Annotated in this window: 56 protein-coding genes, 1 rRNA gene and 3 pseudogenes; 35 read left to right on the top strand and 25 right to left on the bottom strand. The window is 52.2% G+C overall.

Translation table 11 applies throughout. The features are described 5' to 3' along the window. A partial coding sequence (locus H7F11_RS13995) for a transposase (RefSeq protein WP_193658205.1) occupies positions 1-258 on the bottom strand: 258 nt, incomplete at its 3' end. Between the two features lie 101 nt (positions 259-359). Here H7F11_RS13995 and H7F11_RS17315 point away from each other — a divergent pair. Then, on the top strand, positions 360-623 hold the full coding sequence (locus H7F11_RS17315; RefSeq protein ID WP_193650990.1) for a GIY-YIG nuclease family protein: 264 nt from the start codon (positions 360-362) through the stop codon (positions 621-623). A 571-nt stretch (positions 624-1,194) separates the two neighbouring features. Here H7F11_RS17315 and H7F11_RS13985 read toward each other — a convergent pair. Beyond that, the gene (locus tag H7F11_RS13985) at positions 1,195-2,220 is read right to left on the bottom strand and encodes a tyrosine-type recombinase/integrase (protein WP_193650932.1); all 1,026 of its coding nucleotides are present in this window, start codon (positions 2,218-2,220) and stop codon (positions 1,195-1,197) included. A gap of 141 nt (positions 2,221-2,361) precedes the next feature. Here H7F11_RS13985 and H7F11_RS13980 point away from each other — a divergent pair. From H7F11_RS13980 to nudC, 14 genes and pseudogenes are all read left to right on the top strand, one after another. Further along, a pseudogene (locus tag H7F11_RS13980) lies at positions 2,362-2,571 on the top strand (type II toxin-antitoxin system RelE/ParE family toxin); the annotation flags it as partial. Next, entirely contained in the window at positions 2,568-2,900 is a 333-nt protein-coding gene (locus H7F11_RS13975) for a helix-turn-helix domain-containing protein (RefSeq protein WP_193650933.1), read from the top strand. The pseudogene H7F11_RS13980 and the gene H7F11_RS13975, both read left to right, overlap by 4 nt. A 174-nt stretch (positions 2,901-3,074) precedes the next feature. Next, a complete protein-coding gene (locus tag H7F11_RS13970; protein ID WP_029316265.1) occupies positions 3,075-3,329 on the top strand; it encodes a type II toxin-antitoxin system Phd/YefM family antitoxin in 255 nt (84 codons plus the stop codon). Then, positions 3,326-3,754: a type II toxin-antitoxin system VapC family toxin gene (locus H7F11_RS13965; protein ID WP_193650934.1), complete on the top strand. Its 429-nt coding sequence runs from the start codon at positions 3,326-3,328 to the stop codon at positions 3,752-3,754. Before H7F11_RS13970 ends, H7F11_RS13965 begins: the two co-directional genes overlap by 4 nt. Positions 3,755-3,880: 126 nt before the next feature. Next, on the top strand, positions 3,881-4,276 hold the full coding sequence (locus tag H7F11_RS13960) for a VOC family protein (protein ID WP_193650935.1): 396 nt from the start codon (positions 3,881-3,883) through the stop codon (positions 4,274-4,276). Then, complete coding sequence (locus H7F11_RS13955; protein ID WP_193650936.1) at positions 4,273-5,016, top strand: SDR family NAD(P)-dependent oxidoreductase; 744 nt, start codon at positions 4,273-4,275, stop codon at positions 5,014-5,016. The genes H7F11_RS13960 and H7F11_RS13955 overlap by 4 nt, the downstream gene beginning before the upstream one ends. Positions 5,017-5,363: 347 nt before the next feature. Next, positions 5,364-5,681 (top strand): hypothetical protein, encoded by a 318-nt coding sequence (locus H7F11_RS16820; RefSeq protein ID WP_227485519.1) that lies wholly within the window; start codon positions 5,364-5,366, stop codon positions 5,679-5,681. A gap of 305 nt (positions 5,682-5,986) precedes the next feature. Beyond that, positions 5,987-6,466, top strand: coding sequence for an SRPBCC domain-containing protein (locus H7F11_RS13945; protein ID WP_193650313.1), 480 nt, complete (start codon positions 5,987-5,989; stop codon positions 6,464-6,466). Position 6,467: 1 nt separating this feature from the next. Beyond that, positions 6,468-6,953, top strand: coding sequence for a cupin domain-containing protein (locus H7F11_RS13940; RefSeq protein ID WP_193650314.1), 486 nt, complete (start codon positions 6,468-6,470; stop codon positions 6,951-6,953). Positions 6,954-6,963: 10 nt separating this feature from the next. Beyond that, a complete protein-coding gene (locus tag H7F11_RS13935) occupies positions 6,964-7,614 on the top strand; it encodes a transglutaminase-like domain-containing protein (protein WP_193650315.1) in 651 nt (216 codons plus the stop codon). A 13-nt stretch (positions 7,615-7,627) separates the two neighbouring features. Beyond that, positions 7,628-7,984, top strand: coding sequence for an FMN-binding negative transcriptional regulator (locus H7F11_RS17025; protein ID WP_264674721.1), 357 nt, complete (start codon positions 7,628-7,630; stop codon positions 7,982-7,984). Continuing rightward, positions 7,944-8,288, top strand: coding sequence for an FMN-binding negative transcriptional regulator (locus H7F11_RS17020; RefSeq protein ID WP_319803396.1), 345 nt, complete (start codon positions 7,944-7,946; stop codon positions 8,286-8,288). The genes H7F11_RS17025 and H7F11_RS17020 overlap by 41 nt, the downstream gene beginning before the upstream one ends. Further along, on the top strand, positions 8,285-8,827 hold the full coding sequence (locus tag H7F11_RS13925) for a DJ-1/PfpI family protein (protein WP_227485518.1): 543 nt from the start codon (positions 8,285-8,287) through the stop codon (positions 8,825-8,827). Before H7F11_RS17020 ends, H7F11_RS13925 begins: the two co-directional genes overlap by 4 nt. A gap of 381 nt (positions 8,828-9,208) precedes the next feature. After that, entirely contained in the window at positions 9,209-9,934 is a 726-nt protein-coding gene (gene nudC, locus H7F11_RS13920) for an NAD(+) diphosphatase (protein WP_193650316.1), read from the top strand. On the opposite strand, the pseudogene H7F11_RS13915 reads toward nudC, so the two are convergent. The 11 genes and pseudogenes from H7F11_RS13915 to H7F11_RS13865 all read right to left on the bottom strand — a co-directional run bounded on the left by H7F11_RS13915 (position 9,925) and on the right by H7F11_RS13865 (position 19,584). Continuing rightward, positions 9,925-10,938 (bottom strand): annotated as a pseudogene (locus tag H7F11_RS13915) (IS30-like element ISCARN114 family transposase). The gene nudC and the pseudogene H7F11_RS13915 sit on opposite strands and share 10 nt — an antisense overlap. A 256-nt stretch (positions 10,939-11,194) precedes the next feature. Then, a complete protein-coding gene (locus H7F11_RS13910; protein WP_193650788.1) occupies positions 11,195-11,626 on the bottom strand; it encodes a hypothetical protein in 432 nt (143 codons plus the stop codon). A 24-nt stretch (positions 11,627-11,650) separates the two neighbouring features. Continuing rightward, positions 11,651-12,004 carry a hypothetical protein gene (locus H7F11_RS13905; protein ID WP_193650789.1) on the bottom strand — a complete coding sequence of 118 codons (354 nt, stop codon included), beginning with the start codon at positions 12,002-12,004 and terminating at the stop codon, positions 11,651-11,653. 40 nt (positions 12,005-12,044) lie between these two features. After that, positions 12,045-13,238 carry an outer membrane beta-barrel protein gene (locus H7F11_RS13900; RefSeq protein ID WP_193650790.1) on the bottom strand — a complete coding sequence of 398 codons (1,194 nt, stop codon included), beginning with the start codon at positions 13,236-13,238 and terminating at the stop codon, positions 12,045-12,047. A gap of 22 nt (positions 13,239-13,260) precedes the next feature. Then, positions 13,261-14,238, bottom strand: coding sequence for a glutamate 5-kinase (gene proB / locus H7F11_RS13895; protein ID WP_193650791.1), 978 nt, complete (start codon positions 14,236-14,238; stop codon positions 13,261-13,263). A 205-nt stretch (positions 14,239-14,443) separates the two neighbouring features. Further along, positions 14,444-14,647 (bottom strand): hypothetical protein, encoded by a 204-nt coding sequence (locus H7F11_RS13890; RefSeq protein WP_193650792.1) that lies wholly within the window; start codon positions 14,645-14,647, stop codon positions 14,444-14,446. A gap of 145 nt (positions 14,648-14,792) precedes the next feature. After that, complete coding sequence (gene kdpC, locus H7F11_RS13885; RefSeq protein ID WP_193650876.1) at positions 14,793-15,398, bottom strand: potassium-transporting ATPase subunit KdpC; 606 nt, start codon at positions 15,396-15,398, stop codon at positions 14,793-14,795. 86 nt (positions 15,399-15,484) lie between these two features. After that, a complete protein-coding gene (gene kdpB, locus H7F11_RS13880) occupies positions 15,485-17,551 on the bottom strand; it encodes a potassium-transporting ATPase subunit KdpB (RefSeq protein WP_193650793.1) in 2,067 nt (688 codons plus the stop codon). A gap of 13 nt (positions 17,552-17,564) precedes the next feature. Beyond that, positions 17,565-19,319: a potassium-transporting ATPase subunit KdpA gene (gene kdpA, locus H7F11_RS13875; RefSeq protein WP_193650794.1), complete on the bottom strand. Its 1,755-nt coding sequence runs from the start codon at positions 19,317-19,319 to the stop codon at positions 17,565-17,567. Then, on the bottom strand, positions 19,316-19,408 hold the full coding sequence (locus H7F11_RS13870) for a K(+)-transporting ATPase subunit F (RefSeq protein WP_193650795.1): 93 nt from the start codon (positions 19,406-19,408) through the stop codon (positions 19,316-19,318). The genes kdpA and H7F11_RS13870 overlap by 4 nt, the downstream gene beginning before the upstream one ends. Further along, positions 19,405-19,584, bottom strand: coding sequence for a hypothetical protein (locus tag H7F11_RS13865; protein ID WP_193650796.1), 180 nt, complete (start codon positions 19,582-19,584; stop codon positions 19,405-19,407). The genes H7F11_RS13870 and H7F11_RS13865 overlap by 4 nt, the downstream gene beginning before the upstream one ends. 166 nt (positions 19,585-19,750) lie before the next feature. On the opposite strand from H7F11_RS13865, the gene H7F11_RS13860 reads away from it, so the two are divergent. From H7F11_RS13860 to H7F11_RS16810, 8 genes and pseudogenes are all read left to right on the top strand, one after another. Further along, the gene (locus H7F11_RS13860; RefSeq protein WP_193650797.1) at positions 19,751-22,492 is read left to right on the top strand and encodes a sensor histidine kinase; all 2,742 of its coding nucleotides are present in this window, start codon (positions 19,751-19,753) and stop codon (positions 22,490-22,492) included. Between the two features lie 3 nt (positions 22,493-22,495). After that, on the top strand, positions 22,496-23,230 hold the full coding sequence (locus H7F11_RS13855) for a response regulator transcription factor (protein WP_031574313.1): 735 nt from the start codon (positions 22,496-22,498) through the stop codon (positions 23,228-23,230). 356 nt (positions 23,231-23,586) lie between these two features. Beyond that, entirely contained in the window at positions 23,587-23,922 is a 336-nt protein-coding gene (locus H7F11_RS16815; RefSeq protein ID WP_227485517.1) for a hypothetical protein, read from the top strand. Between the two features lie 50 nt (positions 23,923-23,972). After that, entirely contained in the window at positions 23,973-24,416 is a 444-nt protein-coding gene (locus H7F11_RS13845; RefSeq protein WP_193650798.1) for a hypothetical protein, read from the top strand. A 146-nt stretch (positions 24,417-24,562) separates the two neighbouring features. After that, positions 24,563-26,818: a putative bifunctional diguanylate cyclase/phosphodiesterase gene (locus H7F11_RS13840; RefSeq protein ID WP_193650799.1), complete on the top strand. Its 2,256-nt coding sequence runs from the start codon at positions 24,563-24,565 to the stop codon at positions 26,816-26,818. Positions 26,819-26,952: 134 nt separating this feature from the next. After that, positions 26,953-27,348, top strand: coding sequence for a VOC family protein (locus H7F11_RS13835; protein ID WP_193650800.1), 396 nt, complete (start codon positions 26,953-26,955; stop codon positions 27,346-27,348). Then, positions 27,348-27,437, top strand: a pseudogene (locus H7F11_RS17015) (SDR family NAD(P)-dependent oxidoreductase); the annotation flags it as partial. The gene H7F11_RS13835 and the pseudogene H7F11_RS17015, both read left to right, overlap by 1 nt. Before the next feature lie 89 nt (positions 27,438-27,526). Next, on the top strand, positions 27,527-27,673 hold the full coding sequence (locus H7F11_RS16810) for an SDR family oxidoreductase (RefSeq protein WP_227485516.1): 147 nt from the start codon (positions 27,527-27,529) through the stop codon (positions 27,671-27,673). A 54-nt stretch (positions 27,674-27,727) separates the two neighbouring features. Here H7F11_RS16810 and nfsA read toward each other — a convergent pair whose 3' ends face one another. Genes nfsA through H7F11_RS13805 form a run of 4 tightly spaced genes read right to left on the bottom strand, consistent with a single transcriptional unit; the run spans position 27,728 to position 30,311 of the window. Continuing rightward, positions 27,728-28,465, bottom strand: a complete 738-nt coding sequence (gene nfsA, locus H7F11_RS13820) for an oxygen-insensitive NADPH nitroreductase (RefSeq protein ID WP_193650801.1) — start codon at positions 28,463-28,465, stop codon at positions 27,728-27,730. Positions 28,466-28,492: 27 nt separating this feature from the next. Next, positions 28,493-29,023 carry a methylated-DNA--[protein]-cysteine S-methyltransferase gene (locus tag H7F11_RS13815; RefSeq protein ID WP_193650802.1) on the bottom strand — a complete coding sequence of 177 codons (531 nt, stop codon included), beginning with the start codon at positions 29,021-29,023 and terminating at the stop codon, positions 28,493-28,495. 22 nt (positions 29,024-29,045) lie between these two features. Beyond that, a complete protein-coding gene (locus H7F11_RS13810; RefSeq protein ID WP_010640796.1) occupies positions 29,046-29,333 on the bottom strand; it encodes a chaperone modulator CbpM in 288 nt (95 codons plus the stop codon). A gap of 15 nt (positions 29,334-29,348) precedes the next feature. Then, positions 29,349-30,311, bottom strand: a complete 963-nt coding sequence (locus H7F11_RS13805; protein WP_193650803.1) for a DnaJ C-terminal domain-containing protein — start codon at positions 30,309-30,311, stop codon at positions 29,349-29,351. Positions 30,312-30,427: 116 nt separating this feature from the next. On the opposite strand from H7F11_RS13805, the gene H7F11_RS13800 reads away from it, so the two are divergent. Together H7F11_RS13800 and H7F11_RS13795 are read left to right on the top strand one after the other, a co-directional pair. After that, positions 30,428-32,557, top strand: a complete 2,130-nt coding sequence (locus tag H7F11_RS13800; RefSeq protein WP_193650804.1) for a UvrD-helicase domain-containing protein — start codon at positions 30,428-30,430, stop codon at positions 32,555-32,557. A 79-nt stretch (positions 32,558-32,636) separates the two neighbouring features. Further along, the gene (locus H7F11_RS13795) at positions 32,637-33,077 is read left to right on the top strand and encodes a ComEA family DNA-binding protein (protein WP_010640790.1); all 441 of its coding nucleotides are present in this window, start codon (positions 32,637-32,639) and stop codon (positions 33,075-33,077) included. A gap of 16 nt (positions 33,078-33,093) precedes the next feature. Here the strand turns inward: H7F11_RS13795 and H7F11_RS13790 are convergent, their stop codons facing one another. Genes H7F11_RS13790 through H7F11_RS13780 form a run of 3 tightly spaced genes read right to left on the bottom strand, consistent with a single transcriptional unit; the run spans position 33,094 to position 35,152 of the window. Beyond that, the gene (locus tag H7F11_RS13790; protein ID WP_193650805.1) at positions 33,094-34,026 is read right to left on the bottom strand and encodes a homoserine kinase; all 933 of its coding nucleotides are present in this window, start codon (positions 34,024-34,026) and stop codon (positions 33,094-33,096) included. Positions 34,027-34,052: 26 nt separating this feature from the next. Then, positions 34,053-34,415: a DUF2782 domain-containing protein gene (locus H7F11_RS13785; protein ID WP_227485515.1), complete on the bottom strand. Its 363-nt coding sequence runs from the start codon at positions 34,413-34,415 to the stop codon at positions 34,053-34,055. 17 nt (positions 34,416-34,432) lie between these two features. Continuing rightward, the gene (locus H7F11_RS13780) at positions 34,433-35,152 is read right to left on the bottom strand and encodes a TIGR00730 family Rossman fold protein (RefSeq protein ID WP_193650806.1); all 720 of its coding nucleotides are present in this window, start codon (positions 35,150-35,152) and stop codon (positions 34,433-34,435) included. 69 nt (positions 35,153-35,221) lie between these two features. Here H7F11_RS13780 and polA point away from each other — a divergent pair, with 69 nt between their 5' ends. Then, the gene (gene polA, locus H7F11_RS13775) at positions 35,222-37,948 is read left to right on the top strand and encodes a DNA polymerase I (protein ID WP_193650807.1); all 2,727 of its coding nucleotides are present in this window, start codon (positions 35,222-35,224) and stop codon (positions 37,946-37,948) included. Here polA and kch read toward each other — a convergent pair. Together kch and yihA are read right to left on the bottom strand one after the other, a co-directional pair. Next, positions 37,945-39,207 (bottom strand): voltage-gated potassium channel protein, encoded by a 1,263-nt coding sequence (kch, locus tag H7F11_RS13770; RefSeq protein WP_193650808.1) that lies wholly within the window; start codon positions 39,205-39,207, stop codon positions 37,945-37,947. The two genes, polA and kch, sit on opposite strands and share 4 nt — an antisense overlap. A 65-nt stretch (positions 39,208-39,272) precedes the next feature. After that, positions 39,273-40,007: a ribosome biogenesis GTP-binding protein YihA/YsxC gene (gene yihA / locus H7F11_RS13765; RefSeq protein ID WP_227485514.1), complete on the bottom strand. Its 735-nt coding sequence runs from the start codon at positions 40,005-40,007 to the stop codon at positions 39,273-39,275. Between the two features lie 94 nt (positions 40,008-40,101). Here yihA and H7F11_RS13760 point away from each other — a divergent pair, with 94 nt between their 5' ends. The 7 genes from H7F11_RS13760 (at position 40,102) to H7F11_RS13730 (ending at position 45,998) form a co-directional block, all read left to right on the top strand. Next, positions 40,102-41,967 carry a cytochrome c biogenesis protein ResB gene (locus tag H7F11_RS13760; protein WP_193650809.1) on the top strand — a complete coding sequence of 622 codons (1,866 nt, stop codon included), beginning with the start codon at positions 40,102-40,104 and terminating at the stop codon, positions 41,965-41,967. Next, positions 41,948-42,802, top strand: a complete 855-nt coding sequence (locus tag H7F11_RS13755; protein ID WP_193650810.1) for a hypothetical protein — start codon at positions 41,948-41,950, stop codon at positions 42,800-42,802. Before H7F11_RS13760 ends, H7F11_RS13755 begins: the two co-directional genes overlap by 20 nt. A gap of 8 nt (positions 42,803-42,810) precedes the next feature. Continuing rightward, positions 42,811-43,146 carry a hypothetical protein gene (locus H7F11_RS13750; protein WP_193650811.1) on the top strand — a complete coding sequence of 112 codons (336 nt, stop codon included), beginning with the start codon at positions 42,811-42,813 and terminating at the stop codon, positions 43,144-43,146. Positions 43,147-43,170: 24 nt separating this feature from the next. Continuing rightward, positions 43,171-43,953 carry a hypothetical protein gene (locus H7F11_RS13745; RefSeq protein WP_193650812.1) on the top strand — a complete coding sequence of 261 codons (783 nt, stop codon included), beginning with the start codon at positions 43,171-43,173 and terminating at the stop codon, positions 43,951-43,953. A 24-nt stretch (positions 43,954-43,977) separates the two neighbouring features. Further along, positions 43,978-44,646 carry a hypothetical protein gene (locus H7F11_RS13740; protein WP_193650813.1) on the top strand — a complete coding sequence of 223 codons (669 nt, stop codon included), beginning with the start codon at positions 43,978-43,980 and terminating at the stop codon, positions 44,644-44,646. 57 nt (positions 44,647-44,703) lie between these two features. Next, entirely contained in the window at positions 44,704-45,510 is an 807-nt protein-coding gene (locus H7F11_RS13735; protein ID WP_193650814.1) for a LemA family protein, read from the top strand. 71 nt (positions 45,511-45,581) lie between these two features. Continuing rightward, a complete protein-coding gene (locus H7F11_RS13730) occupies positions 45,582-45,998 on the top strand; it encodes a hypothetical protein (RefSeq protein ID WP_193650815.1) in 417 nt (138 codons plus the stop codon). Between the two features lie 20 nt (positions 45,999-46,018). On the opposite strand, the gene H7F11_RS13725 is transcribed toward H7F11_RS13730, so the two are convergent. The 3 genes from H7F11_RS13725 to H7F11_RS17310 all read right to left on the bottom strand — a co-directional run bounded on the left by H7F11_RS13725 (position 46,019) and on the right by H7F11_RS17310 (position 47,970). Further along, the gene (locus H7F11_RS13725) at positions 46,019-47,257 is read right to left on the bottom strand and encodes an MFS transporter (protein ID WP_227485513.1); all 1,239 of its coding nucleotides are present in this window, start codon (positions 47,255-47,257) and stop codon (positions 46,019-46,021) included. 27 nt (positions 47,258-47,284) lie between these two features. After that, positions 47,285-47,656, bottom strand: a complete 372-nt coding sequence (gene panD / locus H7F11_RS13720) for an aspartate 1-decarboxylase (protein WP_227485512.1) — start codon at positions 47,654-47,656, stop codon at positions 47,285-47,287. A gap of 230 nt (positions 47,657-47,886) precedes the next feature. Next, positions 47,887-47,970: a PsiF family protein gene (locus H7F11_RS17310; protein ID WP_227485520.1), complete on the bottom strand. Its 84-nt coding sequence runs from the start codon at positions 47,968-47,970 to the stop codon at positions 47,887-47,889. A 287-nt stretch (positions 47,971-48,257) separates the two neighbouring features. On the opposite strand from H7F11_RS17310, the gene tyrS reads away from it, so the two are divergent. Both tyrS and H7F11_RS13705 read left to right on the top strand, forming a co-directional pair. Continuing rightward, the gene (tyrS, locus tag H7F11_RS13710) at positions 48,258-49,490 is read left to right on the top strand and encodes a tyrosine--tRNA ligase (protein WP_193650816.1); all 1,233 of its coding nucleotides are present in this window, start codon (positions 48,258-48,260) and stop codon (positions 49,488-49,490) included. A 241-nt stretch (positions 49,491-49,731) separates the two neighbouring features. Further along, a 16S ribosomal RNA gene (locus tag H7F11_RS13705) occupies positions 49,732-50,040 on the top strand; the annotation flags it as partial.

Genomic DNA, 50,040 nt, shown 5'->3' with positions numbered 1-50,040 from the left:
GCAATATGCGCTCAACTCCACCTCGGACAGCAGTGCCGTTTCCACCACCGCTGCCAACTTGGACTCGGCAGACCAACACTCTGCGGTCTTCTTGGTCACTGCACTCATCGTCCCACTCGCTATCGCCTGCTTACGCCAATGGTACAGCGTCACATCAGAAATCCCTTCCTGTTTGGCCAGTTCTGGCACAGATAAACTGGTGGGCGGTAACATCTTCTGCAATACAGCGGCCTTACGTTCTGCTGAATAACTCTTCATCTCGATAATCCACTTTCCGCCCCCACCCTACACCTGACTCCATTTCAGAGAGGCGACAACTACCCTGACACCGGGGGCTTTATACAAAGAGCGGTGAAGAGATCGTAAAGATTGGAATCACCACCGGAACTGTCGATAGCCGAATCAACCAGCTTTACACAACAGGAGTTCCGTTCCGGTTTCGAGTAATCAAAGAATTCGAAACAAAAAACTACTACGAGCTTGAGCAGTCCATTCACAAGTTGCTTGATCCCTATCGTATTAATCGGTCCAGGGAGTTCTTCACTGAGAAGTGTTTGCCGTATGTTGAACAGATTATTTCAATACACAAAGACATTCACACCAAGTGTTACGTCCCGCAATAAATTAGGTGCCATGTCCCGAGTTATTTGAGGCCGAAACGGCGGGAACGTCCCACGGTTGTTCTGGGAGTACACGGTTCTGGAGAAGCGTGGGATTGCGACAGCGATCCCACGCGGGAAGTGATGGTCTGAAAAGTTCTTTTTGATGGGGATGAGAGAGGTCCCGATGACGGCGGATTTGCCGCCCATAACGACTTTTCACTACTCATGGCACCATACATCGAATTCAAAGCTCGTATTGACAGTATTGAGTCAATCTTGCTTTTAGCCGCAGTTCAGCAGAGGATCGTTATTGTGATTTTCTCGCTGGTTGATTGGATAAGATGAATCGCCAATTAACACGAGATTAGAGCTTAGAAACGCTTTGGTAAACCAGTCTGTAACCTATTGATTCAAAATGCTGCGTTTTGCTGTTTTTGCTCTTATCATAAGATGATAAAAACCATTAAAAAACATACTGATGAATGGGTATTGCCCACAAATATGGGGTTCAGGTGGTCGGAGGTTCAAATCCTCTCGCCCCGACCAATTTTACTATATGAATCATAATGATATAATTTTTATGGGCCATAAGTTATATCTGTGGGTAAACTTTGGGTTTATAATGGGGAAACCAGTAGGGATAACCCGAAGGTTCCTGGTGTTTATCCAGGTAGTGTTTTGTCATCTTTTCGGTTGAGTGGCCCAGCAGTTTCTGGATCGGGTCGTCCGCCCATCCAGCCTGACGGTACAGTTCAGCTCCCAATGCGCGAATCTCGTGAAAGCTTGGACGCTGTTCCTGTGTGAGCTCATTACAGACTCCGGTTTGGTCGCGTAGCCGGGTAAATTCCCGAGTCAGCATTTCCGGCTGTACTGCCGTCCAGTGTTCTTTTTTGTCGAGATATTCCCGCCTTCTTTTATGAGGTTTTCGGTGAATCAGGAATGGGCTCAGGATTTCATCACGGCATTGATCGATAACCCTGCGCAATTCGTCACCAACAGGAAGCAGCAGTCTTCCGAATTCTGAGGTGTTTTCTGTTTTCTTCTGGCAGACAGGAAGGTGCTGGACACCATTGATGGTCTGTATGGCGTCAAAGCGATACAGAACCAGATCCTCGCGCCGTTGCAATGTTTGCAGGGCAAGATCCATCGCATTTTGAAACCAGGGTTCTGCTGCTTCACGAATCGACCGAAACCACTCTAATGACAATGGTTGCCGTTCCACCACGTGATCTTTGGGGATGGTCATTTCTGGAATGTTTTGGGGTGGGATAATGCCTTTGGCGATGGCATGTCTCCATACCTGGATCATTAAGGATCGATGTGCATTGGATGATCTGGCTGGAAGCTGGTCCAGAAAGACGGCCACCCTTTTCAGGGTAACTTGTTCCCAGTCGTCCTTACCAAATTCCTGGCCGATCGTGCGCAACATGATGCGATATTCACGAAGGGTTTTTTCTGCCAGGGACTTGCCTTTTTTGGAGCGCCGTTCCTGCAGTATCTGGGTGTCAAAGATGTGGATGAATTCTCCAATTGTGCCACCCTCATTTTGGGTGATGACGCGCCTGACCAGTTTCTCGGTGTGCTGATCGTGAATCTGTTTGGCAAAATGGGCGTTCAAGTGTATGAGCGAAAAACCGATTGACTGGCGAGGATCTACGCTGCGAGACATCAAGGACGACGAATCTTCACCCCTAATGCGTGCAAGGAGGCTGGACACCAGCTTAGTCAGGTGTAGGCAGGACTTGAACCCGATGACTGGAAGCCCTTTGACGTGGTGGGCGCGGGAACCAAAGAAATTCGCATCAATCTCGACGATGGTTGGTTCCGCGTGATGTACGTCGCCAAGTTTCCGGAGGCGGTTTACGTGTTGCACTGCTTCAAGAAGAAGACGAGTTCAACCAGCAAACACGACAAGGACAGCACGGCTGCGCGTTACAAGTCTGTTATCCAGGAAAGGAGTAAGCAATGAGCATCGAAACCAAATCCATGCACATCACCCCTGTCGGCGGCAAGGTGTTCGCGGACTTGGGATTTGCACCAGAAGAAGCGGCAGCCCTGAAGACCGAATCACAACGCATCATCTCTGAAAAGCTGGCCATCAAGGATTCACTGATGACAGAGCTGGCAGAATGGATTGAAGCGAAGCAGCTCAAGCAAGCTGAAGCGGCGGAAATCCTGGGAGTGACCCGTCCGCGTGTTTCTGACGTAGTCAACAAGAAGGCCATTAAATTCACCATTGACGCATTGGTGGATATGCTGGCGAGAGCAGGCAAACACGTCCAGTTGTCTGTTCAGTAACGCTCAGTAATGCCCAACAAGTGATACTCCTTTGAGGCAAAAATCCCCACGAAATCCGAACCAGCTTGCCGAACGTGGATTAATTGCTTACTGGTTACAACTTCTGAAACGCTTGCACCCGCTGGATCGGCGTAGTAACGTTTCTACATTCATCCAGCGTGCGAGGGTGTCATCATGACCATTACCACCTTAACCAGTCGCGAGTTCAACCAAAGGGCGAGCGAGGCCAAACGGGCCGCCAACAACGGGCCGGTGTTTATCACGGATCGAGGCCGACCGGCCCATGTGCTGATGAGCTTTGAGGATTATCAGCGGCTCACGCAGCAGCGCCGTAACATTGCTGATGCGCTGGCTATGCCGGGTATTGCTGACATTGAGTTTGAGCCGCCGCGTGTGGCTATTGAAAGGCGTCCGGCTGATTTTTCATGAGGTTGATTCTCGATACCAACGTGGTGTCTGAACTGCGCAAGGTGCGGCTTGGTAAGGCCGATATGAACGTGACGGCATGGGCGGAAAGTGTGGATGCCACCGACCTCTTTGTGTCGGCCATCACCATCATGGAACTTGAGCTTGGCGTGCTGTCGATTGAGCGAAAGGACGCTACGCAGGGGGCCTTGTTGCGCACATGGCTGGAGCAGCACGTATTGCCTGAGTTCTCCAGGCGCACGTTGTCAGTCGATACCGCTGTGGCACAACGCTGCGCCAGGCTGCATGTACCCGACAAGCGTGGAGAGCGCGATGCACTCATCGCGGCAACCGCCCTGGTGCATGGCATGACGGTGGTCACGCGCAACGTCGCGGATTTTAAGTCTACGGGTGTGCCCCTCATCAATCCGTGGGAGCGGTCGCAGTGATGGTCAGGCCATGGGCGTTCCATCTGCAAAAACGCCTACTAATGCAGTATTGGTGATTCCAGCGCTATATTGCAACGTTTCCAGCTGCAAAATTAGGTGTCCATCTTTGTTGCCCGAGACTCCCCCATGCAAATCGATCGACTGGATCATCTGGTGCTGACCGTGCAGGATATGTCTGCAACCATCGCCTTTTATTCGCAGGTGTTAGGTATGCAGGCCGTCACTTTTGGCGAGGGGCGCAACGCCCTGGTTTTTGGGCAGCAGAAAATTAATCTGCATCCGGCAGAATGTCCCATTGCTCCGCATGCGGCTCATCCTGTTCCCGGATCAGCAGACTTGTGCTTCATCGCTCAGGGAGACATTCACGAGTTGCTCGCCCATCTCCAGAACTGTGGTGTTGCCCTTGAAGCGGGTCCCGTGCCCCGCACTGGGGCCGCAGGTCCGCTTACTTCGGTCTATTTTCGGGATCCCGATGGCAATTTGCTGGAAGTGTCCATCTATGATGCGGCGATTACATCGTGACTGATCGGACGCGTGTTGCATTAGTCACCGGCGCGAGCTCCGGCATTGGCCTCGCCATTGCACAGCGTTTGACTCAGGCCGGATATCGGGTGGCCCTGCATTCCCGTGTTTCCTCAGCCGCAGGCCTTCAAGCAGCAACGACACTGGCGGGGGCCCATTATTTTCAGGCGGATCTTCTGGACGAGGCCGCACGCCGTGAACTGATCCATCAAGTGATTGCGCACTATGGTCGGCTGGATGTGTTGGTCAATAATGCGGGTGCGTCCAGCGTGATTGCGCATGATGATTTATGGGCCGCAACCCCGGACATCTGGCATCGCCTCTATGAGCTCCATGTGGTCGCACCCTGGCAGCTTATTGCCCTTGGCGAGCCTTACCTGCGCGCCGCATCGACAGATGAACAACCGGCATCCGTGTTAAACATCAGCTCGCATGCCGGAGTGCGGCCCAAGGGTGCTTCTATTCCTTACGCTGCCAGCAAAGCCGCACTGAATCATGTTACCCGTTTACTGGCTAAAACCCTGGGACCCGATATTCGGGTGAACGCTATTGCTCCAGGATTGGTGGATACGCCGCTGACCGAGAATTGGGGCGATATTCGTGCGCGGTGGATACGTGAAGCGCCTATGCGCCGCAGCGCGAGTCCGAAAGATATTGCCGATGTGGCGTTGATGCTGACCGAATCGACTTATCTAACGGGTGAAGTGATGATGGTCGATGGCGGCATGAATTTGCTATAAGGCATGGGAAACAAGCCCTGCATTGGATCGAAACATAAATAGGGATTGCAGCTTTACCAGAGCGTGTGTGGTTCATTCTCATGGATTTCCCGTCTATGCTAAATGGAATCCCTTGCCAGCCAGACTATGTTGGTCTTAGTATTTCCCAGCCTTGGAATGAGGGGGGCTGATCTCAAGGTCAGCAGTTTGGGGTTGCCTGCTATGGTTTGGTGGCGTTGCGCCTTTGATGGAGGCAAACTCACGCGCTCAGGCAGAGTATAACCGCCATCTCAAGATCTGAAGCGATTTGTGGAACAATGACGGAACAAGACCGTTTATGGTGCTGACGGAATCTGAAGGATGTACACATGATTTACACAGTTGAATGCAGCTTCACTGACCCATCCGCAGAAGATGAATGGAACACTTTCTACAGCAATGAAAAATTGCCTGCGTTAATTTCTGTTAGAGGATTTCGCACCTCACAGCGATTTAAATTGTCCGATGGTATAAATTCGGTGCCCACTTATCTCGCTATTCATACTATTGCCAATGAAAAGGTTATTGAAAGTGCTGATTATCGCCAAAATGGCGGCGGCAATTTTGCAAAATGGCAACCCATGATTACAAACTGGCACAGGAATATTTATGGGGGGGGGCGAACGGTTCCCAGATGTCATAAGTGATCAGCGATTATTGATTAGCAATGAAAGTGGTGACGCATTAAGAGCGCTTGGTTTTCAAGTGCTACATCTATGGGCATCAGGATTAGATCGAACACCAATGGAACGTTGGGTGGCGATTTCCTGCAACCTACCGGATCCTGCGCCTCATCTGAAAGCGGAAGGAATATGTGTATACGCCCCGATGGGGAATCAGTTGCAGAGCGTTTCCCAGTAATTATCGTACTCAGAAATTAAATGTAATTTAGTATTCTATGGCGCATCGTAGCGAAGGTTAATGTACTTTCTTACTACGACAAAGGATGACCATGCATCAAATCGTGACACAGATTGATATTGCGGCATCACCAGAGCGTGTGTGGTCCATCCTTACGGATTTCCCCGCCTATCCACAATGGAATCCCTTCATTCACGCGATTTCCGGAGCAGCAAAGCCGGGAGAAAAGTTGCGTGTGACCATTCAGCCCGAGGGACGCCGGGCCATGACCTTCCGGCCGAAGGTAATGAAAGCAGCCAATCAACAAGAACTACGCTGGCTCGGCCATTTGGGAATCCCGGGCCTCTTTGACGGCGAGCACTACTTTCAACTCACTACGATCAGCAATGGACACACGCGGTTTACTCAGGGAGAGCAATTCTCAGGTATTTTGGTGGGCGTGTTCCTATCCAGTATGGAAGCAGCGACAAAAGCAGGTTTTCAGGCCATGAATCAGGCATTGAAGAATCGCGCGGAGGCGAATGACCATATTGGCCCCGCGTATGATGACATCTCCAAGGAGCAATACTGACATGAATACCCGAAAACTGCTGCTCACCGCACAGGAAATGAGTCAGATGAAGGGCGAACATAAGGTCCATTTCCTCAATCCCGGTGCCGTTCGAATCAATAAGTCTTTAGGCGATGCGGTAGGTCTTTGTCATATGGGTATACATCTCATCCAGATTGAACCGGGTAAAGAAAGTACCGAGTACCACCTGCATCATTATGAAGAAGAAGCCGTGTACGTGCTGCCTGGTAAGGGCACGCTCACCATGGGGGATGATCAGTATCTCATCGCCCATGGTGACTTCGTCGGTTTTCCTTGCCATGCAGCCGCGCACAGCATCATCAACGATGGGACAGAAATACTTGAGTGCCTGGTCATCGGTCAGCGCCTGGATCAGGACGTCACGGATTACCCGAACCAGCATAAACGCCTGTACCGTAATCATGGGGAATGGAATCTGGTAGATATGGCAGATATCCATGTGTTGCGCGAATCCCCGAAGAGATAACAGGAAACCGATGAAACCCGCAAAATTCGATACCCAACCGTCGCCGCACTTCCTGATGGAAAGTGCCATCGTCGATTATACCCATGCCGATATCCGCAAGTTGGCCGCCACGCTGTCATCTGACGATCCAACGACAACCGCCAGGCATTGCTTCGAATGGGTACGCGATCACATTGCGCACAGCATGGATTTCCACCGAGAAGAAGTGACCTGTGCCGCGTCGGAGGTGTTGCAGCAGGGAACTGGCCTATGCACCGCGAAAAGTCATCTGCTCGTGGCCTTGTGGCGTGCCAACCAAATCCCTGCCGGATTTTGCTATCAACGGCTGACGCTGGATGGCCCCAATCCGCCTTACTGCACACATGGTTTCACCGCAGTCTGGCTGGATGACCAGGGCTGGTATCGTTGTGATGCGCGCGGCAACAGCAAGCCCGGAATCCACTGCGAATTTATACCCGGACAGGAGAATCTGGCCTTTCCGACCAGGTACATTGGTGAGCATGATTATCCGGAAGTGTGGGCCGAGCCTTGGCCAGAATTGGTCACTGCCATGGAACATCTGCCAAACATAACGCAATATCGAGCCCATCCTATTGACGCCTGCCCACCTGCCACGGATTCATGTGTCAGTGCACCCGCCGCGCCGAGCATGCAGCAATAACAGGAGACTGCCGATGTATTGCCCTGACGCATTTGCAGAAACCCGACCGGAAATTTTACGGGCCTTGATCCAGTCGCATCCTCTGGCAACGCTGGTCAGCCTGGGTGACCATGGTCTGGAGGCCAATCATATTCCCCTGTACCTTGCTCCAGATACAGGCTCTCAACCGGTCCTGCAGGGGCATGTCGCCCGCGCCAACCCACTGTGGCAAGAGGCCCATTCGAACGCAGAAGTTTTGGCAATCTTTCAGGGACCAGAGCACTACATCAGCCCCTCCTGGTACGCGACCAAGGCGGAAACCGGCAAGGTGGCGCCCACCTGGAACTTATGTGGTGATCCATGCCTATGGCCCTCTGCAGGTCCGGGATGATCCGGCGTGGATACGACAACAGATGTCTGCGCTGACAGCGCAGCAGGAAAAGAATTTGCCTTTGCCCTGGCAGGTGGAGGATGCCCCCCATGACTTTACGGAACAGCTCATTCAGCAGATAGTGGGGATAGAAATTCCCATCACCCGCTGGCAGGGCAAGTGGAAAGTCAGCCAGAACCGGCCACGCCTTAACCGGGATAGTGTGCTGACACATCTTGAGCAGTGCCATCAACCGGACTCAGAAGCCATGGCCGAACAGGTTCGGACCCGCCTGGAAGGCAGTAAAAATGGGTCTTCCCAATGAATTTGACGGTAGGCTTTTTAGTGTTTCCCGGACTGCAACTGCTGGATCTGGCGGGAGCTTATGAGATGTTTGCCGCTTTATCGGATTGCGAGATCCACCTGTTCTGGAAAACACGGGAATCAGTGGCTTGTTCGACGGGTATGCGCTTTTACCCGACAACCACACTGGACCAAGGGCCGCCAGTGGATGTTCTCTGTATTCCCGGCGGAGCCGGTATCAATGCCTTGCTGCTTGATCAGGAAGTGCAGGCATGGGTACAACGCCAGGCGATGACGGCGCAATTTGTCACCGCTGTTTGCACGGGGGCTCTGCTGCTCGGCACGGCGGGACTGCTCAGCGGGCGACGCGCGACGACGCACTGGCGGTATCACGATCTGCTCGCCGAATTAGATGCGATACCCGTCCGGCGTCTTGTGATTGGTCAGTTTTCAGCAGAGATCAGCGTCAAGATTGTTCATCCAAGACCAGATCAATATTCTGGCATTTCCTACTCTTCTTCAGCGAGTTGGGGAGCCAATTTTCGTGACATAGTGCGGTAAAATCCTGACGCTGACGGGTGGTTAACAGATAACGCTGATTATGATTAACAGTAATGTCTCATTATACTCAGTTTTTCGGCTTGCCTGGTATTGTGAGAATCAGTACATTAGCAATAAAGGGAAAACACTCACGAGACAGAATGGTGCATTGCGTCTCGTACGCCCACAGGAAGATCATCCCATGTTATACGGCATCTATAGTACCATTGGATTCACTTTGGGAATCATAGTGCTCACACTGGCAACTTCCTTTCTAATTGCTTACGGTTTTATCAGGAGTGACAAATAATCGACTCGCATCCATCACCATTTACCCCTGATTATGGCGTATTCCATAGTTCCGATCACTCTATTGAATTTACATTCGTTGGGCAGGATTTAGTGCTTGGAGAGGCCAAAACTTTTCCATCTCAGGTGAATATTAAATTTGAAACACTTGGGCAGAGTTGCGAGACCCTCATCTTTGGTTATTTAGGGGGCATACCCTGCAAGATGACGATTTGGCCAGAAAACCTTGCAATTCCAGCTGGTCTTATTCGAGCAGATTCCTTCCACCTTTTTGGGTTATGGGCACAAGGGGAACTTGATGCTATGTCCAGGGCTCGACAACTTGCCGCATGGTTGTGCCAAAACAAATTTTGTGGCGTTTGTGGACAACCAATGCAAACCCGTCCGGATGAGCCGATTCGTGAATGCACCTCCTGCAAACACAAAATCTATCCAAGAATTTCGCCTGTTTCCATTGGCTTGGTAATGAAGGGAAATGAGATGCTATTAGCACGATCACCACATTTCCCGCCTGGGATCTATAGTGCGTTAGCCGGATTTGTTGAGGTGGGCGAGTCAGTTGAGCAATGTTTGCGTCGTGAAGTTCGGGAGGAAGCTGGTATCGAAATTAAAAACATTCGCTGGTTCGGGAGCCAGTCTTGGCCATTTCCAGACTCATTAATGATAGGTTTTATAGCTGACTATGCGGATGGCGAAATACTCCCCCAAATTAATGAAATTGAAGATCTACGCTGGTTTAAAAAAAATGAATTACCTTCTTTGCCACATCCTTCTACGCTTGCTTATCAAATGATTCAAAGTGGGCGGTTTCAAGTTTGAAGTGCAACACCGCTGTTTAACTGCCTGATTTGCTGTGCCATCACTTCGGCTGGTGTTCGGAATCCCAAGGACTTCCTGGGCCGATTATTGAGTTCCTCCGCTACCTGAGTCAAACGCCGTTGTGAATATTCGGATAAGTCCGTGCCCTTGGGGAAATACTGACGCAGTAGGCCATTCGTATTTTCATTGGTCGGACGCTGCCAGGGGCTATGTGGGTCAGCAAAATAAACACGTATGCCCGTATTTCGCTCCAGTTCCTGATGCCGAGCCATTTCGCGGCCCTGATCATAGGTAAGCGTTCGCCGGAAGCTCTTGGGCAGCGTTCGCAAACGCCGCGTAAAGCTTTCCAGGATCGCCTCTGCCGTAGCATCCTCCACTCGCGCGAGGATGACGAAGCGACTGCTACGATCCACTAACGTGCCAATAGCACTGGCATTGAATGCCCCCTTGATCAGGTCGCCTTCCCAGTGACCGGGTACTTCGCGGGCTTGTGCTTCCTCCGGGCGCTCACGGATCGAACGCATGTTCGTGATCCCGCCACGACGGTCTTTACCTCGTGTGCGGGGCTTGCGTTTGCTGTGCCCTCTGCGCAGCCCTGCAATCAATGCCTTGCGCAGTTCACCCGCCGGGTGGGCATAGATAAACTGGTAAATAGTCTCATGAGAGACGTGCCACTGTTTGTCTTCGGGATAGTCCATCCGCAACCTCCCCGCTATCTGCTACGGTGACCACTTCCTTTGCAGAATAGCGTGTGTCACCGCGAGGGTTAAAGGCGAACCTTCAGTCAACTTCCTGACTCCCTTGCGTCGGCGCCTCTGCGCTTCTTCCCGAGCGCATACGGCGTCATAGGTCTCTTCCACACGACCTCGCTGAATCTCCCGACTGATCGTGCTAGGGCTTCGGCCCAACTGCCTGGCAATGCCACGAATACTCAGCCCCTGATTCAATCCACGCTGTATCTGGTTTCGCTGATCGGGCATCAATTGCCTGTATTTTCTGGCCATCTCTCACCTCCGTCTGCCTTCGACCAGAGGTGTTGCACTTCATTTTAGAGCGCGCCCATTCTCTATGATCTGATGACTGGTAAAGACCGATAGCGGTCATTCATCGGCGGAAGGCAAATGACGTCATTCGACCTGTCTTCATGATTGGGGTGGCTGGAGAAGAAGATTGACCCTTAATTTATCTTGCATGCAACTTGGAATGTTACGTTGCACCCGCCGTTACTGAAGTATAATTTAATTTATATAAACAATATTTTTATTTTAAATCTTGTATTTTTTCCGCACACAAATATCCTGACAAGGCTAATCGATCCAATGGCACTTCTCTCCATAAAGGGGTCCCTTCCAGATCTAATGTCCAAAATCCCATTTTGGCCGTTTTTGTGCATACCCATAAAAACCGTTGATCGATTTTCTTTAACAATATCCATTTGTTTTCATCTTTTTTAGGCTGTGCAAACAAACGACCAAAAATGGGGGATGTTGAGCTCAATGCTTCACTGGCGTATCCAGAAAACCATTCGTCGCTCAACATCGGTGCATTGATCGCCGGACTCAAAGCCTTTTTGTGATGAAAAGAAAACAGCATGTAAATGCCACCAAGCATTAACAAAAAAAGGATGAAGATAATGATCGATAGAAAAATTGAACGGGGCAAACTCAGATCGAGGCCTGATGAGGGCAACATAGTTGCTTCCCTACAGGCCCAGAGCTAAAAGACTTGTGCGGCGCGAGACAATAAAATACGGCGCCAATATTTTACTTGTTGAACAGGCACCCCGTATTGTCGGGCAACAGCCTTTATCTGCTCCGATCCATACCTGCAGGCGGCCAGGGCAATCATTGCTTTGATGCTGGCGTCTGGTTGCCAGGTGTGCTTACTCAATCTCTCCTCGGGAAAGAGACGCCATGCATTTTCCAAGAGGTGATGCCAACTCTTTCTGATCAGCGTTGCCTCTACGCCCAGTTCATGGCCAAGCCTTTCGAATGACCAGGCGCGTTTTCTGACAGCGAGCAGAGCAAGGCTCGCACAAAGCGCTGAGGAAACTTTTACCGATTCAATCATGAGAAACTCCTTGACCATTTTCCATAATCATTACGCTGTTTCAGAACATGAAGCCGGTTTCGACCATGCCGCGCAGTTGTGTCGTGTTTGTACCATTTGCTCCCGAAAAGCCATCACCCTTGGGGCAGGAAGCAGCTACATAGGAAAGTTCAGCCCGGGCGAAGAACCCGCCACTCTGATAGGTCGGGGTCAGCGTGATGGACCAGGCGTGGGAATCGGCGGGGAGGTCAGTCAGTGATGAAGCGATGGCGTTAAGCCCCTCACCCGTTTTTCCGCCCACTTCCAGATACTCGGCACGCGCACCCAAAGAGATTGTTTGGGTAAAGCTATAGTCGGCCAATAGAGCGCCGCCATAATTATCGAATGCGTGCGGTATGCCTAGATGTGTCGACTTGGGTGTGTGCATGTACTGGAAATAGGGTTCAATCACCCATGGACCCGAACTATATTCGTAGTCAACACCATAAATCTGGCTCTCGTTACCGTAAGAACTATAGGCAGAGTCATTCGATGTTGTTCGTGATTTTCCTAGTGCCCCATCTGCGTAAAAACCGAGCGTGTTGGAACCGTTAATTGCGTAACTCAGGGATCCACTCATGACATTGTAGTGATTAGAAAAATAACCATCATTCAAGGAAAGCGAGGCACTTAAAGGTCCTGCACTGGCATTGAACTGGATTCCACGACTGATGATGGGCTCCATATCCCAAAGTAAGCCCCGCTCGATATTGATATTCTGGTAGGTAAATCCATCCTCAACACCGATCAATGTCGGTAATTGACCAATTTCGACTGAAAAATTTGATGATGGCACAATTTTTAAATAAGCCACGGGCAATGCACCAAACTCGCTGGTACTACGAGATGCCGAGGGAATAGATGCAGCCAACGTAGGGAAGCTGTAAGCCCCTGCTTGAATATCAAACTGAATCGGGCCATTTTCTTTCTGGATAATCACCATGCCATTGGTGATATCAGCGCCCTCCCGTTTGGCACCCAAAGTACCTGGAGACCCCTGAGGATTATCCTGATAGAAGGCCATGCCACTGGCAATGCCTTGCACGTCAATTTTTCCCAATAGTCCGGCAGAGAACGTCAAAGGGTTGGGTAACGTCAATGGACTGGCATTGGCAACGCCGGCAATCGCGATTCCACAAAGCATCAGACAAGCGGAACCAATCAGACGGTGCCGTAAAAAAACCGTTTTATTTTTTTGAACCGAGCACAGAAGCATGATTATTTCTCCTGATTGCATATCATCTGTAGCAATATGAGGAATTATAAAAACGGTGCTGCTTGGAATTCGTATTGGACAATTTCACAGCCACTCCAAGTAAGGAATACGTCGTTTTTTGTAAGGTGGTCCGACGTGCCTTGAGCCACATCTGGTCGAATTTTTCAGAGCGCAAAAAAGTCCCCAAACATGCACCCTGTTGTAATCGCAGCAGTACGTCAGGAATGTGCCCACTGGCAATCACTGTCGTTGTGCCTGAAACAGCGGCATAGGCTGCGGCATCGACTTTAGTCCGCATACCGCCGGTACCCACAGCAGTACCACTTCCCCCCGCCATCTCTTCATAGCGCGGATCACCAGCCATGCCTTCCTGAATCATCTGGGCGTCAACCTGAATACGCGGATCTGCATCGTACAAGCCCGCCTGATCCGTCAATAGGACCATCAAATCCCCATGCCACAACCGGCTGATGACTGCGGCCAGATGATCGTTGTTGCCAAACTGGTTTTCATGATCTGCAAGGGCATCATTTTCATTCAATATCGGCAACATATTCATTTTCATAAGCATATTAATGGCGGATAAGGTTCTTTTACGGCGCTTACGATCCTTGAAATTGTCCTGGGTCAGCAGTATTTGCCCGCAATGCACTCCTTCCTGTGCCAAAAGATTTTCATAGGCATGCATCAGGGCTGCCTGCCCGACGCTGGCAGCGGCTTGCCTTTGCTCGGCTGGCAGTGTTTTTCCGGCCAAACCCAAATGTCCTTTGCCCACACTGACGGACCCAGAAGACACCAGGACCACTTCTATGCCCCGTTCCCGAAGGCGTAATATCTGTTCTACAAAATGTCGGATGGCCACCAGATTCAGTTGGTAATCTTCCGAAGTGAGCAAGCTGCTGCCAATTTTAATGATCCATCGCTGCGACTTTTTCTGCAGCGTGGTGCGGCTGGGTAATGTAGAAAGCTTGGCTGTGGTTTCAACCAGTTTATTGATCATCAAAACCTCCATTCGTCAAAAACTGATATTTTCTTCAACACCGCAAGGTTATCCGAGATGCATCTATAAATTCCATATAAATGTTGTATAATGTTTATATAAAAATGCGGAATTAATCAGAAATGAGCGATGCATGCGCGTCTAACGCATCAATGCCTTTTTTAAGACTTCCCATAGGATATAAAATCATTCACTGCGGTGCGTGTCATTCCATCGGTTCGGGTGTTTTCCCCTCACGGGCCATTGCCCGGCCTCTTTCAAAGGCATAAGCCAGCACCCCGGATATGGCTTGGGGATAATAGTTGTCACAGGCATTCTCTACATCTTCTCTGGTAGCATCAGGATGTTCCATGGCCCAGTGATAACCAGCCCATTCTGCCTCAAGCAATCTCTCTTTCAGCGTAGTCATTATTGAGTTCTCCTTAATGTCTAGGGTTTCCTTTCCATCCTGCTTTTCCGCTGAATCTAGACAAAATTCAGGTGGAAGCTGTCATAAAGCGATTAAAAAACTGCAGGGAAATAACCCTGCAGGAACAAGCTGCAAAAAACCCGGATTAATGGGTCACGGGATTTGCTTCAGGATGCTTCTGAGCATAGCGCGCATGCAAAGCCAGATTGAGTTTCAGGACATTGACCACCGGTTCTCCGATGTAACCCAGCAAGGGATAGTGGGTATTTTTCTGAACCAGTTGCTGTAAAACCGTCGGATTGATGCCCCCAGCCTTGGCGATGCGTGGTATCTGATAGCGGGCGGCTGCAATACTGATGTCCGGATCCAGTCCGCTCGCCGAGGAGGTAACCAGATCCACCGGAACCGGGCCTTTTTCTGCAGGGTCCGCAGCCTTGAGCGCTTTGACGCGGGCAGCCACATGTTGTGCCAATACCGGATTGTTCGGCCCCAGATTGGAAGCACTTGAACCCGCTGCGTTATAGGGCATCGGCGAAGTCGCGGAGGGACGACTCCAGAAGTACTCCGGTTCGCGGAAATACTGTCCAATCAATGCAGAACCCACCACGCGCCCATGTTCTTTAATCAGCGAGCCATTTGCCTGATGAGGAAACAGCAATTGTCCGACGCCCGTCATCGTTAAGGGGTAAATCAGCCCGGTTATCACCACCAACAGGAGAAAAAGCAGTAAAGTGCTTTTCAGATCTCCCATCACCGCTGCCCGTACTCCTTGATGATCCCCATCCTGTGCATTCGGTCTCGAAGCGTTTTCGAGTGGCTTGTTCATGTGGAATCCTCCTATAAAACCGTCAGTAACAGGTCGATCAACTTGATGCCGATGAAAGGCGCAATGATGCCTCCCAATCCGTATATCCAGACATTCCGGCGCAAAATATTCTGCGCGCTGTCCGCCCGGAATTTGACGCCTTTCAATGCCAGAGGAATCAGAATGGGAATAATAAGTGCATTAAAAATCACGGCAGACATGATCGCAGTATCCGGCGAACTCAAGTCCATGATGTTGAGGGCCGATAATTGTGGATAGGTAGAGATGAAAGCCGCCGGTATGATGGCAAAATATTTGGCAACATCGTTGGCGACACTAAAGGTGGTCAAGCTCCCACGAGTCATCAGCAACTGCTTGCCAATCCGGACAATATCCAGCAATTTCGTCGGGTTGGAGTCCATATCCACCATATTCGAAGCTTCTCGCGCGGCCTGGGTACCACTGGCCATGCACAGCCCCACATCGGCCTGTGCGAGAGCTGGCGAGTCGTTGGTGCCATCTCCCGTCATCGCTACCATATATCCGTCACTCTGATATTGACGGATACGCGCAAGTTTGGTTTCCGGTTTGGCTTCCGCAAGGTAATCATCGACACCGGCCTCCGCCGCAATGGCAGCAGCCGTCAAGGGATTATCTCCCGTCACCATCACGGTGCGGATGCCCATTTCTCTTAACTCAGCAAAGCGTTCCTTGATTCCGGTTTTGACGATGTCCCGCAGCTCAATCGCCCCGAGCACCTGGGCACCAGAACATACCACCAGCGGTGTCGCGCCCCCTGCGGCAATTTTCTCGATAATGGCATCCAAGCCTTCCGGCCAGCTTCCCTGCAAATCTTTTATCCAGGCTTTCATGGAATCGGGCGCACCCTTGCGCAGCTGCTGTCCCTCCCAATCCACCCCGCTCATACGGGTTTCGGCCGTAAAGGAAATCAAATTGGCATCCGTGGGCAGCGACTCCTGCTGATCGGGAAAATGCTTCAAGGCCAATGCCACAATACTTTTGCCTTCAGGGGTATCATCCGCCAGGGAGGCCCGACGTGCACCTTGAGCGAGTTGTGCCTCGGATATTCCGGAAACGGGATAAAAAGCAGCCGCCGAACGATTGCCGTAAGTAATGGTGCCTGTCTTATCCAGCATGAGTATGTCTACATCCCCGGCAGCTTCTATGGCCCTACCGGAAGTCGCTACGACATTGGCTTTCAAGAGGCGGACGATGCCAGCAATGCCAATGGCTGGCAAAAGTGCGCCGATGGTTGTGGGAATCAAACACACCAGCAGGGCGATCAGGACCGGCAGGCTAATGACGGAGCCGGAATGACTGGCGTAATGGACGCTATACCAGGAAAACGGGTAAATCGTCACGGTCACGACCAGAAACACCAAGGTCAAAAAGACCAGAAGAATACTGAGCGCTACTTCATTGGGGGTTTTGCGTCTCGCAGCCCCCTCGACCATGCTGATCATTTTATCCAGAAACGTATTTCCCGCTTCCTGAGTCACCTTTATAATCAGCCAGTCCGAGATCACGCGGGTGCCGCCGGTTACCGCACTACGGTCCCCACCGCCTTCCCGAATAACCGGCGCACTTTCTCCGGTGATGGCACTTTCATCGACAGCCGCCACACCGGTGATAGCTTCACCGTCTGTCGGTATAAAATCACCGGCTTCCACCAGAATGACGTCACCCGTGCGCAAGCTCACTCCGGGAACTTCCTGGTAGGCCGCATTGCGTTCGGATTTAGCCAATTTTTTAGCCACCATTTCATGACGGCTTTGCCGCAGGCTACTCGCCTGGGCTTCCCCCTGCCTTTCGGCCAGGGCCTCTCCGTAATTCGCGAAAATGAGGGTCAGCCAGAGCCAGAGATCGATGACCCCGGTGAATAGGGCTTCGCCATTACGCGCAATCAGATCATGGAAAAACAGAGCCAACAGCAACCAGGAGCCGATATAGACGACGAACATGACTGGATTGCGCATTTGCACCCGGGGCGAAAGCATATTAAAGCTGTCCCAGAGTGCCCCTTTGCTCTGGTCTTTCCAGACAATCGGTTTTACCTCATGTTTATGCGTAGATTCCATCGTCAGGATTCCTTTAGTGCGTCATGACATGACTGACCGGTGCCAACTGCTCTGCAATCGGTCCCAGCGCCAGTGCCGGAAAGAAGTTCAGTGCGCCAACCAGGAGAATGACACCCACGGTCAAGCCGATGAAAATAGGCGTATGCGTGGCTAAAGTGCCTGATCCTGCGGGTGTTTTCTTTTTCTCTGCCAGAGCCCCCGCCAATGCCAGCAGCGGCAGATACACCCAAAAACGACCAAACAACATACACATCCCGGTTAACAGGTTGTAAAAGCGAGTATCATTGCTGAGTCCACCAAAAGCGCTGCCGTTATTGTTGGCGGGACTAGTCACGGCATAGAGCATTTCGCTGAACCCATGTGCACCCGGATTGAAAACACCGGCGCGCCCCGCTACGGTTGTGGCAGCAATGGCGGTACCAATGAGAACGAGCAGGGGCATGACCAAAATGGATAGGGAGACCATTTTGATTTCAAACGCGCCGATTTTTTTTCCCAAAAACTCCGGAGTGCGTCCGACCATCAGCCCACCCAGAAACACGGCGAAAATCATGAAGGCCAGGAAACTGGCAAGGCCGGAACCGACGCCTCCGAAAACAACTTCACCCAGTTGCATCAAAAATAGATTGATACCGCCGCTGAGCGGAATGAGTGAGTCATAAGCGTTGTTGGCCGCACCCGTGGAAGTCGCCGTAGCCACCGTTGCAAACAGGGCCGATGCCCCTGCGCCAATGCGGTCTTCCACGCCTTCCATATTGCCACCTCCGGCAAGCGCCGCATGGTTGGCCTGGGTTACACCCAGTTGATGAAAAATCGGATTTCCCGCCAGTTCAAAGTGCTGGCTGACCAGGGTCAGCGGGATAAACAGAATCAGCATGGAGACCAGAATCGCCCAGGCGGTTTTTTTGGCTTTGGTCATCTGTCCAAACAGAAAAACCAAGCCTACCGGGATGAGAATCATCACCATTGTTTCCAGAAAATTGGTCAATCCGGTGGGATTTTCAAAAGGCTGGGCATCATTCATGTTAAAAAAACCGCCGCCGTTATTGCCCAGCATCATGATGGATTCCTGGGAGGCCACCGGTCCGATATGGATGACTTGCTGCAGAATGGTTTTACCCCCCGAAGTGAAGGGTGCAACCATGTCCGCATGAATGGCCCCGCTCAAGGTCTGAACCACCCCTTGCTGCATCAATATCAAGGAAAAAATCACCGACAAGGGGATCAGGACATAAAGCACGGTCCGGGTCATATCCACCCAGAAATTGCCCAGGTTTTTGGTGTTATGACGGACAAAAGCACGAATGATCGGCAGTAGGATCACGATACCCGTGGCTGCCGAAAGAAAATTTTGTACGGTTATACCCAGCATCTGGGACAGATAGCTCATGGTGGAGCCGCCCGAATAATCCTGCCAGTTGGTATTGGTGATAAAACTGACTGCCGTATTGAAGGCAGAACCCGGTGCTACGCCGGAAAAATGCATGGGGTTAAATGGGAGGTGGCCTTGCAACAGGAGTAATATGTATAAAAATAGCCCTCCTGCCAGGTTAAACAGGAGAATGGCCAAGGCGTAGCGTTTCCAGTCCATCTCCCGTTCCGGAGACGTACCGATCAGGCGGTAGGTAAGACGCTCTACAGGCCCAAGCAGCCGGGAGGCCCAAAACCTCTCCCCTGCGTAAACCCGATGCATATAGACACCGAGTGGAATGCCCAGAAGAATGGTTACCACCAGGAGAGTAGTGGTTAGTAGCAGCGTGGAAATCATAAATATTTCTCCGGGTTAATCAGAAAAGCCAGCAGGTAGACAAAAAGCATGGCACCCAGACCCAGTCCTATCCATATGAAGGCAGTCATTTGATACTCCTGAGTTTATCGAGAAGGTGTACCATCCCCATGGATGCCATAAAAAAGGCAATAATAATAAACAGATAAATAACAATCATAACCTGCTCCTTCTGTTTCAGACTGCTCTGAATTCTATAGGTACTGTCACCCTGGAAGCGTAACCATTCGTGATCTATAAATTCCATATAAATTCCGTATAAATCATCTATAAATTGTCTACAAAGACACCATTTTTGTCATAATTTTGCGTTTTCTTGGTCTTCTTTGAAATTTCGCTTATGCTCAACGCCAGAGCACAGAAAACAGGGACTTTCTCGATGGCCAGGCATTCTCAATTTCCACGAGCCCAGCATGGACGATCATGATCGCAGCGATGGCCGCCCTGATCCTGATGCCTTGCTGGCCCAGGTCCAGCAGGAGGAAAGCAAACAACAGCGTGGTCGACTGAAAATTTTCTTTGGCGCCGCACCAGGCGTGGGAAAAACCTACGCCATGCTGCGTTTCGGGCAGCAGGAGATGGCTAAAGGGGCAGACGTGTTGATAGGGATCGTTGAAACCCATCAACGCCATGAGACAAAGGCTTTGGCAGATGCGCTCCCTATGCTGCCACGCCAGCATTTGCCCTATAAAAATGTGGTGCTGGAGGAATTTGATCTGGACGCCGCCCTCAGTCGTCGTCCCGGGCTACTTTTGCTGGATGAGCTGGCCCACAGCAATGCACCGGGATCGCGTCACAAAAAGCGTTGGCAGGATCTGGAAGAGCTGCTGGATGCCGGTATCTCAGTAGCCACCACCATTAATGTCCAGCATCTGGAAAGTGCCCATGAAGTGGTCCAGCAGATTACGGGCATAAAAGTACAGGAAACGGTACCCGACCACCTGATCCAGGAGGCCGATGAGGTCGTTCTGGTGGATATCAGCGATGAAGACCTGATGCAGCGCCTCAAAGAGGGCAAAGTGTATCTGGGAGATCGTGGCTTACGGGCGATGTCGCACTTTTTTCGCAAAGGGAATCTGATCGCGCTGCGGCAACTGGCACTGCGTCTGGCGGCAGACCGCGTCGATTTGGAGTTGCGCCAATTTCAGCTACAAAATCCTGAGGAGGAACGCCGTGGCGGAAGCCGGGATCGTTTGCTGGTGGCAATCAGTGGGCGTCCCGAGGATGAACATCTGGTCCGGGCTACTTATCATCTGGCTACGGCACAACGGGCGGATTGGCTGGTCATTCACGTAGATACCCCACGCGGTCTGATGCAAAAGGCTGAAACCCAGGCGTGGATCTGGAATCATCTGCACCTTGCCGAAAGTCTGGGTGCAGAAACAGCTCGCCTGACTGGCGTGAACATCGGCGCGGAAATCCTGGCCTACGCACGTTTGCGTGACGTGACCCAGATTGTGCTGGGTCAGGCGCAAGGTCTTCGGAAATTCTTGTGGTGGTGGCCCGGATCACTGACTGCGCATCTTCTGAACAGTGAGCGCAGCATGGATATCATCATTCACCCCATTCCTGCCAAAAAACCGATTTCTGAAGATCAGCGTTTGCGAAATCAGCAATACCTTGGAGTCATGAATTCACCTTTACGGCGCCATATCCGCAATCGCCATTTTATTTTTGGCGCTCTACTGGGACTGGGGTTAAGCGGTCTGGCCTGGATGCTGGCGGCCTACCTGGGCTTTGCGGGCATTTTCATGTTGTACATGCTGGGCGCGGTGGGTGCCGCACTGCTCTATGGACGCTGGCCATCTCTGATTACATTTATAACCGCTGCGGTCAGCTATTACTCTTTCGGGCTGGGTAAGGGCTTGCCCACGACTTTGGGTTCACTGGCTTATTTCGCGCTGATTTTGTCCCTGATTCTCTTGATCAGCCAGTTGGTCGCCCGTTCCCGGGAACAGGAGTTGATGGCCCGTATTCGTGAGCGCCGGGCACGTAACCTCTACCAATTGGTTCAGGTGTTGAGTAGTGCGCGTGGGGTAGAAGGGATTCTCAACGCGAGTATCGAAAAACTGGAGCAGACACTGGGCATTTCTGTGGCATTCTGGCTACCCGCCACCGAAAAATCTGAAGGCCCACTCAAACAGTTTCCAGAACTAGATCAGACAGATTCACTACAGCGAAAACTCCAGGCTGCTGCGCGTTGGTGCTTCCAGAACAGGAAAAATGCGGGAATGAGTACCAATACCCTGGCCGATCTTCCGGCACTTTTCATGCCCATGATAATCAATGAGCGCTCTTTGGGCGTGGTCATGCTGGCCGACCTTGATTTACGCCGCGCCCCGACTGACTGGCTACGTTTTCTGGAAACGGTGGTGCGCCTGATCGCTGTCGCTCTGGATTCAGCTCAAGCTTCCTTGCAGCGTACGGAGGCGGATGTGCGCTTGCGCGTCGAACAACTACAAAATGCCCTGTTGGGTGCCGTATCGCACGATTTGAGAACCCCCCTTGCGGGTGTCCTGGGTACGGCAACCACTTTGCAGCGCAATGCCCAGGGACTCAGCTCTGAAGATCGGTTACTTCTGGAAAACATCCGCCAACAAACGGAAAAAATGGAGCATACCGTTGAACGTATTTTACATATGGCTGCACTCCAATCCGGGCGCCTCCAGATTCAGAAGGAATGGACCCCGCTGGAAGATTTATTGGTCAGCGCGCGCGATCAGGTAAAATCTCTTTGTACAGAGCATCCGTTTCAAACCAGAATCGCCAGAAATCTGCCACTCCTGCATGTTGATCCCCAGCTGATTGTGCAGGTACTGACCAATCTGGTTGAAAATGCCTGTCGTTACAGTCCACCGGGCCGCGACATTGAACTGGAAGCCTATGCTGATGAAAAAGAGATTGTCGTTTGCGTCATCGACCATGGATTCGGCGTTCCCTCTGGCCGTGAGCAGGAAATATTTGGTCGTTTCAGTCAGGTCAAGCCCCCGGTGGGCCTGGGTGGAAGTGGCCTGGGTTTGGCCATCTGCAAAGCCATTATTGAACTCCATAATGGGCGTATCTGGGTGCGTAACCGTGTTGCGGTGCATGGTGCGGTATTCTGCTTTGCCATCCCACGCGAAGCGGAACCCCTTATTCCCTCCGAAGAGGAGTGATAAATGCCTAATAACCATAAAGAAAACATAGATATTCTTCTGGTAGAAGATGATCCGGGCATTGGCGCATTTCTGCAGTCTGCCATGGACCGGGAACCCGGTTATTGTCTGCATTGGGAACGTACCCTCAGAGATGCCTGGAAAGCCTATGAAAAATATCAATTACAACAAGGGCATTGCTTTGCACTTCTGCTTCTGGACCTGGGCTTGCCCGATGGTGATGGTCAAAGCATGATTCGTCGTCTACGCACTCAGAGTGGAGAACAGCCGCTCATTGTGGTCATCTCTGCCCGAGGACATGAAATGGACAAAGTGCAGGCCCTGGATGAAGGCGCTGATGATTATTTGACCAAACCCTTTACCATCGGTGAATTATTTGCCCGCTTGCGGGCCCATCTGCGCAAAAAACCGGTAGGGGTGCTGGAAGATAACCCGCGTTGTTGGGTTATTGGGGAACTGGAAATTGATGATCCTACCCACTGTGTGCGTAAAAAAGGGAAGGTGATTGATTTGACGCCCAAGGAATATGAGCTGTTACATCTTCTTGCCATAAATCAGGGACGGGTACTGTCCTATCGGGTCATCCTTACATCCATATGGGGTATACACAGTATGGAACAGAAACATTATGTACGTCTTTATATCAAACGGTTACGGGAAAAAATCGAGGACGATCCGGAAGCTCCACAGTATCTGCTTACGGAAAAAGGTTTTGGTTATCGGCTTGTTGATCAATAATTTCTCGCTAGCAGCCTGTCGGACTTTCGGTTTTGAAGTAGCGTAACACATTGATTAATATGCGTTTAAAAAATTTCCAGAAAATGGCAGGTGCAATAGAATCAGTGGATTACGTGAATAATCCGACAGGCTGCTAGCCATTGGCTCATAGTCATCTGCGGAGAATAAAAGCGGAATATAAGTCATTAGTCCATTGAAAAATTTTATATAATCAGTATATTAGCGATGATGGAAAAAGTGCCCACGAGACACAACGACGCATGGTGTTTACTGTAAGTGCTCCTAAGTAGATCATTGCATAATTCTTACATTCGACTATCTAAGAATTGAGTATATTTCCTATGGTTGGGTATCTGATGCGCGAAGAAATGATTCAGTCTGTGCTGTCCGATCTCAATGGTAGCTCCGCAGATATCGAAGCCTCCGACGTTATTTCTACAGATGGTCTGTCTATCGCTACACATCGTTATCTGGGTGAAATGCTGTGGTACGAGTATCTGATGATCGGAATCGGTGCTTCACTCATGAAATTGCTTTATACGGCAGACATCACGGCGAAACCGGATCTGACCCTGGAGTTTTATTATCAGGTAAATCGTTCGAAGGCGGGCTTCTGGGCCAGACAAACACGTTGTGTTGCTATGGGACACGCCCATTCTGAAATCGTGGTTGAGCGGAATCTCTTGGGATAATCCTGGGTGACAACCACTTCAATACTGGACTTTGCTTCATGTGGGGAATTATGACTGAAAAAACATGTGCTATGGATACGCGTGATATTGTCGAGCTACTCTGCGATATTGCTACAGAAGTGGGCTCTTTAATTGGCGACAAAGGCGCCATTAGTGTGTTCCGTTATGCGGGCAAGAAAATGGGACGCAAAATTGGCAAGGAGCACGCTGGCGGAAGTGTTGAGGATGCCCGTGCGCTTGTGCAGGAATTCTTTATTGATAAAGAATTTATGGACCATATAGAACTGAATGGCGACTGCGCGCATCTGACGAACTGCAAAATCGGCCTGGTTCTTCGGGATCGTGGTGTGGATATTGGTAAACACGCACTCTGTAATTTTGGTTTTGGACTCATTGACGGCGTCGTCGAGTCGGTGACAAATAAGAAAATCATTACATTGCATGTCCATTCTGAGCACCAAGATGACTCGGTCTGCTGCTCAGAGACATGGTGACAATATACGGCATCGCAATCGACCGCCTTTGAGAAACAAAAAGCACTCTACTTGACTTAATTGATAAGGCATTTCACAGAATATTTTTAAATGGTAGCCAAGTGCCGGTATAAAATTTCTAATAGTTTCGTATGGGTCTTAATGATATGAGTAATCAATCACCCCTGAAAATCTGGTTGGACATCTTTTCCAGCATGAGTAAGGCCCCATTCACTGGAAGTGTAGACCTGCCTTGGGATCAGGCCCAAAAGCGGCTTATGGACCAGATGTTGACCAGTCTGGATCAAAGCGGGCTGTTTCATACCTGCGCCATCGCCCGGGCCGATATTGGTCACATTTTGCGGCCTTTGGCGGTTTCCGGTCCATTACAACAAATAGTTCTGGAGAATGTGGCGGTACTGTTTTCGCCAGACCACCCTCATGCGCGCAGTATTACGGCACGGGCTCAGGTTGAGGATCATACCTTGCTCGTGACTGACTATGCGCACAGCGAATATTTGCAACATCCCGATCTGGCAGGATGGCGACAGGCTATAGAAGCCATTGGCATCCAGTGGCTACTGGCAACGCCGATTCATCGGCATGCCTCTGTATGGGGTGTGCTGGTTTTGAGTGGCTTACAACATGAACCACCGGAACTCATGGCCGACAGTGCGGAAAAGATGGCTGTGTTCATGGCTGACGCCATGGAGCATCTGGAAACACGTCGGAATGAACAGCAGTATCGGGAAGCTCTCCAGAGTCTGGCGCATACCGATGCTTTAACCGATCTTCCCAATCGACGGGCGCTGGAAACGCAGATGGAGCCAGCCATGCTCCGAACCATACGTCATAATCGTCATTTGGCGGTCTGTATGCTGGATCTGGACAATTTCAAACCGATCAATGACACCTATGGTCATGAGATTGGCGATGAAGTGCTGGTGACCTTAGGTAAACGTCTGACCGGTATGTTGCGCAAATCCGATTTTATTGCCCGTTACGGGGGGGATGAATTCGTACTCCTGCTGGAAGATTTGGCGGGGCATGCAGACCTTGTGCAACTCCTGAAAAAAATTGAAGGGATCATCACCGCACCGATCCTTCTGAGTAATGGTGAAAGCGTTCAGGTTGGGGCAAGCATGGGTCTGGCGCTCTATCCTTCTGCTGATACAGACCAGGCGGATCAGCTGCTGCGCTGGTCTGATCAGGCACTCTATGAAATCAAAGCCCACAAAGCGGATCGGGAAAATTGCTGGATGGTTTTCGGCGATGATCCCCTTCCAGATCAGCGTAATCCGGCACAGGTTCTGCTGGATAACGGCGCATTGGAGGTCTGGTATCAACCCATCCTGGATAGCTACACATGCAAGATAGTCGGCATCGAAGCTTTGGCACGCCTAAAAGATGCTGAGGGGAACCTCTGGACCCCTGCCCACTTTTTACCGGAATTACAGACTACGGACCTGACAACATTGACGAGGGGCGTGCTTTCACAAGCATTGGTGGATCTTGCGGTTCTGGATGGGCAAGGATATTCCTTGTGGGTATCCGTGAATCTTGATGCACATTCGGTTTCTGCCGGATGCGTAGAATATTTGAGGGCTCTGCTTGCGCCAACCTGCATTGATCCGTCACGTGTAACCCTGGAAATCCTTGAAGGAGATGACTTCCTGGAGCAGGCCTCGTCAATAGAAAATCTTGTGGAAATGAAAAAGCTCGGTGTTCATTTGGCATTAGATGATCTTGGCAGCGCTTATAGCTCACTCCTACGCTTAAAAACACTACCTTTTGATAAAATCAAACTGGATCAGGCTTTTGTTCGCACACTGGAGAAACAACCCCGAGATCTTTATTTTGTGAATACTGTGCAGGATCTTTCTATCAATTTAGGCGTCACTCTGGTTGTGGAAGGCGTAGAGACAGAAGACATCCTGGATGCCGTCACAGTTGCAGGCGTCTCACTTTTGCAGGGATACGCAATTGCCAAACCCTTGTCACTAAAAGAACTGCAAAAATTCTTACAGCGCCCAGCCGTTAAGCGCTCTAACTATCCTCATACCTTTTTGGGGCTGTACGCTCTCCATCTTGCCATCCATAGCGTTCTGGAAAAAACCATGCGCCAGAATCTTCGCCTGATGGACTATAAAGAGATGGTAGACCCTGGCATTTGTCCGTTACACAGGGCGATGCAACATCTGGGTGTATTAGAAGGAAGCCCATTAGATCAACGCCATCGAGAGTACCACAAAGCCATTGCAGAACTGATCAACCAGTTATCAATCTCTCCAGAAGCTTCAGGTTGGCGCATTGTGGAACAGGCAGAAAAGGCTCTTGAAGAAGCTGTTCTCCTTGCATATGAATCGAAGGATTTCCAGACCGAGGGAGTGCCCCTCATCAATCCGTGGGAGGTATCGCAGTGATGGTCAGGCCATGGGCAGGACATTCCATCTGCAAAAAGCCTACCAATGCAGTGCGGTATTGATGATTCCTGCGCTATATTGCAGAGATCCCAGCTGCTAAATTAGGTGTCCATCTTTGTTTTCCGAGACTCCCCATGCAAATCGACCGACTGGATCATCTGGTGCTGACCGTGCAGGATATGTCTGCAACCATCGCCTTTTATTCGCAGGTGTTAGGTATGCAGGCCGTCACTTTTGGCGAGGGGCGCAACGCCCTGGTTTTTGGGCAGCAGAAAATTAATCTGCATCCGGCAGAATGTCCCATTGCTCCGCATGCGGCTCATCCTGTTCCCGGATCAGCAGATTTGTGCTTCATCGCTCAGGGAGACATTCACGAGTTGCTCGCCCATCTCCAGAACTGTGGTGTTGCCCTTGAAGCGGGTCCCGTGCCCCGCACTGGGGCCGCAGGTCCGATTACTTCGGTCTATTTTCGGGATCCCGATGGGAATCTGCTGGAGATGTCCATTTATGACTCGGGAATTAAACGATAATGACTGATCGGACGCGTGTCGCACTGGTCACCGGTGCGAGTTCCGGCATTGGTCTCGCCATTGCACAGCGTTTGACTCAGGCCGGATATCGGGTGGCCTTACATTCCCGCGCTTCCTCAGCCGCAGGCCTTCAAGCAGCAGCGACACTGGCGGGGGCCCGGTATTCGGGTAAACGCCATTGCTCCAGGATTGGTGGATACGTGAAGCGCCTATGCGCCGCAGCGCGAGTCCGAAAGATATTGCCGATGTGGCGCTGATGCTGACCGAATCGACTTATCTAACGGGTGAAGTGATGATGGTCGATGGCGGCATGAATTTGCTATAAGGCATGGGAACAAACCCTGCATTCGTAAATCTCGAAGAATGGGGCTGGTTGTCCTTAACGGGTATTCATGCCGCGCCGTTCCAAAAAGCCGCGCATGTGGGGCCGTGCTTCCCGGCCTACCAGAGCAGCAATTTCCTGGGTCCAGCGACTGTTTTTTTGCGAAGCATTGCGATTGCGATAGTACTCGGCCATCTGCTGATCGTACTGGCTGATTTCTGCTTCATCGCTGGTTTCATCGTAACTATTTTCCTTGAGCACTACGGACAGGGGCAGTCGCGGTTTCAGATCAGGATTCTGGTCGGGATAACCGATGCAGAGTCCAAAAACAGGGTAAACCTGTTCAGGCAAATGCAGCAGATCACTGATTTCCTGCGGATGGTTGCGTACGGCGCCAATGTAGCAAGTGCCCAATCCCATTGATTCAGCCGCTGTTACACAATTTTGGGCGAACAGGCTGACATCAACGGTGGCAATAATGAAGTGCTCGGTCATGCCCGCCACAAATGTCTGATTTTCCCGGCTGCCAATACGGGCTGCACGATGTAAATCTGCGCAAAATACCAGGAAAGCGCCAGCACTGCGGATATATTCCTGGTCGCCAGCCAGATGTGCGATTTTATCCCGCAAATGCGGATCGCTTATCTGAATGACCGTACAGGCCTGGATATGACTGGAACTTGCAGCATGTTGACCACTGCGGACGATTTCCTGAACCAGGGTTTGTTCAACGGGTTGCCTGCTAAAGCGCCGTATGGATCGATGTTGCTTTAATACGTTGAGGGTGTCGTTCATATTCAATCTCCAACTGGATGATGCGAATCAGGATAGGGCGCCTTCATGTTGCAACAACCAGCGTTTGCGATCTATGCCGCCCGCATATCCAGTCAGGGTGCCATTGCTGCCAATGACCCGGTGGCAGGGTACGACAATACCAATGGGATTCTTGCTGTTGGCGTGTCCTACCGCGCGAACAGCCGCAGGATGGTTCATGCCCTGAGCCTGTTCCTTGTAGCTGCGGGTTTCTCCGGCGGGAATGGTGCGTAACCAAGCCCAGGCTGCCTGTTGAAAGGGCGTTCCGGCAGATTTTGTAGGAATGACCGTCAGTGCCTGCAAATCTCCCGCCCAGTAAGCCTCCAGACTATGACGTATCAGCGTGGGCAGGGGTCCGCTGGTCAGCGTGATTCGGTCCGTGCCGTACAACCGACCGAGATCTGCAAGGATACTGTGCTGGCTGTCCTCCCAGTAATCCAACGCCCGCAAAATGCCTTGCGGATCAGTTACCAGGAGCATTTCCCCCAAAGGGGTATTGCACCTATGAATACCCCAGTCCAAGGATTCGTTGAGAGACATGCTTTCAGCCCTGCAAGAGCCACTAATGCCGCAAGCGTTCCAGTAAATCCACTGCCAGGGCGGCTCCGGCCAGATCAATTTCCAGATCACGGGCGAGGCGGCGGCTCAGTCTGGCCCGATAAAGATCCAGACTGCGGAAGCGCCAGTGCTGGGGACCGCTGCCTTCAGGATGAATGACGCCATAGTGCACCAGTTGCACGGCTTCGCCTTCGGCACAATGCAGCAAGGTGCAGAAGCGCGATAAATCAAAGCAGAAAGCCCCCTCCTCCAGCAGCTCCGCTTCAATAACCTGAATGGGCGTTGAAACCATCGTGCACTCTCCTCTCTAACGGCGGGGATGATAGCTGGATATTTCTCCTAACTGGGTCCACAAAGCTTTTTCTTCATCGCTGATATTTTTGGGTACGACTATTTGAATAATAGCGTAAAGATCACCCGCCGGTTTGCTGCTGGTTCCTGGCAGTCCTTTTTGGGAAAGCCGCAGTTTTTGGCCGCTGCTGCTCCCCGCCGGGATTTTCATCCGGACGCTGCCTTCCAGAGTGGGAACCTCAACGCTGGCACCCAGCACTGCTTCCCAGGGGGTGATGTGCAGGTCGTGATACAGGTCGGCCCCCTCTACCCGGAATTTGGAATGGGGCTGAAAATGCACCTGCAGATAAAGATCACCGCTTGGTCCGCCGCCCATGCCCGGTGAACCTTGTCCTGCCATGCGCAATCTCTGGCCTTCGCGAATGCCCTTGGGAATTTTGACAGTCAGGCGCCGGGCTTCCCGGCGCATCCGGCCATCGGGTCCAAGCGTAGGCATTTCCAGGTTGATGTCGCGTTGCGCTCCTTGAGCGGCGTCCTCCAGGCTGATCTGGATGCTGGCTTCACTGTCTTCGCCCTGGCTGCGAAATCCCGCGCCGCCGCCATGAAAACCGCCAGCACCGCCATGTTGCTGACGAAACAGGGACTCAAAAAAGTCGCTGAAGCCGCCGTTGCCGCCAAAATCTGCACCCCCAAAACCGCCACCCCCAAAACCGCCAGCCTGCCCACCCCAGCCGGGCGGTGGACGGAAATCCTGCCCGGCGCGCCAGTTACTTCCCAGCTGGTCATAAGCCGCCCGTTTTTCAGGATCTTTCAAAACCTCATAGGCTTCCTGCAAATCCTTGAAGCGCTCTTCAGCGTTGGCTTCCTTGCTGACGTCAGGGTGATATTTCCGTGCCATTTTGCGATACGCGGCCTTGATGGCATCGGCATCGGCCCCGCGTTCCACCCCGAGAATTTTGTAGTAGTCTTTGTATTCCAATGGTTCCCCCTTATCATGGGTTATGGCAGACAGGTCAAAGCCTGCAGGTCTGCCATCACAATGCGGCCATTATACCGTGTTTTCAAGCCCGCCAGGTCGGGTGGGAGGAATGTTTTTTGTCTGATTGGTCAACCCTGAATCCTCGCCAGCTGGAGGCGGTGACGCTTCCCCCTGGTCCGGCACTGGTACTGGCTGGTGCCGGTTCCGGTAAAACCCGGGTACTTACCAGCCGCATCGCGCATCTGCTCGAAGAAGGCGTGCATCCTGGAGAAATTCTGGCCGTCACCTTCACTAACAAGGCGGCACGATCCATGCGCGAACGCCTTGATAAAATGGTCGCCATGGAACTGCGCGGCCTGTGGATGGGGACATTTCACGGCCTCGCACATCGCCTGATTCGCCTGCATCATGAAGCACTGAAGTTGCCCGCTGATTTTCAGGTGCTGGATTCCGAAGACAGTCAGCGTTTGTTGCGCCGCCTCATGCGCGAGGCGCAGATGGACGAAAAGCAGTGGCCACCCCGGGCGATGGCGGGGCGCATTGGCCGCTGGAAGGACGAAGGCTGGGGACCGGAACAGGTGTTGCGCTACGAGGGACCGGCGGCTGCGGCTTTTGTGCCGATTTATCAGGCTTATGAAGTCGCCAAGCAACGCTCCGGGCTGCTCGATTTTGGGGATTTGCTTCTGTATGCCCTGAAGCTTTGGGAGTCTCCGGAGATTCTGGATCATTATCAGCGACGTTTTCAGCATATTCTGGTGGACGAGTTTCAGGATACCAATGCGGTGCAATATGCCTGGCTGAAAGGGCTGGCGCGACATGGCCAGATTTTTGTGGTTGGGGATGATGACCAGTCCATTTATGCCTGGCGCGGCGCACGGGTCGAGAACCTGCTGCGGTTTGGTGAAGACTTTGCGGGTGCCCGGGTGGTGCGCCTGGAGCAGAATTATCGCTCGACTGCTGCCATTCTCCAGGCCGCCAATGCGGTTATTGCCAACAATCCCGAGCGCATGGGTAAAACCCTATGGACCGCCGAGCCTGGTGGCGAAGCGGTACACCTGTACACGGCGTACAATGAATTTGATGAAGCCCGTTATGTGATCGGGCGGATTCAGCAGTGGCAGGATCAGGGCGGGCGCCGTTCGGATTGTGCCATTCTTTATCGTTCCAATGCCCAGTCCCGTGCTTTTGAGGAAGTTCTGGTGCGTGAAGGTTTGCCTTATCGGGTTTATGGCGGCCTGCGCTTTTTTGAGCGGGCGGAAATCAAGGACACCCTCGCCTATTTGCGCCTGACCGCCAATCGTCATGATGATGCTTCGTTCGAGCGGGTTGTGAATGTGCCTTCGCGTGGCATCGGGGCGGTCAGTGTCGAACGGCTGCGCAATCTTGGCCGCGAAAAGGGTCTGTCGCTCTGGCAGGCGGCCGGAGAACTGAATCAGGCAAAAATCAATGGATTTTTGAATCTGGTCGATGCGCTTGCCGGGCAGACCCAAGAGCAGGACCTCGACAAGCGCGTGGAAATTATTTTGCAGCATACCGCCCTGCGCGAATGGCACAGTCGTGAAGGCGACCGGGCTGAAGGCCGCCTCGAAAACCTCGATGAACTCATCAATGCCGCGCGTGCGTACGGCCAGGACTGGCATGCTGATCCGCAACTGGGTGAGCTGGCACCGCAACCTGGCAACATGCTTTCCGAGTTTCTCACCCATGCCGCGCTGGAAGCGGGCGATGGGGCCGGAGATGCCTGGGAAGACTGCGTCCAGCTGATGAGTTTGCACAGCGCCAAAGGTCTGGAGTTTCCTCTGGTTTTTCTGGTGGGGTTGGAAGAGGGTCTGTTTCCGCACCAACGTTCTTTGGAAGATGGTCAGGGTCTCGCGGAAGAACGCCGCCTTTGTTACGTGGGCATGACCCGGGCCATGCGCCTGCTGGTGCTCAGTCATGCTGAAAGCCGGCGTTTGCACGGCAGTGAAAGAATGAGCATGCCCTCCCGTTTTCTGCGGGAAATCCCCCAGGGGCTTTTGCAGGATTTGCGTCCGCGCGCGCGCATCAGTCGTCCCGCCATGGCGCTACGACCTGCAGCCCCGGAAATGCCGTATCCGCTGGGCTCCCGTTTACAGCACCCGGTATTTGGCGAGGGGACGGTGCTGGATTACGAGGCAGGCGGTCGTCAGGGTCGAATCCAGGTCCAGTTCAGTTCGGGGGCCAAGTGGCTGGCTTTGGGTGTAGTGCAATTACAGCAGTTGCCCTGACATTCAAAAGCAAAAACTGCCAAAATCACTGCAAAGCTGTCAAAGCAACGGTCGTTTTTAGGAGAATGGGAGGAGCGTGATGAAAATATGGATGGGTATGCTGCTGGGTGTGGTTTTGTCCTTGTTTGCCCTGCCATTGTGGGCATCCGTCAACATCAATACCGCAGATGTTGCTGCACTGGATAGTTTGCCGGGTATTGGTCCCGCCAAGGCACAGGCTATTGTGGAATATCGCAAGGCGCACGGATCTTTCAAAACTCTCGATGATCTTGCCCGGGTGCGTGGCATTGGCAGCAAGCTGCTGGAAAGATTGCGCCCCTCTCTGGCACTGGATGGGCAGACGACGGCTCTATCGTCCGGCACCGGTTGTTCGGCCGGGAAAGCGGCTTCGCGAAAAAAACCGATACCAGCCGGAGAAGAGCATGCTGTCCGCCGTGGCAGTCGCGGGTATATTCTCGATGGTGGCCCCGACAGTAATGCCTTTCATTACCGGCATTTTTCCCTGCAGGAATCGTCCTGAACCCGCAAACGAGTGGCTATAGCCCCTGGCGGCGTTGTAATAAAATCCGGTGGTATTCTTCCGGATCCTTGCAGAAAGTGATGGCGCCAGGGCGGCGGAAGTGCACCGCATCCAGCCGGAGCAGCCAGAAGCGCAAGGCGGCTATCCGGAGCATGGCAAACCACAGGGGGGCTTCGTCATCCCGCAGCGGACGGGTCGCCACATAAGCCTCCCACAGTGCCACACTGAGAGAAGGATCCAGCTGGCCGTCAGGGCGTGCACACCAGCTGTTCGCGACGACTGCCAGATCATAAAGCCAGGCATCATCGCCTGCGTAATAGAAGTCGATGGTGCCGGAAATCTGTTGTTCTGCGAAGAGCACGTTGTCGGGGAAAAGATCTGCATGAATGACCCCTCCCGGTAATTTTTCCCGCTGAATGAGACTTTGATAAGCCAGTTCATCGATAATTATCTGGTTGTCGGCAGGATCCAGATGCGGCACCAGATGACGGGCGGTCTCCTGCATCCAGGGCAGTCCCGCAGGGTTGGGGTGGCGCTGGGGAAAGTCCTCTCCCGCCAGGTGCATTTGCCCCAGTAATTGCCCCAAAGCGCGAATTTCCGTCAGCGTGGGGGCTCGCCCTTCAATGGACCGGCCCTGAAGGCATTGCACAATGGCGGCAGGTTTGCCGCATAAGCTATTCAGGCTTTTCCCGCTACGGGCGTGCATAGGGCGCGGGCAGGGAATGCCATGGGTGCTCAACCAGTCGGTAAGATCCAGAAAATAGGGAATTTTGGCGGCGGAAAGGCGCTCAAACAGGGTCAGCACAAAACGGCCCTGGTCCGTATCCAGAAAATAATTACTATTTTCGACGCCCGCAGAAATGCCGGTCAGGGAGATCGCTTTTCCCAGATCATAGTCTTCCAGAAATTGCGCGAGCTCCTGATCGGAGACATTGGTATAAACAGACATAGATGCAGTTTTACTCTAACAGGGCTTCACCAGCGAAATATAATCCACTGCGGAACACTCAGGTGCTCCGCAGCGGTTTGCGGAACTTCCGTGAAACGCCCGGTGCCGCCCTTGTCTTCCAGATAGTAGGGCGGGAAGGGTTTGGGTGGAATGACCTTGACCATGTAAACCTTGCCGTTGACCTTGTATTCCTCGATTTTGGATCCGGTCGGTGCCTTGATCTCGGCATTGGGACCGATTTTTTGCGGGGCAAGTTTGGGCAGATGCAGTTTTTGGATGTTTTGTTGTGCTGAATTGGGTAGTGCAGCATCCGTATCTGCCAGGGCAGTGGCGGCGACACCCAGCGCAAGGGCGGCAACCATGGTGGTAATCATGATATGAGTAGACATGGGAACTCCCTGAATATCTAAAGGTTGAGAAGGGCTTCTGTTTCGGCGGCCGATGGGGCAAAACCGCGCTTTTCATAATGGTTGAATATAGCCGATACGACTTCGTCAGGATCATCAATGACGGTAATCAGATTCAGATCTTCAGGGTTGATGGTGCCAAGGCCGAGCATGGCTTCCTGCCACCAGGCAATCAGCCCGTTCCAGAAATCCGAGCCTACCAGAATAATGGGCATGCGCCGGGTTTTGCCGGTTTGCACCAGGGTCAGACATTCGGCCAGCTCATCCAGTGTCCCGAACCCGCCGGGCATGACGACATAGGCGACCGCATATTTCATGAACATGACCTTGCGGGAATAAAAGTGCTCAAAGGAAATGGCAATGTCCTGATAAGGATTACTGTGCTGCTCATGGGGAAGCTCAATATTCAGCCCGATACTGTAGCCGGTGCCGTGGAAAGCCCCCTTGTTGGCCGCTTCCATGATGCCGGGGCCGCCGCCGCTCAAAACCGAAAAGCCCGCATTGGAGAGTTTTTCAGCAATTTCCTGGGTTTTCAGATACCAGGGATTGTCGGGACCCAGGCGGGCGGAACCGAAAATGCTGACGCAGGGATCCACGTCCACCAATTTTTCATAGCCGCGCACAAATTCCGCCATGATCTGGAAGATTTTCCAGGCCTCGCGGGTGAGTCGTCCTTCTCCCCCGTCCCGTAGTTTTTCTTCCTCAAGATGCGCCCGCATGCCTCGTTCCCGTGTCAATGATGGAGATTTTCCGTATTATGACGGAAATTCGCTAACAAGTCCCAGATCATGCCCCAAGACCCTCGCATTCTCGTTGACGCCTCCAGTTTCCTGTACCGGGCTTTTCATGCCCTGCCGGACTTGCGCGCGCCGGATAATCTGCCTACCGGGGCGATATTCGGGGTGGCCAACATGCTGCGGCGCCTGGCGAAAGAATATCCCAGTGATGAAATCATTGTGGTTTTTGATGCTCCCGGAGGGACTTTTCGTGACCGGCTTTATCCGGAATATAAAGCCCAGCGTCCAGCCATGCCGGAGGATTTGCGCGCCCAGATTCCGCTCCTGCATGAATGGATTCAGGCAACGGGTCTGCCGCTGGTGCTGGTACCGGATGTGGAAGCCGATGATGTCATCGGGACACTCGCGGGCTCTGCGCAGGCGGGCCAGCAGGTGATTATCGTGACGGGTGACAAGGATATGGCCCAGTTGGTCAATGATCAGGTCACCCTGCTGGATACCATGAAGGGCGTCAAAACTGACGTGGTCGGGGTATGGGAACGTTATGGCGTGGGCCCTGAGCGTATCGCCGATTTACTGGCGCTTACGGGTGACAAGGTCGATAACATTCCAGGGGTGCCCGGAGCGGGGCCTAAAACAGCGGCCAAATGGATTCAGCAATATGGCAGTCTGGAGGGCGTTCTGGCTCACGCCGATGAAATCGGTGGCAAAATCGGTGAGGCACTGCGGGCCTCTCTGGACTATCTGCCCCTTAGTCTGGATCTGGCCACGATTCGCTGCAATCTCCATCTGCCGGAGCAATCTTATCAACGTGTTCCCGAAAACACCCAAAAATTGCGCAGCCTCGCCCTGCGCCTGGGCTTTCATGCCTGGCTCAAGGAATATCCAGCCGAACCGGGTACCGAGAATAATACCGAGGTTTCGGTAAATGAAAGCGCTGCGGGGGGATTGATGCCCATTGATCGCAGCCGTTATCGGGCGATTACGACCCCCGCAGCACTGGAAAACCTGCTGCAAAAGTTGCAGCAGGCGGACTTGGTGGCACTGGACACGGAAACCACGGCATTGGACCCGCTGAATGCCGGTCTGGTGGGTATTTCCTGTGCCTGGCAGGAAGGGGATCAGATTGAAGCGGTTTATATTCCGGTAGGACACCGGGATGACTGCACACAGCTGGCGCTGGATCATGTTTTAGCAGCGTTGCGGCCCTGGCTGGAAAATCCGCTGGCCGCCAAGCTGGCCCAAAATGCCAAGTATGACTGGCGGGTGTTCTGGCGTTACGACATTCATCCGGCAGGCTTGTGCCGGGATACCCTGCTGGAAAGTTACATCCTGGACAGCAGCCAGAATAGCCACGATCTGGATACTCTGGCGCAGCGCCATCTGCAGCACCAGAACATTACCTACGAAGAAGTCGCGGGCAAAGGCAAATCGGCGCGCAATTTTGCCGACGTGCCCGTAGCCGAGGCCTTACCCTATGCGGCTGAAGATGCGGACGTTTGCTGGCGGATTGATGCCCAGCTGTGGCCACGCTTTGCCAGTGAGCCGGGCCTGCAGCGCGTCCTGATGGACATTGAAATGCCGCTGGTGCTGGTGCTGGCGCGTATGGAACAGGCCGGTGTACGGGTGGACAAGGAGCAGTTGAAAACCCTCAGCATGGAATTGGGCAGGGATATGGCCGCTTGTGAAGCCCAGGCCTTCGAGGCAGCCGGACAAGCGTTCAATCTCGGTTCACCGAAACAAATCCAGGAAATTCTTTTTGATAAAATGCAGTTGCCGGTCCTGAAAAAAACGCCCGGTGGCCAGCCCTCTACCAGCGAGGATGTGTTGGCCCAGCTGGCGGTTCAGGCGGATCTCCCCCGACTGATTCTGGAATATCGGGGAATGGCCAAGCTGAAAAACACTTACGCAGATGCCCTGCCGGAAATGATCAACCCCCGGACAGGTCGGGTGCATACCCATTTTCAGCAGGCCGTGGCGGCCACCGGACGCTTGTCCTCCAGTGCGCCGAATTTGCAGAATATCCCGGTGCGTACCGAGCAGGGTCGGCGTATCCGGCAGGCATTTGTTGCCGAAGACGGATTTTATCTGCTGAGTGCCGATTACTCACAAATTGAATTGCGCATCATGGCCCACCTTTCCCGGGACGCCCGTCTTTTACAGGCTTTTGCCGAGGGCCAGGATATTCATGCTGCGACGGCTGCCGAAGTGTTCAATCTGGCTCCGGAGGCGGTGGACAGTGATGCCCGGCGTGCGGCCAAAGCCATCAATTTCGGCTTGATATATGGCCAGACCCCCTATGGCCTCGCCCAGCAGCTAGGCATTGAACAGAGCGCTGCCCGGGCTTACATGGATCGTTATTTCGAGCGCTATCCGGGGGTGCTTGCTTACATGGAGCAAACCCGCGTTCTGGCAAGACAGCAGGGTTATGTGGAAACCCTGTTCGGTCGCCGTCTGTATGTGCCGGAAATTCGCTCCAGTAATGCGGCACGGCGAAACTACGCCGAGCGGGCTGCCATCAACGCACCCATGCAGGGTACGGCGGCTGATCTGATCAAAAAAGCCATGATTGCCGTAGATGCCTGGTTGCAGGAAGACCCCGGCCGGGGCCGAATGATTTTGCAGGTGCACGATGAGTTGATACTTGAGGTGCCTGAGAGTGGTCTTGAAGCTGCCCGTGCCGCCCTCAAGGAACGTATGGAAGGCGTGGCAGAGTTGGCAGTTCCCCTACTGGTGGGCCTCGGGGTGGGAAAGCATTGGGATGCTGCGCACGGCTAGCCTTTGCTGGGCGTAGCGCCAGTACTGAAGCGGAACATTTTCATGACGGCGTTGTTATCCAGTTGCTCGCCGTTGAGTGCCATGGCAAGCAGCTCGCCACCCAGTACCTGGGGAGCAATGATCATATCCGGCTGGACCCTGCGCACCCGGCCAAGATTTTTACTGTCGTTGACTGCGGCAACGGTTTTGGCAGAGCCTTCCATTTCCTTGACCGCCAGCACCACGAAGGCGTTTTCTGAATCATCTGCGCGCAGGGCGAGAACCGCCAGAGCCTGCTCGGCACCGGCACTGCGTAATATATCGGTGTCACTGGAGTCACCGATAATCAAATCATCCGCCTGATAAATGGAGTCATCGGGTTGGTGTCCCATGATCATGATGACGGGTAAATTACGACTTTTGAGTTCGCGATAACTGTTGCGCGCCAGCGGCGTATCGCCCGCAATGATGTAATGATTTTTCAGAGTCATGCGGCGTTTCTCTCCTTGTAGCGCCGATTGCAGTCGGTTATTGATTGCAGGAACAATAATGGCTGATAACGAAGTGGCAAATACGGTGATTCCCAGCACAATCAAAGATACCACAAAAAGTCTGGCCTCGTTGGAAACGGGCAAAACATCGCCATAACCGACGGTAGACATGGTCACTATGGAAAAATAAAGTGCCTCCGTCAGGCTATGAATATGCGGTTTGAAGCCGTCACCCAGAATATAAGCACCGAACACCCCATAACCCATAACCATAATGGCGCCCACCAGTGCAAACAGGGTGCCGGTGGCGAGACTGCTGTGATTAAAACGACCCCGGAAAATCCATAAAAAAAACACCAGAACCGCATTGTAGTAAAGCAATGTTGAAATATGTTGGGGATGGCGGTAAATACCAACGGCAAGAACCGCTGATGCAATAGTCAGAACAATGGCCCAGGCGAAACGTGAACGAAATAACAGTCCCAGCGACATGATCAGCAGAATGATGCCTGCAGCACCCTGCGGAAGGCCACGAAAAGCGTCCAGCACAAAGCCGCTGGACATGTCTGCAAGGCTGCCGACGTAGCTCAGGCCCAGCAACTGTCCGATGGCCGGAAGAATGTTGAAAAGCCCCAGAAAACCTACCGCTGCAGCAATGGGGGTATGTGGATACCAGCGGTCAAGCTGCAGGCGTCTTGCCCAGCGCTCAACACTTCCTCGCCAGCGGCTACGCCAGTTCGGGCGTAAAATATGCCAGGGATGAGGCGTGTGACTGAACTTTTCCGACATGCCTCACTCAAACCCGAGGAGTAACGAATTGCTTGTCTGGATCCGGTCTACCCTCCCTGGCCGGATCATGAGTCCTCCCCTCCCTTTGAGGGCTCGTTATTAACCCCGGCAGAAGTCGGGGTTTCTTTTTGTTCGCCGGGTGCCAGCCAGCCGGCAATCAACTGATGCAATTCGTCCAGGCCCTGTCCGGTCTGCGCTGAAAACAGTTGCATGGCAACTCCCTGCAATTCCGGTATCCGCCGCAATCGGGCCATTTCCTGCAAGGCCGCCCCCCGACTGAGTTTGTCGGCCTTGTTGAGAAGGACGTGGACCGGGCGGCCACAACCCGCAGCAAAACCAATCAGATCAGCATCATGCGGCCCATAGGGATGGCGAATGTCCATGACCAGAATCAGGGCGCGCAGACTGCTGCGTCGGCGCAGGTATTGTTCCAGTAATGGACCCCAGGAACGCCTTAAGGCCTCGGGAACTTTGGCATATCCATAACCGGGTAGATCGATGAGGCGTTGCCCGGGATCCAGATCAAACACGTTGATGGCCTGCGTGCGGCCGGGCGTGCGACTGACGCGTGCCAGGGCGCGACGTTCGGTGAGCATGTTGATGGTGGAGGACTTGCCCACGTTGGAACGTCCGGCAATGGCCACTTCGGCCCCATCATCCGGGGGGAGTTGTTCCGCCTGGGTCACGCTGAGGCGAAAGCTGGCCCGACGTAACGGGGCAAAACGGAAAGGTGTTGGGTTGGTATGGTTCATGCTGAGAGCATAGTCGTCGTCAGTTGGTTCTGGCAATCTGAAAGTCATGCTCAGCGAGCTTGCTGCCACTCGGTCCAGGACCTAGACTGCGAAAAAACAATTCAGGTGGAATAATTCACTGAAAAAAATAGGGAGAACAGGTTTGCAAGCACATGTAGATGGCCTTGCCTGGCAGCACCCGCGCTGGCGATTGCTGGTACAGTTTTTGGGGTCCATGCGGCTGGCGGTCAGTCTGCTGGTATTACTGGCCATTGCTTCGGTGATCGGCACTATTCTCAGTCAACAGCAGCCTTACCAGAATTATGCCATGCAGTTTGGGCCGTTCTGGTTTTCGGTATACCGTGAACTCGGTTTGTACAATGTGTACCGCACTTTGTGGTACACAGCGATTGTGGCCTTTCTGGTGTTATCCACGGCAATCTGTGTCACTCGGAACAGTCCCCGGATGCTGCGCGAAATGCGCGAATTTCCAATCCGTCAACGCGATACCGTGATTTTGGGTCAGGATCATTGGGTGCGTATGGCTACGGCGTTGCCTATGGCTCAGGCACAAGAGCGCATTCTGCAAGTGTTGCGGGCCGCTGGTTATAAACCCCGCGTGGAACAAAAAGATGGCGATATGGCCATTGCTGCCCGCAAGGGCCGCTACCATCGTCTAGGCTACTTTCTCACCCATATTGCGATTGTCGTCATTTGTGCGGCGGCACTGTATAACGCCGACGTGCCCGTTAAATGGGCAGAATGGCAAGGAACACTCAAACCAGAGCAGAATTTTGATCTTCCGCTTTCAAAAATCCCCCGGACGGCCTGGATGTCCCAAAACAATCCGGCCTATCGGGGGATTATCACGCTGCCCGAAGGTCAGACCGCCAATACGGTATTTGAACTCGCCGGTAATGGTTACCTGGTGCAGCCCCTGCCTTTTCGGATTCATTTGCAATCATTTCATATTTCTTATTATTCCACCGGAATGCCCAAGGATTTTACTTCCCGGGTCGTGCTCTACAGCCCGCAGGGGAAAGTCCTCAAAACGGGTGATGTCCGCGTAAATCATCCCATGGCCTATGATGGGGTATATATATATCAGTCGAGCTTCAGTGATGGGGGTTCATTGCTGCATATGAAAACCTATCTGCTTGGAGCCTCGGGTGCCGCCCCCGGCGAACTTTCCGGGCGGGTGGGGCAAACCCTTCATGCAGGGAATTCTGGCTACGCTGTCGATCTGAAAAACTTCAATCTTTACAACATCGTGCCGAAGGCGGCGGTGGGCGAAAAAGCCACTCCCGATCATCCGACCCTCAATCTGGGCCCCAGTTTTACCTACATCATTCACAATCCCAATGGTCAGGCCGCCGAATTCAAGACCTACATGACACCCATGCGGCGGGGTGGGCAAGGTTTTTTTGTCCAGGGATATCGCGAGGCATTGGGAGATGCTTACCGATACATATATATCCCTACCGGGCCTAACGGGAGCATTGGTTTGTTCATGGATTATCTGGCGGCCTTGCAGTCTGCGGCCCGTGCGGGTGCCAACGCTTCTCAGGCTATTTTCACAGAGACCTTCCAGCAGGTTGTTGCCCGTCATGCTCCGGGAATGAGCACGACGGATCAATCCCGTTTTTTGCAGGCGGGTATGCAAACCTTGGTGCAACTGCACGATTACCCCATGCCTTTCATTTTATCGTTAAGTAGTTTTGATCATCGCTGGGCAGCCGGCTTGCAGGTGACCAAGTGGCCGGGGACCATTGTAATTTATTGGGGATGTGTGGCCCTGGTGCTGGGCATTTTCATCCTGTTTTATATTCCCCAGAAGCGTATCTGGCTCCGCCTTCGTCCCCGGGGACAGGAGTCCGAGGGGGTAGAGTTGTTGTTGGGGGCTTCTGCAGACCGCAACCGCCTGGATTTTTCCAAAGAGTTTAAGCGATGGACCGGGACCTTGGAGCAGGCCCTGGGCGTCGATTATGCCGAATACAAGGAGCAAAAAGGTGACCAACACACGCGTTGAAAGCTGGACAGAATTAAGCCCGCAGCCAAGCCGGTGGGCACAGTGGAAATTAAGAGACTGGGCATGGTTTGCTGGATTGAGCGTTGCTGCCGGAAATATTTTGGGTCTTTACGGTAGCAGTTTTGGTTACTGGCAGTTTGTGGTGTTGGCTGCCTGGTATGGTGCCTTACTGGTGGCTGGGCTCGCCTGGCGACCCGTGCAATTGGCGACCTTGGGTATTGTGTTGCCCGCCCTGTTTGCCGTGTGGCTTTACAGCATCGGCCAAAGCACCGCAAATAACCTACTCCTGCGCGACATTTTACAGGGCTACGCGGCGGTTATGTGGATGTCCGCGCTGCTGCTCGCCGCCACCGCCTGTTATCTGTTTTATCTTTTTAGCGGACGTGAACGGGTGGGTCAGTGGGCCACAGCCCTGACCTGGGCTGGCGTCATCATGGGATTCATTGGCCTTGGGGTACGGTGGCGGGAAACCTACCTGGGCCATCCGGATTGGGGGCATATTCCGGTAAGCAACCTTTGGGAGGTTCTGGTCCTCTTTTGTGCTTCTACGCCCTTGTTTTACCTGTATTATGAAAAGCGGAATGAAGCGCGTGCCCTGGGCGCCTTTGTAATGTTCGGGTTCAGAGAGACAAATGTGTGCTTAAGCCTGAAGTATTCGAGCCGGACTGGCTGGAACAGCATGTTGATTATTTCCGGTCACCTGTTCAGGGTACGGAAGGTTCCTCTTGGGGTGGACAGGCAGGGGTTGTGGAAGGGCAACCGGTTGGCACGCCGCCTCCACCTCCGCCACCTCCCGGAGGCGTATGCTTTCAGGCAGATGGCAATGGCTGGTTAAGTCCGCTATTGGGTGGAACCTTGGTCAATCTGGGCTGGCATGGTGGTCAGGCATTCTGGTTGCCGGCGGGTGGTCAACCCATACCCGTGCCACAGATCACACAAGCTGCGCAGGTTCCTCCACCACCGGGTACGGGACTGATCTGGTCGACAGATGCCAGTGGCTGGCAACAACCCGCCTGGCAGTCTGCACCGGGAGTCCCGCCAGCTCCGGCAAAACTTGGCTGGTATGGGAACCCGCACAGCCCAACCCCCTGCTGGATCGCTGGCGGACAGAGTATTCCGTTTACCCTGGCAGTCGCACCCGTAGCTGCGACACCACCTCCTCCTCCAGCGATCATGTAGTCGCCTGAATGAGGAAGCTATAAGATGTCGGACGCAGATATTTCTCCGCCGCCGTATTCAGAGGAATGGCTACGCCAGCGTGGCGCTAAATTTGATCCGCGTACAGGGAAAAAAGTGTCACCAGCACCCATTGTTAGTGATGACGATTCTCTACGGAGGAGAGGTGACTCAGGCGAAGACAAACCCCCGAAGGAGAATGAGGAGCTGGGGAACAGTCCTTCGGGAGAGGATGATAACGGTCATAAAGATCCGATTGGTCCATCCGTTGGCCCAAATGGGAAAGAACCTACTGACGACAGATCAAAAGATAAGATTCCTGTGGACCCACCTCGGAAATCAAGAAGACTCCCGTTGATCATCGGTTTTGCGCTGGCAATAGCCGCAGTAATAGCTGCTGAACAATACATTGTACCGATGCTTACGCATAGCTCGCGTACGACAAAGGTCAAGCAGGCCGTTACCAGTTCTTCGACTAATCAGGTGCCTGAAAATTCAACAACGAGGACAGTAACCTCACCACCACCAAAGGTCCCAGTCGTGCCGATAGCGAAGCCAAATAATGCAATACCCAAGCTGTCGCCGAATGTACATGAAGAGATCCTCACGCCTTCATTGCCTACATCGACGCCTCCTGCTCAGGTTGCTCCGGTAAAGGCCGCTCCGGTACAGGCCGCGCCACCGGCTAATAAGATCATTAAACCAAACGTAGTGCCAGAAACCTTTCCAGCGCCAGTCAAGCATCATGGAGAAAATAATGCGCAGTACGAACAACAGCATTTAAATCAACTAATGTCCCCATTGGGTTAAACGATCAACTAAAGGAGAAAAAATATGAGCCGTTATATGAAGTTCCAGACTAAGAGTCTTGTAGGGATGGGTGTTGCAGCAACCTTGTTGGCTGGCTGTGCTACGAATCAGGGAACAGTCGCACCACCGCTACCTATCCCGCTGGCTTCTGCGCAGGGATATGCCCAGCAAAAACAGCAGGGTATCAACGTAACACGTCAATTTGTAGGACTTTGGGCGAATGCGAAGCACAGTATGCAAGCGAATTTTGCTAATTGTCTAGCAGTATCCAACGCAAATAATAGCAGTCCAGATGCTTGCTGGCGTCAATTAAAATCTCAAGCCACAGGCTATGCAAATCAATTTTCCGGACTTTATGCAAGTGGACTCCAGCCGGATCAGCAACAACACTTCGCTATGGCGCGGCAATCTGCAGTGACCTATTTCCAACTGCTGGAGACCTACTCGAAGCAGTGTATTGATGACTTGAGTGGGTGCATGAGAAAACAAGATCCAACAAAAATTGCTATTAAAGATGCGAAAGATAGAGTGAACCAGTTACTTTCCGGAACAGTAACTTCTGGTTCCATAGGTGCGGGTGTGAATTTTGAATCCAGCCAGGTAAATAATGGGCTATCTGGCTTGAGTAATAGTCCGGCGGCAGTTGCACCCTCTGCACAAGTCCCTGCTTTGCAGGATGTGCCCAGCAACTAATAACACGCCGATTCTAATAAAATTGATAATCTGTGGTGGATAAAGGAAGCCATAAAAATGTTAGGCATATTTTTCTTTTTTATTTTAGTTTTTGGTGGACTAATTGCCATAGCAATAAAGTCCTATAACGGCTTGCAGCATCTCGCGCAGCAGGTGAAGGAGTATCACTCAAACATTATGGCTTCCATGAAAAAGCGCGCCGATCTGATCAATCAGCTTATTTCAGTCGTCTCTGGCTATGCAGACCATGAAAAACTTACTCAGATAACCGTTTCAGGCAATCAAACGGCGATAGGCGACTCTGCCAACTTGTATCAACAGGGTTCATCAACATTGGGAAGAATTCAGGCGATAGCTATGGGATTCCCGGATTTGAAAGCAAATCAAAATTATCAAACACTTATGGGTGAAATTACCAGGGTGGAAGACCTTATTCAGAGTCGGCGCGAACAGTACAATGCCATCGTGCGCAAATACAATGCAACTCGTGTCCAGTTTCCTCATGCTCTCTGGGCTAATAAACTAGGATTTCCAGAAGCGCCTTATTTTGATGTGGAAAATGCAGACGATTTGCATAATCTGCAAAATTTCAAAACAGATGATGGAGAAATGCTCCGCCAGGTTATGTCTACAGCAACTACCAGAATCACATCTGGTGTTGCATCTGGTGCAAATAAATTAGCGTCTTCTACGGGTAAAATGATTGAACAGGGTAAGGCAAAGTTGGCAGAGTCTCAAACTGAGAGCCAAGAAGATGTAAGTGTTAGCCATAAGTCTTCTGGTGATTCGCCTTCCCATATTGAAGAGCCTGTACGAGAAATAAGCATCGAGAATCCTATCGATTCAGGTTTGGCAAAAGACTAACACCGCTCGTTATGAGTATACGAAATTTTTTGACAGCGTTGTGGCAGTATGGAATAGATCATATCGAGATCATGATATTAGAACGAGTTGGTCTGATCGCAGTGCCGATAATACTTGCCATCGGATTTGTGTTGCTAGGTCTGTTTTTTTTATCTTCACGTGTCGATGATAGACGTCATCATATAGAGTTTTCTCACAAGGGCATCGGATTATCGGCAGATTCTGAGAATATAACGCGCTTGGAAAAAAAACCGTCGACCATGGTTGCTTTGGTTTTAGTTTTTTTTATCGGCAGTTTTGGGGTGTTTTATCTTGCACCGGTTTTGGGAATGGCCTTATCTCTGATGGTTCTCGTTTCCAGTCTGATCATTTTTGAATCATTTCGGTGGTTTTTGGTTGTGCAGTTTGTTTTATGGCTCTGCTCGCTAGGAGTTACTGTGTTTCTATTGAATAAAAGATCTGTAGGATCATGGTATAAGGTTCATTAATTTTTGATTGTTAATGAATATTAATATTCCTGTTTTGGATGACTAAAAAACCAGCGAAACAGGACCAGATACATTCCCTGCAAGGCGACGGCCAATAAAAACGGGGTCACCAGCATTTCGGCTTCAAAGAACAGTCCGGCAATGCTGGGTCCGATGGCTCTGGGTGCTTGCAGGGATAAACTGTTTACAGTGGCTGCCAGACCGCGTTTGTCTTTTCCAACCAATCCCAGAAACAATGCCTGCCGTGATCCGATACTGCCCTGGTTCAGCGCCGCACGAAAAATGTAGAGCAGCATGGCCAGCCAGAATACGGGCGCAAAAGGTAAAGCCAACATCATAATCAAACCCAGCAGGCGCATGCGGGTCACCGTACCAACCATGCCAAAACGTCTGGTCAGGCGTAATCCCAGAAGCGACATGAGCGCCGCACTGAAAAAGGCCAAAGCCATGGCCGCACCAATAGCGGCAGGACCTACGCCAAAGCGTAGATGAAACCAGTAGGCCATCAGTGGACCGACCATGCCAATCCCTAATCCGTTCAAAGCATTGATGGCGCCAAATCTCAGCAGAACTCGTCCTACAGACGAAGGCTTGCCCGCAATGATCTCAGGGTTTTTCAGTTTTGTGGCAGGAGCGGTATCCTGATCAAGACCTTCAGCCGATAGGGAGGACTCTCCAGTGCGGAGCAAAAAAAACAGGCAAAACAATGAACCCAGTAACACGACTATAAATAAAGACCGATATGCTTCCGGTCCTGGCAGCACCCCATTCAGTAGTCCGGGCAGCGTCGCCAGCAATGCGCCAACGGCCATGCCTGCCAGTCCGACACTGGTATTCAGGTGGAAAATCTGCCCCCATTGCTTATGGGAAACGCTCCGGGACATCCAGGATTGTTCGGCGGGGGCGAAGGGGCCGGCACCACCATTAGCGCCCCTTCCAAAGGCACCGAGAATGGCCGCCAAGCTGAGCCAGACTGGCTGGGCCGTACTCAAGGCGATGATTGCGGCACCAATCTGGATGCCCTCATAGCCCAACAAAAAGCGTTTGGCGCCAAAACGATCGCTGAGTGGCCCAACAATCAGGGTTGCCAGCGCGCCTACCAGCAAACTAACCGAATATAAGCCGCCGATATGGATGGCTGACCAATGCAAGGCATGGAGATAGAGGGCAAAATCTACGACCAGTGCACCTTGGCCGACACTCCGGGCGACTCGTGCAGCCATGAGCAGGCGGGCATTGCGAGGAATGTCTGAAAGCAATGAGAAGGACAGGTTCAGTGGAGCAGCTTATTGGATTTCATGATGGGTACGGGTAATCTGATTGTGCGAGTCCACATACACGAGTCGAGGCTGAAATTCCGCAGCCTTTTCTTCAGCGATTTGCGCATAGGCGGCAATAATCAAAGTGTCGCCCAAGGCGACGCGGCGTGCGGCTGCACCATTTACAGAGATGATCCCCGAACCGGGCGCTGCAGAAATGGCATAAGTACTGAACCGGTCGCCGTTATTGACGTTATATATGTGCACCTGCTCGTAAGGATAAATGCCCGCGCTTTTCAGCAGGTGCGCGTCAATGGCGCAGGAGCCTTCATACTCCAGTTCCACAGCGGTAACCCGAACCCGATGCAGCTTGCCCTTGAGTAACGTGAGCAAAATCATGAGCGGTCTTCATCCTGCTGGTGCTTTTTGGCCAGGCGATTGACGCCCACCGCAACAATGATCAGAAGCAGGGGGGTTCCGACCATGATCACAATTTCTCCCCAGAGACTAAGCATATTGAGAGTATCTCCCGACAAGTTTAATGGTTACTGAGTTTACCCCTTGCAGGGTAATGGGGGAATGGTTGCAGCCATCCCAAAACCGGGAGATGACTGCTGGATCGCCGGAAATTACTTGTTGATGAGGCAGGACTTCATCAAGGTTTTACGCTCCGCGCCTTTTTTGCCTTTGGCATCGGCATTACAGGTCTTCATGCGTTCCTAGTGGGGCGTGAGGAATTTGACAGTATGTGTCGCCGTTTCGGCGAATGACAAGGCGTGGACAGCAAGGGACAGGCAAAGCAATGACATCACAGTTTTTTAAGCATCGTTCGTCCCTTTTCTTTGGTAGGTTATACAGCATAAATAATATTACATGTCCGTAAGTTAGCGGCCAACAATAGTCAGATTGGCCGGTACGTTACATGAATGATTACGCCTCCATTCAGCGCGGCTTGCGTAAATGCTAAGATGCGGCCTACCCGATCAATTGCGGATTATTTATGACTATGAATACAGAACAGGCAGAAGCACAACTTGCGCTAGGCACAGTGGATATTCTTCCGGAAGGAGAAATATCCAAACGTCTGGAGCTCGCGGCAGAAAAATCCGAACCATTGCGAATCAAGCTCGGTATGGATCCGACCGCTCCTGATCTTCACCTCGGCCATACGGTATTACTCCATAAGGCACGACAGTTTCAGGATATGGGGCACAAATTATTATTCATCGTAGGTGATTTTACAGCGATGATCGGTGACCCGACGGGCAAAAATGTCACCCGCAAGCCACTCAGTCGTGAGGAGGTGACCGCCAATGCCGAAACCTACCAGCGCCAGGTCTTCAAAATTCTTGATCCTGAGCACACTGAAATACATTTTAACTCCAAGTGGTTGGGCGCGTTGGCTCCAGAAGCACTGATCCAGCTTGCTGCACGTTATACGGTGGCCCGGATGCTGGAGCGCGATGATTTCAGCAAGCGCTATGCAGCGAATCAACCCATTGCCATCCACGAATTTCTCTATCCCCTGCTACAAGGATATGACTCGGTGGCCATCAAGGCGGACCTGGAAATGGGCGGGACTGATCAGCGTTTTAATCTGCTGGTAGGTCGGGAACTCCAGCGAGAATACAGTCAAAAAGCGCAAATGGTGCTGACCATGCCGATTCTGGAGGGCCTCGATGGGGTTCAGAAAATGTCCAAATCCCTGGGTAATTTTATTGCTGTAGAAGATCCTGCTGTAGAAATGTTTGGCAAGATCATGTCCATTTCAGATGTTTTGATGTGGCGCTATTACACGCTGCTCTCCCGGGTCTCTGTTCAGGAGCAGGAACGATTACGGCGAGGAGCAGAAGCAGGATTGCTGAATCCTCGGGATATAAAACTGGATCTTGCCGAAGAACTGGTGACCCGTTTCCATAACAAAGAAGAGGCAGAAGAGGCGCGTAAGACTTTTCTGGCCCGCTTTCAGCGCCATGAAACGCCGCAGGATCTACTCTTGCAGAGTTATGCCTTCGATAGCTCTCCACGCCTGGCGCAGGTGCTGGTACAGGCTGGTTTGGCGAGCAGCAACAGCGAAGCCATGCGTAAAATCCGCGAAAATGCTGTGCGGGTGAACGGCGAACGCGCAGGCGATCCGGCGATAACGCTGAATATTGGGGAGGAGTATCTTCTGCAACTCGGTAAACGCCACTTTGCCAGGGTGGCGCTCTGCGCGGAGAAAAACGCTAACTAACAGAATATAAAGACTTCCTGATGGTCGAGCCCGGAATACAGGAAAGATATTAAAAAATTGTGTTGACACCCCTCGAACCCTGCGTATAATGCGCCCTCACGACGCGGCGTTGAGCCGCACCGGACTCCGGTCCGGATGTTCTTTAAAAGCCGAGTGGAGATGTGTGGGGTTTAGGCCCATGCTGTATTTGGGTGCGATTTATCGTACTGGATATGGCAGAAGTTGAACAAATTGTTGGATTGAACTTAAGAGTTTGATCCTGGCTCAGATTGAACGCTGGCGGCATGCCTAACACATGCAAGTCGAACGGTAACAGGTCTTCGGATGCTGACGAGTGGCGGACGGGTGAGTAACGCGTAGGAATCTGTCTTTGAGTGGGGGACAACCCAGGGAAACTTGGGCTAATACCGCATAAGCCCTGAGGGGGAAAGCGGGGGATCTTCGGACCTCGCGCTGGAAGAGGAGCCTACGTCTGATTAGCTAGTTGGTAGGGTAAAGGCCTACCAAGGCGACGATCGGTAGCTGGTCTGAGAGGACGACCAGCTACCGA

The organism is Acidithiobacillus sp. HP-2 (assembly GCF_015100155.1).
In the GTDB taxonomy this organism is placed as follows: domain Bacteria; phylum Pseudomonadota; class Gammaproteobacteria; order Acidithiobacillales; family Acidithiobacillaceae; genus Acidithiobacillus.
This window is presented reverse-complemented; position numbering and strand designations above follow the sequence as displayed.

Coding starts and splice junctions, on each gene's coding strand:
- H7F11_RS13975 (WP_193650933.1), top strand. CDS start 2,568: ATGAGCATCGAAACCAAATCCATGCACATCACCCCTGTCGGCGGCAAG.
- H7F11_RS13970 (WP_029316265.1), top strand. CDS start 3,075: ATGACCATTACCACCTTAACCAGTCGCGAGTTCAACCAAAGGGCGAGC.
- H7F11_RS13965 (WP_193650934.1), top strand. CDS start 3,326: ATGAGGTTGATTCTCGATACCAACGTGGTGTCTGAACTGCGCAAGGTG.
- H7F11_RS13960 (WP_193650935.1), top strand. CDS start 3,881: ATGCAAATCGATCGACTGGATCATCTGGTGCTGACCGTGCAGGATATG.
- H7F11_RS16820 (WP_227485519.1), top strand. CDS start 5,364: ATGATTTACACAGTTGAATGCAGCTTCACTGACCCATCCGCAGAAGAT.
- H7F11_RS13945 (WP_193650313.1), top strand. CDS start 5,987: ATGCATCAAATCGTGACACAGATTGATATTGCGGCATCACCAGAGCGT.
- H7F11_RS13940 (WP_193650314.1), top strand. CDS start 6,468: ATGAATACCCGAAAACTGCTGCTCACCGCACAGGAAATGAGTCAGATG.
- H7F11_RS13935 (WP_193650315.1), top strand. CDS start 6,964: ATGAAACCCGCAAAATTCGATACCCAACCGTCGCCGCACTTCCTGATG.
- H7F11_RS17025 (WP_264674721.1), top strand. CDS start 7,628: ATGTATTGCCCTGACGCATTTGCAGAAACCCGACCGGAAATTTTACGG.
- H7F11_RS13925 (WP_227485518.1), top strand. CDS start 8,285: ATGAATTTGACGGTAGGCTTTTTAGTGTTTCCCGGACTGCAACTGCTG.
- H7F11_RS13910 (WP_193650788.1), bottom strand. CDS start 11,626: ATGTTGCCCTCATCAGGCCTCGATCTGAGTTTGCCCCGTTCAATTTTT.
- H7F11_RS13905 (WP_193650789.1), bottom strand. CDS start 12,004: ATGATTGAATCGGTAAAAGTTTCCTCAGCGCTTTGTGCGAGCCTTGCT.
- H7F11_RS13900 (WP_193650790.1), bottom strand. CDS start 13,238: ATGCTTCTGTGCTCGGTTCAAAAAAATAAAACGGTTTTTTTACGGCAC.
- proB (WP_193650791.1), bottom strand. CDS start 14,238: ATGATCAATAAACTGGTTGAAACCACAGCCAAGCTTTCTACATTACCC.
- H7F11_RS13890 (WP_193650792.1), bottom strand. CDS start 14,647: ATGACTACGCTGAAAGAGAGATTGCTTGAGGCAGAATGGGCTGGTTAT.
- kdpC (WP_193650876.1), bottom strand. CDS start 15,398: ATGGGAGATCTGAAAAGCACTTTACTGCTTTTTCTCCTGTTGGTGGTG.
- kdpB (WP_193650793.1), bottom strand. CDS start 17,551: ATGGAATCTACGCATAAACATGAGGTAAAACCGATTGTCTGGAAAGAC.
- kdpA (WP_193650794.1), bottom strand. CDS start 19,319: ATGATTTCCACGCTGCTACTAACCACTACTCTCCTGGTGGTAACCATT.
- H7F11_RS13870 (WP_193650795.1), bottom strand. CDS start 19,408: ATGACTGCCTTCATATGGATAGGACTGGGTCTGGGTGCCATGCTTTTT.
- H7F11_RS13865 (WP_193650796.1), bottom strand. CDS start 19,584: ATGGAATTTATAGATCACGAATGGTTACGCTTCCAGGGTGACAGTACC.
- H7F11_RS13860 (WP_193650797.1), top strand. CDS start 19,751: ATGGACGATCATGATCGCAGCGATGGCCGCCCTGATCCTGATGCCTTG.
- H7F11_RS13855 (WP_031574313.1), top strand. CDS start 22,496: ATGCCTAATAACCATAAAGAAAACATAGATATTCTTCTGGTAGAAGAT.
- H7F11_RS16815 (WP_227485517.1), top strand. CDS start 23,587: ATGCGCGAAGAAATGATTCAGTCTGTGCTGTCCGATCTCAATGGTAGC.
- H7F11_RS13845 (WP_193650798.1), top strand. CDS start 23,973: ATGACTGAAAAAACATGTGCTATGGATACGCGTGATATTGTCGAGCTA.
- H7F11_RS13840 (WP_193650799.1), top strand. CDS start 24,563: ATGAGTAATCAATCACCCCTGAAAATCTGGTTGGACATCTTTTCCAGC.
- H7F11_RS13835 (WP_193650800.1), top strand. CDS start 26,953: ATGCAAATCGACCGACTGGATCATCTGGTGCTGACCGTGCAGGATATG.
- nfsA (WP_193650801.1), bottom strand. CDS start 28,465: ATGAACGACACCCTCAACGTATTAAAGCAACATCGATCCATACGGCGC.
- H7F11_RS13815 (WP_193650802.1), bottom strand. CDS start 29,023: ATGTCTCTCAACGAATCCTTGGACTGGGGTATTCATAGGTGCAATACC.
- H7F11_RS13810 (WP_010640796.1), bottom strand. CDS start 29,333: ATGGTTTCAACGCCCATTCAGGTTATTGAAGCGGAGCTGCTGGAGGAG.
- H7F11_RS13795 (WP_010640790.1), top strand. CDS start 32,637: ATGAAAATATGGATGGGTATGCTGCTGGGTGTGGTTTTGTCCTTGTTT.
- H7F11_RS13790 (WP_193650805.1), bottom strand. CDS start 34,026: ATGTCTGTTTATACCAATGTCTCCGATCAGGAGCTCGCGCAATTTCTG.
- H7F11_RS13785 (WP_227485515.1), bottom strand. CDS start 34,415: ATGTCTACTCATATCATGATTACCACCATGGTTGCCGCCCTTGCGCTG.
- H7F11_RS13780 (WP_193650806.1), bottom strand. CDS start 35,152: ATGCGGGCGCATCTTGAGGAAGAAAAACTACGGGACGGGGGAGAAGGA.
- polA (WP_193650807.1), top strand. CDS start 35,222: ATGCCCCAAGACCCTCGCATTCTCGTTGACGCCTCCAGTTTCCTGTAC.
- kch (WP_193650808.1), bottom strand. CDS start 39,207: ATGTCGGAAAAGTTCAGTCACACGCCTCATCCCTGGCATATTTTACGC.
- yihA (WP_227485514.1), bottom strand. CDS start 40,007: ATGACTTTCAGATTGCCAGAACCAACTGACGACGACTATGCTCTCAGC.
- H7F11_RS13745 (WP_193650812.1), top strand. CDS start 43,171: ATGTCGGACGCAGATATTTCTCCGCCGCCGTATTCAGAGGAATGGCTA.
- H7F11_RS13740 (WP_193650813.1), top strand. CDS start 43,978: ATGAGCCGTTATATGAAGTTCCAGACTAAGAGTCTTGTAGGGATGGGT.
- H7F11_RS13735 (WP_193650814.1), top strand. CDS start 44,704: ATGTTAGGCATATTTTTCTTTTTTATTTTAGTTTTTGGTGGACTAATT.
- H7F11_RS13730 (WP_193650815.1), top strand. CDS start 45,582: ATGATATTAGAACGAGTTGGTCTGATCGCAGTGCCGATAATACTTGCC.
- panD (WP_227485512.1), bottom strand. CDS start 47,656: ATGATTTTGCTCACGTTACTCAAGGGCAAGCTGCATCGGGTTCGGGTT.
- H7F11_RS17310 (WP_227485520.1), bottom strand. CDS start 47,970: ATGAAGACCTGTAATGCCGATGCCAAAGGCAAAAAAGGCGCGGAGCGT.
- tyrS (WP_193650816.1), top strand. CDS start 48,258: ATGACTATGAATACAGAACAGGCAGAAGCACAACTTGCGCTAGGCACA.